Below are 55,162 nucleotides of genomic sequence, written 5' to 3' on the forward strand. Positions count from 1 at the left end.
TATAAGTGAGAGGCATCGATTACGGTGGGCTCGCTGAAAGCTTGACACAGCAGCGATGTTCCCCCATAATCGTCAGTTCTCTGCGGAGGGGTGCCCGAGTGGCTAAAGGGGGCAGACTGTAAATCTGTTGGCTTACGCCTACGCTGGTTCGAATCCAGCCTCCTCCACCAGAATAATGTAGCAAGCGTCGGGAATCGTTAGACCCAAGCGGGTGTAGCTCAATGGTAGAGCAGAAGCCTTCCAAGCTTATGACGAGGGTTCGATTCCCTTCACCCGCTCCAGCATCAAGGTCTGCCCATGTGGCTCAGTGGTAGAGCACTCCCTTGGTAAGGGAGAGGTCAGCAGTTCGATCCTGCTCATGGGCACCAGCAACACTAGTCCACACGTTTGCGCGCGGCGCAAGGTACGGAAAAATTCCTGTTAGGAGTCGAAAATGGCAAAAGGTAAATTCGAACGGACCAAGCCGCACGTCAACGTAGGCACGATTGGTCACGTCGACCATGGCAAGACCACGCTGACGGCAGCAATCGCGACGGTGTTGTCGAAGAAGTTTGGCGGCGAAGCGAAGGCGTATGACCAGATCGATGCAGCGCCGGAAGAAAAGGCACGTGGTATTACGATCAACACGGCACACGTCGAGTACGAAACGGCAGCGCGTCACTACGCGCACGTTGACTGCCCGGGACACGCCGACTATGTGAAGAACATGATTACGGGTGCAGCGCAGATGGACGGCGCAATCCTGGTGTGTTCGGCTGCAGACGGCCCGATGCCGCAAACGCGTGAGCACATTCTGTTGGCTCGCCAGGTTGGCGTGCCGTACATCATCGTGTTCCTGAACAAGTGCGACATGGTGGACGACGCCGAGTTGCTGGAACTCGTTGAAATGGAAGTGCGTGAGCTTCTGGTGAAGTATGACTTCCCGGGCGACGAGACGCCGATCATCAAGGGTTCGGCCAAACTGGCGCTGGAAGGCGACACGGGCGAGCTGGGCGAAGTGGCGATCATGAACCTGGCCGACGCACTGGACACGTACATCCCGACGCCGGAGCGCGCCATCGACGGTTCGTTCCTGATGCCGGTGGAAGACGTGTTCTCGATCTCGGGTCGCGGCACGGTGGTGACGGGTCGTATCGAGCGCGGCGTGGTTAAGGTCGGCGAAGAAATCGAAATCATCGGCATCAAGCCGACGGTGAAGACGACGTGCACGGGCGTGGAAATGTTCCGGAAGCTCCTGGACCAAGGTCAAGCGGGCGACAACGTGGGTATTCTGTTGCGCGGCACGAAGCGTGAAGACGTGGAACGTGGCCAGGTGTTGGCCAAGCCGGGTTCGATCACGCCGCACACGCACTTCACGGCTGAAGTGTATGTGTTGAGCAAGGACGAAGGCGGTCGTCACACACCGTTCTTCAACAACTATCGTCCGCAGTTCTACTTCCGTACCACGGACGTAACGGGTTCGATCGAGTTGCCGAAGGACAAGGAAATGGTCATGCCGGGCGACAACGTGTCGATCACGGTGAAGCTGATCGCTCCGATCGCGATGGAAGAAGGTCTGCGCTTCGCTATCCGTGAAGGCGGTCGTACCGTCGGCGCTGGTGTCGTCGCCAAGGTTCTCGCGTAAATCGAGCAAAGCCAGAAATTGCTCGATAGTCTGTAGTTTTCGGGGTTGGCGAAATCGCCGACCCCAAAATGGTTTAGGGGTATAGCTCAACTGGCAGAGCGTCGGTCTCCAAAACCGAAGGTTGGGGGTTCGATTCCCTCTGCCCCTGCCACAATCTTGCGTCTCCGGGCGCTGCTTAAGGTGTTATGGCGAATCCTTCCGTCGAAACTGTAAATACTTCCGGCGACAAGTTGATGTTGACCGCGGGCGTATTGTTGGTCTTGGCCGGGTTCGTAGGTTTCTTCTGGCTAAGTGGCCAGGAGTGGTACGTTCGCGGCGCCGCGCTGGCTGTCGGCTTGATCGCGGGTGTTGCGGTCGGTCTTCTCTCCGCACCGGGAAAGGGTTTTATCGCCTTTGCCAAAGATTCGTACAAAGAAGTCCGCAAGGTGGTGTGGCCGACACGTAAGGAAGCCACGCAAACCACGCTGGTGGTCTTCGCATTTGTGCTGATCATGGCGATCTTCTTGTGGCTTAGCGATAAGTCGATCGAGTGGGTGATATTCTCGGTAATTCTGGGTTGGAGATGATATGAGCGAAGCACCAGCATCACCGAGCGGAAAACGTTGGTATGTCGTGCACGCCTACTCCGGTATGGAGAAGAGCGTGCAACGTGCGCTTCAGGAGCGCATCGACCGTGCCGGCATGCAGGATCAGTTTGGTCAAATTCTCGTCCCGACCGAAGAAGTCGTGGAAGTGAAGGGCGGCCACAAGTCTGTAACAGAACGTCGTTTCTTTCCGGGCTATGTGCTCGTCGAAATGGAAATGACGGACGAAACGTGGCACCTGGTAAAAAATACTGCCAAGGTGACGGGTTTTGTTGGCGGGGCGCGTAATCGTCCGAGCCCGATCTCTCCGCGTGAAGTGGAAAAGATCATGTCGCAGATGCAAGAAGGCGTGGAAAAACCGCGTCCGAAGACGCTCTTCGAGGTGGGCGAAATGGTTCGGGTCAAGGACGGTCCGTTCACCGACTTCAACGGCAACGTTGAGGAAGTGAACTACGAGAAATCGCGCGTTCGTGTATCGGTCACCATTTTTGGACGCTCGACCCCGGTTGAACTGGAATTCGGCCAAGTCGAGAAGGTTTAAAAGCATTCGTTTTTTGCCGCGCTCGAAGTGTCAACTTCGTAGCGCGGTTCGCGCTTACAGTCCGCGTTATGGCTGTTGAGGAGCGCCAGTAGCCGTTTTTGGCGAGCGCGCGTTATCACTCACCGAACGCTAACGCGTTCTGCAGAGGTTTTCAACATGGCAAAGAAAATCATCGGCTTTATCAAACTGCAGATTCCTGCAGGTAAAGCCAATCCGTCACCGCCGGTTGGTCCGGCACTGGGCCAGCGCGGCCTGAACATCATGGAGTTCTGCAAGGCGTTTAACGCGCAGACTCAAGCGATGGAGCCGGGTCTGCCGGTGCCGGTGGTTATTACGGCATTCGCGGACAAGAGCTTCACGTTCATCATGAAGACGCCGCCGGCTACCGTTCTGATCAAGAAGGCAGCAGGTATTCAGAAGGGTTCGCCGAAGCCGAATGCTGACAAGGTCGGCAATATCACGCGCGCTCAAGCTGAAGAAATCGCCAAGACCAAGTTGCCTGACCTGACGGCAGCGAATCTGGACGCAGCAGTTCGTACGATCGCGGGCAGCGCCCGTTCGATGGGCATCACCGTGGAGGGCTTGTAAATGGCTAAGCTTTCTAAGCGCCTTAAAGCGTTCGCCTCCAAGGTCGATCGTATGAAGTTGTATCCCGTTGACGACGCTCTTTCGCTGGTCAAGGAATGCGCAAGCGCGAAGTTCGACGAATCGATCGACGTGGCTGTGCAGCTCGGCATCGACGCGAAGAAGTCGGACCAAGTGGTTCGTGGTTCGGTGGTGTTGCCCGCAGGTACCGGCAAGTCGGTTCGCGTTGCTGTGTTTGCGCAAGGCGAAAAGGCTGAGCAGGCTCGTGCAGCCGGCGCAGAAATCGTCGGTATGGAAGACCTGGCTGAACAAGTCAAGGCCGGTAACCTGAACTTCGACGTTGTGATCGCTTCGCCGGACACAATGCGCGTTGTCGGTACGCTTGGTCAGATCCTCGGCCCGCGCGGCCTGATGCCGAATCCGAAGGTCGGTACGGTTACCGCTGACGTTGCTCAAGCTGTTCGCAACGCAAAAGCTGGTCAGGTGCAGTTCCGCGTCGACAAGGGCGGGATCATCCACGCAACCATCGGCCGTGCTTCGTTTGAGCCGGCGTCGTTGCGTAAGAATCTGTCGGCACTGGTGGAAGCCCTTCAAAAGGCCAAGCCGGCGACCAGCAAGGGCGTGTATCTGCGCAAGATCGCATTGTCGAGCACCATGGGTGTCGGCGTGCGCGTAGATCACTCGACGCTCTCGCAGTAAAGAATCATGCGCAGGTTGACGCGATCTCGCGTGAACCTGCGTTAAGGGCTTTGGGCGGTTGCAAGCTGAAGTTGGCGAGCAACCGGTTGTCAAAGACCGTTGGCGGAAGCGCAGCAGTTGGGCGTGACCTTAATGCAAGCCAACGCAGATGGCGAACCCGTAACAGTTTTGGTGTGGTTGAAGTCGGTTGTCGCGTGTCGTGAGATGCGCACTAGCCGGTCGAAATACTCCTGACAGGTCGGACGCCGTTGTTGAACGCGGTGCGCTAAGTTGGCGCATCGAATCTGGAGGTTTAACCGTGCCACTGAACAAAGAAGACAAGCAGGCAGTTGTCGCTGAAGTCGCCGCGCAAGTTGCGAAGGCTCAGACGATGGTGCTCGCTGAGTATCGTGGAATTGCGGTTGGCGATCTGACCAAGCTGCGCGCAAAGGCTCGCGAGCAACAAGTGTATCTCCGCGTGTTGAAAAACACGTTGGCGCGCCGCGCCGTGGAAGGTACGCCGTTCGCTGCGCTGGCCGAGCAGATGACTGGTCCTTTGATCTACGGCATCTCGGAAGATGCAATTGCTGCTGCCAAGGTTGTTAACGACTTCGGCAAAACCAATGACAAGTTGATCATCAAGGCCGGTTCCTACGAAGGCAACGTGATGGACAAGGCGGCTGTGCAAGCACTCGCCAACATCCCGAGCCGCGAAGAACTGCTCTCCAAGTTGTTGTACGTCATGCAAGCTCCTGTTGCCGGCTTCGCGCGCGCTCTGGCCGCGCTCGCTGCGCAAAAGGGTGGCGGCGCTGAAGCTCCGGCTGAAGCTGAGCCGGAAGTTGCTGCGTAACGTACTGCGCTTGGTTGCCTGGTTAGGCTTACAAGATCGCTGGCTGTATCCGAATTCAATTTAGGAGTATTTCAAATGGCAATCGCAAAAGATGACATCCTCGAAGCAGTAAGCTCGATGTCGGTTCTGGAATTGAACGAGCTGGTCAAGGCGTTCGAAGAGAAGTTTGGCGTGTCGGCTGCAGCAGTTGCAGTTGCTGGCCCCGCTGGTGCCGCTGCTGTTGTTGAAGAGCAGACCGAGTTCACGGTGAACCTGGTCGAAATCGGCGCAAACAAGGTGTCGGTGATTAAGGCTGTTCGCGAACTGACGGGTCTCGGCCTGAAGGAAGCGAAGGACCTGGTTGACGGTGCACCGAAGCCTGTTAAGGAATCGGTACCGAAGGCTGCTGCTGAAGAAGCGAAGAAGAAGTTGGAAGAAGCAGGCGCGAAGGCTGAAATCAAGTAAGTTTCGCGGCGCTCTGCTAAGGCTGGCGGTCTATGACCGCCGGCCTTTTTCTGCTTTGTGGGAACAATGTTTTGAGTCGCCGGTTTCGGCAACAAGAACCTCATAGAAGCCAAAGAAAAACATCGGCTGGACAATTTTGCCGATTCTTTTCTTTGTCTTCTGAAGCGACTGCAGAAGGCAAGTTTGGTCGGGTAGCGGGAAACATAGGCATCCGCTGCCGTCAGCCAGCGGTTGGTAGCGGCCAACCACCAAGCTTCTAGGCTCGTTCGCCCCTCCCTGGGCGTATGACGAGTCTCAGTCGGTGAACACCGGGTCGTGTCATCGAGGTATCCCGCCTCGGCAACGCCCGCCGTGATTCGGAGATCGTATGCAATATTCCTTCACCGAGAAGAAGCGTATTCGCAAGAGTTTCGCGAAACGCCCCATCGTTCACCAGGTTCCCTTCTTGCTGGCAACCCAGCTTGAATCATTCAGCACATTTCTGCAAGCCGAGACCATCGGGACTCAGCGCAAGGCAGAAGGACTGCAAGCAGCTTTTTCATCGGTCTTCCCGATCGTTTCGCACAACGGCTTTGCGCGTCTCGAATTCGTGAGCTACATGCTCTCGCCGCCGGCGTTCAACATCAAGGAATGCCAGCAGCGTGGCCTGACGTACTGTTCCGCCTTGCGCGCCAAGGTGCGTCTGGTGTTGCTCGACAAGGAATCGCCGAGCAAGCCGGTCGTCAAGGAAGTGAAGGAGCAGGAAGTCTACATGGGCGAAATGCCGCTCATGACGCCGACCGGTTCGTTCGTCATCAACGGTACGGAACGTGTGATCGTGTCCCAGCTGCACCGTTCGCCTGGCGTGTTCTTCGAGCACGACAAGGGCAAGACGCACAGCTCGGGCAAGCTGCTTTTCTCGGCTCGTATCATCCCTTACCGTGGTTCATGGCTCGACTTCGAATTCGATCCGAAGGACGTGCTGTATTTCCGCGTCGACCGTCGCCGGAAAATGCCTGTGACTATCCTGCTGAAGGCCATTGGCCTGACGCCGGAACAGATCCTCGCGAACTTCTTCGTATTCGACAACTTCGCCTTGATGGGCGAAGGCGCGCAAATGGAATTCGTGCCGGAGCGTCTGCGCGGTGAAGTCGCGCGCTTTGACATCCAGGATCGCGAAGGCGCCGTCATCGTTCAGAAGGACAAGCGGATCAACGCGAAGCACATTCGTGACCTCGAAGCTGCGAAGACGAAGTTCATTTCGGTACCGGAAGACTATTTGCTCGGCCGCGTGCTGGCAAAGAATGTGGTCGACGGCGAAACGGGCGAAGTGATCGCGAACGCCAACGACGAGATCACCGAAATGGTGCTCGAGAAGCTGCGCGAGTCGAAGGTCAAGGACATCCAGACGCTCTACACGAATGATCTGGATCAAGGTCCGTACATTTCGTCGACGCTGCGTATCGATGAAACTGCTGACCGCATGGCTGCACGTATCGCGATTTATCGCATGATGCGCCCGGGCGAACCGCCGACGGAAGAAGCCGTCGAAGCGTTGTTCAACCGTCTGTTCTACAGCGAAGACGCATACGACCTGTCGAAGGTGGGTCGTATGAAGTTCAATCGCCGCGTGGGCCGCGACGAGATCGTCGGCAAGATGACGTTGGAAGACGACGACATCCTCGCGACCATCAAGATTTTGGTCGAGCTGCGTAACGGCAAGGGCGAAGTCGATGACATCGATCACCTGGGCAATCGCCGTGTGCGTTGCGTAGGTGAGTTGGCTGAGAACCAGTTCCGCGCGGGCCTCGTGCGCGTGGAACGGGCTGTGAAGGAACGTCTGGGTCAGGCTGAAAGCGAAAACCTGATGCCGCACGACCTGATCAACTCGAAGCCGATTTCATCCGCTATTCGTGAGTTCTTCGGTTCGTCGCAGTTGTCGCAGTTTATGGACCAGACGAATCCGTTGTCGGAAATCACCCACAAGCGCCGTGTATCGGCTCTTGGACCGGGCGGTTTGACGCGTGAACGCGCAGGCTTTGAAGTCCGCGACGTGCATCCGACTCACTACGGCCGTGTGTGCCCGATTGAAACGCCGGAAGGTCCGAACATCGGGCTGATCAACTCGCTGGCGCTGTACGCGCACTTGAACGAATACGGTTTCCTTGAGACGCCGTATCGGAAAGTGGTTGATAGCAAGGTGACGGATCAGATCGACTATCTGTCGGCGATTGAAGAAGGCCGCTACGTGATCGCTCAGGCGAACGCGTCGCTGGGCGAAGGCGGCACGCTGACCGACGAACTGGTTTCGTCGCGGGAAGCGGGCGAAACGCTGATGGTCACGCCAGATCGTATTCAGTACATGGACGTGGCGCCGTCGCAGATCGTGTCCGTGGCTGCTTCGCTGATTCCGTTCCTTGAACACGATGACGCGAACCGCGCATTGATGGGCTCGAACATGCAGCGTCAGGCAGTTCCTTGCCTGCGTCCTGAAAAGGCTGTGGTCGGTACGGGTATTGAACGTACGGTGGCGGTCGACTCGGGTACGACGGTTCAGGCGGAACGCGGCGGTATCGTGGATTACGTCGATGCTGGCCGTATCGTGATTCGCGTGAACGACGACGAAGCGGTTGCCGGCGAAGTCGGTGTCGATATCTACAACCTGATCAAGTACACGCGTTCGAATCAGAACACGAACATCAACCAGCGTCCGATCGTAAAGGTCGGCGACAAGGTCGGCCGTGGCGACGTGGTGGCCGACGGCGCATCGACCGATCTGGGCGAGCTCGCGCTCGGCCAGAACATGCTCGTCGCGTTCATGCCGTGGAACGGCTACAACTTCGAAGATTCAATCTTGATCTCGGAGAAGGTCGTTGCTGAAGATCGTTACACGTCGATCCACATCGAAGAACTGAATGTGGTTGCGCGCGACACGAAGCTCGGACCGGAAGAAATCACGCGCGACATCTCGAACCTGGCTGAAGTGCAACTCGGCCGTCTCGATGAGTCGGGCATTGTGTACATCGGCGCGGAAGTGGAAGCGGGCGACGTGCTGGTCGGCAAGGTCACGCCGAAGGGCGAAACCCAGCTGACGCCGGAAGAAAAGCTGCTGCGCGCAATTTTCGGTGAGAAGGCGTCGGACGTGAAGGATACGTCGCTGCGCGTGCCGTCGGGCATGAGCGGCACGGTGATCGACGTGCAAGTGTTCACGCGCGAAGGCATTACGCGTGACAAGCGTGCACAGCAGATTATTGATGACGAACTGAAGCGTTATCGCCTGGACTTGAACGACCAGCTGCGCATTGTGGAAGGCGACGCGTTCTCGCGTCTCGCCCGTATGCTCAATGGCAAGGTCGCGAACGGCGGTCCGAAAAAGCTGGCGAAGGGCACGAAGATCGACCTGCCGTACCTGGAAGATCTGGATCACTACCACTGGTTCGACATCCGCCTCGCGGACGAAGAAGCAGCGGCGCAGCTCGAAGCCATCAAGGATTCGATCGAACAAAAGCGTCATCAGTTCGATCTGGCGTTCGAAGAAAAGCGCAAGAAGTTGACGCAAGGCGACGAACTGCCGCCGGGCGTGCTGAAGATGGTCAAGGTGTACCTGGCTGTCAAGCGTCGTCTGCAACCGGGCGACAAGATGGCCGGCCGTCACGGTAACAAGGGTGTTGTGTCGAAGATCGTGCCGATCGAAGACATGCCGTACATGGCCGATGGCCGTCCGGCTGACGTCGTGTTGAACCCGCTCGGCGTGCCGTCGCGGATGAACGTGGGTCAGATTCTCGAAGTGCATCTGGGCTGGGCTGCGAAGGGTCTGGGATGGCGTATCGGCGAAATGCTGCAGCGTCAGACCAAGATTGAAGAGCTGCGTGCTTTCCTGACCAAGATCTACAACGAGTCGGGCCGTAAGGAAGAGCTGGAAAACTTCACCGACGACGAAATCGTCGAACTGGCGAAGAACCTGCGCGAAGGTGTTCCTTTTGCAACGCCGGTGTTCGACGGCGCGACGGAAGGCGAAATGGAACGTGCGCTGGATCTGGCATTCCCTGACGACATCGCGAAGCAGTTGGGCATGACGAAGTCGAAGAATCAGGTGCAGTTGAGCGACGGCCGCACGGGTGAACCGTTCGAACGGACGGTCACGGTGGGCTACATGCATTACCTGAAACTGCATCACTTGGTCGACGACAAGATGCACGCCCGTTCGACCGGACCGTACTCGCTCGTCACGCAGCAGCCGCTGGGTGGTAAGGCGCAGTTCGGTGGCCAGCGTTTCGGTGAGATGGAAGTGTGGGCGCTCGAAGCATATGGCGCTTCGTATGTGCTGCAAGAAATGCTGACTGTTAAGTCGGATGACGTGGCGGGTCGTACCAAGGTGTATGAAAACCTGGTCAAGGGTGACCACGTGATCGACGCCGGCATGCCTGAGTCGTTCAATGTGTTGGTGAAGGAAATCCGGTCGCTCGGTATCGACATCGACCTGGACCGGAACTAATCGGACTACTGGAGAGACGCAATGAAAGCTCTGCTCGATCTATTCAAGCAAGTCCAACAACCTGAAGTTTTTGACGCGATCAAGATCGGTCTGGCCTCGCCGGACAAGATCCGCTCGTGGTCCTTCGGTGAAGTGAAGAAGCCTGAAACCATCAACTACCGGACGTTCAAGCCGGAACGCGATGGCCTGTTCTGCGCCAAGATCTTTGGCCCGATCAAGGACTATGAGTGCCTGTGCGGCAAGTACAAGCGCCTGAAGCACCGCGGCGTGATCTGCGAAAAGTGCGGCGTTGAAGTCACGCTCGCCAAGGTGCGTCGCGAACGGATGGGCCACATTGAACTGGCCTCACCGGTTGCGCACATCTGGTTTTTGAAGTCGCTGCCGTCGCGTCTGGGCATGGTGCTCGACATGACGTTGCGCGACATCGAACGCGTGCTGTATTTCGAAGCGTACGTGGTGATCGAACCAGGCATGACGCCGCTGAAAGCGCGGCAGATCATGACGGAAGAGGATTACTACAATAAGGTCGAAGAATACGGCGACGAATTCCGTGCCGAGATGGGCGCTGAAGGCGTGCGTGAACTGCTGCGCGCGATCAACATCGACGAACAGGTCGAAGTGCTGCGCACCGAACTCAAGAACACGGGTTCGGAAGCGAAGATCAAGAAGTACGCGAAGCGCCTGAAAGTGCTCGAGGCATTCCAGCGTTCGGGCATCAAGCCGGACTGGATGGTGCTGGAAGTGCTGCCGGTGCTGCCGCCGGAACTGCGTCCGCTCGTGCCGCTGGATGGTGGCCGTTTCGCTACGTCCGACCTGAACGACTTGTATCGCCGCGTGATCAACCGTAACAACCGGTTGAAGCGTCTGCTCGAGTTGAAGGCGCCTGAAATCATCGTCCGTAACGAAAAGCGGATGCTGCAGGAAGCCGTCGATTCGCTGCTCGACAACGGTCGTCGCGGTAAGGCTATGACCGGCGCGAACAAGCGTCCGCTGAAGTCGCTCGCCGACATGATCAAGGGTAAGGGCGGTCGTTTCCGTCAGAACTTGCTCGGTAAGCGCGTTGACTATTCGGGTCGTTCGGTGATCGTGGTGGGTCCGACGCTCAAGCTGCATCAGTGCGGTCTGCCGAAGCTGATGGCGCTCGAACTGTTCAAGCCTTTCATCTTCAACAAGCTGGAAGTGATGGGTGTTGCTACCACCATCAAGGCCGCGAAGAAGGAAGTCGAGAACCAGACAGCCGTGGTGTGGGACATTCTGGAAGAAGTGATCCGCGAACATCCGGTGATGTTGAACCGCGCGCCTACGCTTCACCGTCTTGGCATTCAGGCTTTCGAGCCGGTGCTGATCGAAGGTAAGGCTATCCAGTTGCATCCGCTCGTTTGCGCGGCGTTCAACGCCGACTTCGACGGTGACCAGATGGCCGTTCACGTGCCGCTGTCGCTGGAAGCGCAGATGGAAGCGCGCACGCTGATGCTGGCGTCGAACAACGTCCTGTTCCCGGCCAACGGCGATCCGTCGATCGTGCCGTCGCAGGATATTGTGCTGGGTCTTTACTACGCATCGCGTGAAGCGGTGAACGGCAAGGGCGAAGGCATGACGTTCACGGGCGTGTCGGAAGCGATTCGCGCGTACGAAAACAAGGAAGTCGAACTGGCGTCGCGGGTGAATGTCCGGATTACGGAAAACATTCACAACCCGGATCAAAGCGAAGGCGCACCGAAGTTCGTGCCGAAGATCACGCTGTACGCAACCACGGTTGGCCGTTCTATTCTTTCGGAAATTCTGCCGCCAGGACTGCCGTTCTCGGTGCTGAACCGTCCGCTCAAGAAGAAGGAAATCTCGCGCCTGATCAACACGGCATTCCGCAAGTGCGGTCTGCGCGAAACGGTGATCTTCGCCGACCAGCTGATGCAGATGGGTTTCCGTCTGGCTACGCGCGCCGGTATTTCGATTTGCGTCGACGACATGCTCGTGCCGCCGCAGAAAGAACAGATCGTCGGCGATGCAGCCAAGAAGGTGAAGGAATACGACCGTCAGTACATGTCGGGTCTCGTCACCTCGCAAGAGCGCTACAACAACGTGGTCGACATCTGGTCGGCAACGTCGGAAGCGGTCGGCAAGGCGATGATGGAGCAGTTGGCTACGGAACCCGTGGTCGACCGCGACGGTAATCAGACGAAGCAGGAATCGTTCAACTCGATCTACATGATGGCCGACTCGGGCGCGCGTGGATCCGCTGTTCAGATTCGTCAGCTGGCCGGTATGCGTGGCCTGATGGCGAAGCCGGATGGCTCGATCATCGAGACGCCTATCACGGCGAACTTCCGTGAAGGCCTGAACGTGTTGCAGTACTTCATCTCGACGCACGGTGCACGTAAAGGCCTGGCCGATACGGCGTTGAAGACGGCGAACTCGGGTTACCTGACGCGTCGTCTCGTTGACGTGACGCAGGATCTGGTCGTGGTCGAAGACGATTGCGGCACGACGAACGGCGTGGCAATGAAGGCGTTGGTTGAAGGCGGTGAAGTTGTCGAAGCCTTGCGTGACCGGATTCTCGGCCGCGTGACGGTGGCGGACGTCGTCAATCCGGAATCGCAGGAAACGCTGTACGAATCGGGTACGTTGCTCGACGAAGACATGGTCGATGAAATCGAACGCCTGGGTATCGACGAAGTGCGCGTGCGTACGCCGTTGACCTGCGAAACGCGTTACGGCCTGTGCGCTTCGTGCTATGGCCGCGACCTGGGTCGTGGCTCGCGCGTGAATGTGGGCGAAGCGGTGGGTGTTATCGCTGCTCAGTCGATTGGTGAGCCGGGCACGCAGTTGACCATGCGTACGTTCCACATCGGTGGCGCGGCGTCGCGTGCGGCTATCGCTTCGTCGGTGGAAGCGAAGTCGAACGGCACGGTGCGTTTCACGGCAACGATGCGTTACGTCACGAATGCGAAGGGCGAGCAGATCGTCATCTCGCGTTCGGGCGAGGCGATCATTGCCGACGACCTCGGTCGTGAGCGCGAACGTCACAAAATCCCGTACGGCGCCACGTTGCTGCAACTGGACGGCGCGCAGATCAAGGCCGGTGCGCAACTGGCTCAATGGGATCCGTTGACGCGTCCGATCATCACCGAGTGGGGCGGTACGGTGAAGTTCGAAAACGTCGAAGAAGGCGTGACGGTTGCGAAGCAGATCGACGATGTGACGGGGCTTTCAACGCTCGTCGTGATCGACGTGAAGCGTCGCGGTTCGCAAGCGGCGAAGAGCGTTCGTCCGCAAGTGAAGCTGCTCGATCCGCAAGGCGAAGAAGTCAAGATCCCGAACACCGAGCATTCGGTGCAGATCGGCTTCCAGGTCGGCGCACTGATCACCGTGAAGGATGGTCAGCAAGTGCAGGTGGGTGAAGTGCTGGCACGTATCCCGGTTGAAGCGCAGAAAACGCGTGACATTACCGGTGGTCTGCCGCGTGTGGCCGAACTGTTCGAAGCGCGCTCGCCGAAGGACGCCGGTATCTTGGCGGAAGTCACGGGTACGACGTCTTTTGGTAAGGACACGAAGGGCAAGCAGCGTCTCGTTATTACCGACGTGGAAGGGGAACAGCATGAGTTCCTGATCACGAAGGAAAAGCAGGTGCTGGTGCATGATGGTCAGGTCGTCAACAAGGGCGAAATGATTGTCGATGGCCCGGCTGACCCGCACGACATCTTGCGTTTGCAAGGTATCGAAGCGCTGGCTCGCTACATCGTGGACGAAGTGCAGGACGTGTACCGTCTGCAAGGCGTGAAGATCAACGACAAGCACATCGAAGTGATCGTGCGTCAGATGTTGCGCCGCGTGCAGATCGTCGACAACGGCGATACGCGTTTCATCATGGGCGAACAGGTTGAGCGTTCGGACATGCTGGATGAGAACGACCGGATGGCCGCCGAAGACAAGATCCCGGCGACCTACGAGAACGTGCTGCTAGGTATTACGAAGGCATCGCTCTCGACCGATTCGTTCATCTCGGCAGCTTCGTTCCAGGAAACGACGCGCGTGTTGACCGAAGCGGCCATCATGGGCAAGCGCGACGATTTGCGCGGTCTGAAGGAAAACGTGATCGTCGGCCGGTTGATTCCGGCTGGTACAGGTCTCGCGTTCCACAAGGCACGCAAGAGCCGCGAGTTGTCGGATCGTCAACGTTTCGACCAGATTGCAGCGGAAGAATCGTTCGATTTCGGCACGCCCGAAGCCGCACCTGTCGCACCTGCAGAACAGCAGCATCCGGCGGAGTAAGTTCTGAAGTTCGGGCCTTTTTACAGGTTCGGGCTTTAGCAACTGATCTGCCTGTACAAGAAGCCGCCCGGTTTATGCCGGGCGGTTTTTTTTTGCTCTATCGATTGGCTAACGTTGAGTCATGCCGCCGCCTTGGGGCCGTGTCGTTGGTAAAATCGGGGCACTCACGCTCTGGCGCACTCCGTCTTCCCCATGTCCCGTTCGCTCGAAATTCTCAAGGAAGTATTTGGCTACCCCGTTTTCCGGGGGCAGCAGGGCGAAATCGTTGATCATGTGGCTGCCGGCGGAGACTCGCTTGTGCTGATGCCAACCGGCGGCGGGAAGTCGTTGTGTTATCAGATTCCTGCCTTATTGAGGCGTGAAGCGGGTTTCGGTGCGGGCATTGTCGTCTCGCCGCTGATTGCCTTGATGCAGGATCAGGTCGCTGCATTGAGCGAAGTCGGCGTGCGTGCTGCATGCCTGAATTCGACGCTCACGGGCGCCGAAGCGGCTGCAACCGAGCGCGCATTGCGTAACGGGGAAATCGACCTGCTGTATGTCGCGCCGGAACGCCTGATGACACCCCGTTTCCTCGAGTTGATCGAGAGCGTGCGCATTGGCTTGTTTGCCATTGACGAAGCGCATTGCGTGTCGCAATGGGGGCACGATTTCCGCCCTGAATACATCCAGTTGTCGGTGCTGCATGAGCGGTTTCCGTCGGTTCCCCGGATCGCGTTGACGGCTACCGCCGACGCCATTACGCGCGATGAAATCGTGCATCGCCTCGCGCTCGATAACGCGCGTATTTTCGTCTCCAGCTTTGACCGGCCGAACATCCGGTATCGGATCGTCGAAAAGGATAACGCGCGGGCCCAATTGCTCGATTTCATTCGCGCCGAGCATACGAACCCTGACAAAACCACCGACGCTGGCGTGATTTATTGTCTGTCGCGCCGCAAGGTGGAGGAAACCGCCGACTGGCTCAAGAGTCAAGGCGTGCGCGCGCTGCCGTATCACGCCGGCATGGAGTACGAAACGCGTCAGCGCCACCAGGAAATGTTCAAACGCGAAGAGGGCATCGTGATGTGCGCGACGATTGCTTTCGGCATGGGTATCGACAAGCCGGACGTGCGCTTTGTCGCGCATCTGGATTTACCCAAGAGCGTGGAAGGCTATTACCAGGAGACCGGGCGCGCGGGCCGTGACGGCATGCCGGCGAACGCGTGGATGGCGTACGGCCTCGGCGACGTGGTGCAGCAGCGCAAGATGATCGACGAATCGGACGCGGACGATACCCACAAGCGCGTGCAGGGAGGCAAGCTCGACGCGCTGCTTGGGCTTTGCGAAGCGGCTTCATGCAGGCGGGTGCGTTTACTTGGCTACTTTGGCGAGGCGAGTCAGCCCTGCGGCAATTGCGATACCTGCCTCGAGCCGCCTGAATCGTGGGACGCCACGCGTGAGGCGCAGATGGCGCTTTCGTGCGTGTACCGGGCGTATAAGGCCAGTGGTTTCCATTTCGGCGCTGGCCATCTGATCGATATCTTGCGCGGCAGCCGGTCTGAGAAGTTGCTTCAACGTGGTCATGAAAAACTATCCACGTTTGGACTCGGCGCGGCGCTGTCAGAGCAGGAATGGCGCGCGGTGTTTCGTCAATTGGTTGCGTTCGGCTATCTGGCCGTCGACCACGACGGTTTCGGCGCACTGATTCTCACCGAGGCAAGCAAGGCGGTGCTCAAAGGCGAGCAGAACGTAACGCTTCGAAAGTACGTCAAGCCGACGCGGAGCCGGCAGTCATCTAGCCGAACAGGCGAACGCGCCGATCCGACGGCAGGCATGTCGCCGCGTATCAAAGCACGCTGGGAAAGGCTGCGCGCGTGGCGCGCAAGTATGGCGAAAAGCGACGGCGTGCCAGCGTACGTCATTTTCCACGACGCCACGCTCGCGGAGATCGCGCGTAATGAGCCGGATTCTATTGAGGATCTCGGCCAGATTCCGGGCATTGGCGCGCGCAAACTCGAACGTTTCGGCAGCGAATTGCTCGAGGTGGTCGGCGCCAACTAATTTTTGCTGTTCATCTGCCTGGATAGGTACCCAAGCTGTTGACCGCATTAGGAATTTCAGATTATGATGCTAGGTTCTCGTTCTTGGATCTGCTAAGAGGGTTTTCCTCGCACGCACGAACAAGAATCGGAATGCTCGATGCGCAATCCGTTTTGCTTTGCCCGAAACGGGGGCGTCGATTTTGATCAATTTAGGAATAGACAATGCCAACCATCAATCAATTGGTTCGCAAAGGCCGCGCTTCGGAAGTAGTGAAGAGCAAGTCGCCGGCCTTGCAGGACTGCCCCCAGCGTCGTGGAGTGTGCACTCGCGTGTACACGACGACGCCGAAGAAGCCGAACTCGGCACTTCGTAAAGTTGCAAAGGTTCGTCTGACGAACGGTTTCGAAGTTATTTCGTACATCGGTGGTGAAGGCCACAACCTGCAGGAACACTCGGTCGTGCTGATTCGCGGCGGACGGGTGAAAGACTTGCCGGGTGTGCGTTATCACATGGTTCGCGGCTCGCTGGATACCCAGGGCGTCAAGGATCGTAAGCAAGCTCGCTCGAAGTACGGTGCGAAGCGCGCCAAGGCCAAGTAAATATTTGGTTGGTAGGTCGTACAGGTTGCCCTTAACGGGCGTTCAAGCGGTGGTACCGGAAGTGCCGGTGCTGTCGAGTAAGTGGTCACCCGGCCAAGCTGGTTAGTCAGGACAGTGCGCACTCAAAAGCGCGTTTAGATGGATCGGGTTTGTTGGTGACCGCGGGGCTCGTGCGAAAAAAAGCGCGGCTCCAACTGAAAATCAAAGGAAGAAACATGCCGCGTCGTCGCGAAGTCCCCAAACGGGACATTTTGCCGGATCCGAAATTCGGCAACGTAGATGTAGCCAAGTTCATGAACGTGATCATGCTGTCGGGCAAGAAGTCGGTTGCCGAGCGTATCGTTTATGGTGCTTTTGAACAGATCCAGACCAAGGGTGGCAAGGACCCGCTGGAGGTGTTCACGGGTGCGCTCAACAACGTGAAGCCGGTGGTGGAAGTGAAGAGCCGTCGCGTTGGTGGTGCGAACTATCAAGTTCCAGTGGAAGTGCGTCCGTCGCGTCGTATGGCATTGGCGATGCGTTGGTTGCGCGAAGCTGCGAAGAAGCGCAGCGAGAAGTCGATGGCCCTGCGTCTCGCAGGTGAGCTTTCGGAAGCCGCGGAAGGCCGCGGCGGCGCGATGAAGAAGCGCGACGAAGTTCACCGGATGGCAGAAGCCAATAAGGCGTTCTCGCACTTCCGCTTCTAAGGCTGCTTTTTAGGCCTCCCGACCTGGGACGAACGGAAAAACCTCCGGGCGGGTGCGCTTACAAAGCGCCTCGCCCGTTTGTGTTAAGGCGCGACCGGCATGTGCCGGTCGCGTCGACCCAATTAAGGATTCAAAGTGGCTCGCAAGACACCTATCGAGCGCTACCGAAATATCGGTATTAGCGCTCACATCGACGCCGGCAAAACGACGACGACCGAGCGCATCCTGTTTTACACGGGCGTGAACCACAAAATCGGTGAAGTTCATGACGGCGCAGCAACGATGGACTGGATGGAGCAGGAGCAGGAGCGCGGCATCACCATTACGTCGGCAGCAACGACGGCCTTCTGGAAAGGCATGGCTGGCGACCGCCCCGAGCACCGCATCAACATCATCGACACCCCGGGACACGTCGACTTCACCATTGAAGTTGAACGTTCCATGCGTGTGCTCGACGGTGCGTGCATGGTTTATTGCGCTGTGGGCGGCGTTCAGCCCCAGTCGGAAACCGTATGGCGTCAGGCCAACAAGTACAAGGTTCCCCGTCTCGCGTTCATTAACAAGATGGACCGTACCGGCGCGAACTTCTTCAAGGTCTATGATCAGCTCAAGCTGCGTCTGAAGGCGAACCCGGTACCCGTCGTGGTGCCAATCGGCGCAGAAGACACGTTCACGGGCGTGGTCGACCTGATCAAGATGAAGGCGATTATTTGGGATGAAGCGTCCCAGGGCATCAAGTTCGAGTACGAAGAAATCCCGGCTGCATTGCTGGATACGTGCAACGAGTGGCGTGAAAAGATGGTCGAAGCTGCTGCCGAAGCCAACGAAGAAATGATGAACAAGTACCTCGAAACGGGCGCGCTGTCCGAAGAGGAAATCGTGAAGGGTCTTCGCGACCGTACGATCGCTTGTGAAATCCAGCCAATGTTGTGCGGCACCGCGTTCAAGAACAAGGGCGTGCAACGGATGCTGGACGCCGTGCTCGACTTCTTGCCCTCGCCTATCGACATTCCGCCGGTTCTGGGCGAACTGGAAGACGGCGCGCGTGAAGAGCGTCGTGCAGCTGACGACGAGAAGTTCTCGGCACTCGCGTTCAAGATCATGACCGACCCGTTTGTCGGCCAGTTGATCTTCTTCCGCGTGTATTCGGGTACGACCAAGTCGGGCGACACGCTGCTGAACGCGACCAAGGACAAGAAGGAACGTCTTGGCCGTATTCTGCTGATGCACGCAAACCAGCGCGAAGAAATCAAGGAAGTGCACGCAGGTGACATCGCTGCCGCGGTTGGTTTGAAAGACGTGACCACCGGCGACACGCTGTGCGATCCGCTGCATCCCATCGTCCTGGAACGCATGATTTTCCCGGAGCCCGTGATTTCGCAGGCTGTGGAACCTAAGACGAAGCCTGACCAGGAAAAGATGGGCCTTGCGCTCAATCGTCTGGCTCAGGAAGATCCGTCGTTCCGCGTTCAAACCGACGAAGAGTCGGGCCAGACCATCATTTCGGGTATGGGCGAGCTGCACCTGGAAATTTTGGTTGACCGCATGCGGCGCGAATTCGGCGTTGAAGCAACCGTTGGCAAGCCGCAAGTTGCGTATCGCGAAACGATCCGCGGCAAGGCTGAAGACGTTGACGGCAAGTTCGTCAAGCAGTCGGGCGGACGCGGTCAGTACGGCCACGTTGTCATTACGCTTGAGCCGAATGAACAGGGCAAAGGCTACGAGTTCCTGGACGAGATCAAGGGCGGCGTGATTCCGCGCGAGTACATCCCGGCTGTGGACAAGGGCATTATTGAAACGCTGAAGGCTGGCGTGCTGGCAGGCTTCCCGGTGGTGGACGTCAAGGTTCACCTGACGTTCGGTTCGTACCACGACGTTGACTCGAACGAAAATGCGTTCCGCATGGCCGGTTCGATGGCGTTCAAGGACGCAATGCGCAAGGCAAGCCCGGTCATTCTCGAACCGATGATGGCTGTGGAAGTCGAAACGCCGGAAGACTACATGGGCAACGTGATGGGCGACTTGTCGAGCCGTCGCGGTATCGTCCAGGGTATGGAAGACATGGTTGGCGGCGGCAAGATCGTGCGCGCTGAAGTCCCGCTGTCGGAAATGTTCGGGTATTCAACGTCGCTGCGTTCGGCGACGCAAGGTCGCGCTACGTACACGATGGAATTCAAGCACTATTCTGAAGCTCCGCGAAACGTGGCAGAAGCGATCATCAACGCGAAATCCAAGTAATTCGGTAAGCCAGAAGTCTTTAACCGATCAACAAATTTGAAAGAAGGTAATCATGGCAAAAGGTAAATTCGAACGGACCAAGCCGCACGTCAACGTAGGCACGATTGGTCACGTCGACCATGGCAAGACCACGCTGACGGCAGCAATCGCGACGGTGTTGTCGAAGAAGTTTGGCGGCGAAGCGAAGGCGTATGACCAGATCGATGCAGCGCCGGAAGAAAAGGCACGTGGTATTACGATCAACACGGCACACGTCGAGTACGAAACGGCAGCGCGTCACTACGCGCACGTTGACTGCCCGGGACACGCCGACTATGTGAAGAACATGATTACGGGTGCAGCGCAGATGGACGGCGCAATCCTGGTGTGTTCGGCTGCAGACGGCCCGATGCCGCAAACGCGTGAGCACATTCTGTTGGCTCGCCAGGTTGGCGTGCCGTACATCATCGTGTTCCTGAACAAGTGCGACATGGTGGACGACGCCGAGTTGCTGGAACTCGTTGAAATGGAAGTGCGTGAGCTTCTGGTGAAGTATGACTTCCCGGGCGACGAGACGCCGATCATCAAGGGTTCGGCCAAACTGGCGCTGGAAGGCGACACGGGCGAGCTGGGCGAAGTGGCGATCATGAACCTGGCCGACGCACTGGACACGTACATCCCGACGCCGGAGCGCGCCATCGACGGTTCGTTCCTGATGCCGGTGGAAGACGTGTTCTCGATCTCGGGTCGCGGCACGGTGGTGACGGGCCGTATCGAGCGCGGTGTGGTTAAGGTCGGCGAAGAAATCGAAATCATCGGCATCAAGCCGACGGTGAAGACGACGTGCACGGGCGTGGAAATGTTCCGGAAGCTCCTGGACCAAGGTCAAGCGGGCGACAACGTGGGTATTCTGTTGCGCGGCACGAAGCGTGAAGACGTGGAACGTGGCCAGGTGTTGGCCAAGCCGGGTTCGATCACGCCGCACACGCACTTCACGGCTGAAGTGTATGTGTTGAGCAAGGACGAAGGCGGTCGTCACACACCGTTCTTCAACAACTATCGTCCGCAGTTCTACTTCCGTACCACGGACGTAACGGGTTCGATCGAGTTGCCGAAGGACAAGGAAATGGTCATGCCGGGCGACAACGTGTCGATCACGGTGAAGCTGATCGCTCCGATCGCGATGGAAGAAGGTCTGCGCTTCGCTATCCGTGAAGGCGGTCGTACCGTCGGCGCTGGTGTCGTTGCCAAGGTTCTCGCGTAAAATCCTGAGCTTGCTTCAAAAGCTGTAGTTTGTAGTCGTGCCCGGAGCCGGGCGCACGTGCCTTACGCGTGCTCGGCTCCTTGCTCTTTTACCAAATCGACGGTGCAACACCGTCTCGTTCTTTCAAGGAATTGTCATGGCAAACCAGAAAATCCGCATTCGCCTGAAGGCTTTCGACTATCGTCTGATCGATCAATCGGCGGCTGAAATTGTCGATACGGCTAAGCGGACTGGCGCAATCGTACGTGGTCCGGTGCCGCTGCCGACCCGTATCCAACGTTTTGACATTCTGCGTTCGCCGCACGTCAACAAGACGTCGCGCGATCAGCTCGAAATCCGCACCCACCAGCGCCTGATGGACATCGTCGATCCGACGGACAAGACCGTTGACGCGTTGATGAAGCTCGACTTGCCGGCTGGCGTCGATGTGGAAATCAAGTTGCAATAAGTTTCACCCGGCGCCGCTCTCGCGAGGAGTGGCGCTAAGTCTTTGATTGCTTGCGGAAAACGAAAAGCCTTGTTATACTCCAAGGCTTTTCGCGCATTTGCGCAAAAAAGTCGGTGCGATTCTCGTGAAGTTGTTCACCTGAGCGACCGGCATTTTGTAAATCAGCCCCGACCAATCGCAGTTGGGAATGGAGAAAACGATGAGCCTTGGACTCGTAGGTCGCAAGGTTGGCATGACCCGTATCTTTACGCCTGAAGGGGATTCGATTCCCGTCACCGTATTGGACGTGTCGGACAACCGAGTGACGCAGATCAAGTCTGTAGAAACGGATGGTTACATCGCCGTTCAAGTTGCATTCGGCACTCGCCGCGCATCGCGCGTGACGAAGCCGCTGGCAGGTCACCTTGCCAAAGCCGGCGTACAAGCTGGTGAAGTTCTCAAAGAATTCCAGATCGATTCCGCTAAGGCTGCCGAGTTGTCGAACGGTACCGTTATCGGTACGGACATCTTCGAAGTAGGCCAGAAAGTCGACGTGCAAGGCGTGTCGATCGGTAAGGGCTACGCCGGTACCATCAAGCGTCACAACTTCGCTTCGGGTCGCGCATCGCACGGTAACTCGCGTTCGCACAACGTCCCTGGTTCGATCGGTATGGCGCAAGATCCGGGTCGTGTTTTCCCGGGTAAGCGCATGACGGGTCACATGGGCGACGAAACGGTTACGGTGCAAAACCTCGTGATCGCTCGTATCGACACTGACCGTCATCTGTTGCTGGTCCGTGGCGCTGTTCCTGGCGCTAAGGGCGGCAAGGTCTTCGTGACGCCGGCTGTCAAGGCACGCGCTGTGAAAGGAGCGAAATAATGGAACTTAAGCTCCTGAGCGCCAATGGTCAGGAAGGCACGGGTGTGAACGCATCGGACGTCGTGTTCGGTCGCGATTACAACGAAGCCCTGATCCATCAGGTCGTCACGGCCTATCAAGCCAACGCACGTAGCGGTAATCGCGCGCAGAAGGATCGTGAGCAAGTCAAGCACACGACCAAGAAGCCGTGGCGTCAAAAGGGCACGGGCCGCGCTCGTGCCGGTATGTCGTCGAGCCCGTTGTGGCGCGGCGGTGGCCGTATCTTCCCGAATTCGCCGGAAGAAAACTTTTCGCACAAGGTCAACAAGAAGATGCATCGCGCAGGTCTCTGCTCGATCTATTCGCAGCTGGCCCGTGAAGGTCGCATCGTGGTTGTCGATGAGATGACCCTTGAAGCGCCGAAAACCAAGCTGTTGGCCGAAAAATTCAAGGCAATGGGTCTCGAGTCCGTCCTGGTCATTACTGACACGGTCGACGAAAACCTGTACCTCGCGTCGCGCAATCTGGCCCACGTGGCCGTTGTCGAGCCGCGTTACGCCGACCCGCTCTCGTTGATCTACTTCAAGAAGATCGTGATTACGAAGGCTGCGGTCGCCCAGATCGAGGAGTTGCTGTCATGAGCGAGATTCGCAAGAACGATCATCGTTTGATGCAGGTCCTGCTCGCGCCGGTGATCTCCGAAAAGGCGACGCTGGTGGCCGACAAGAACGAACAAGTTGTGTTCGAAGTCGCGCCCGATGCCACGAAGCAGGAAGTCAAGGCTGCTGTCGAGCTGCTGTTCAAGGTAGAAGTCAATTCCGTCAACGTGCTGGTCACGAAGGGTAAAGCCAAGCGCTTTGGCCGCTTCATGGGCAAGCGCAAGGACGTGAAGAAGGCGTATGTCTGCCTGAAGCCCGGCCAGGAAATCAACTTTGAAGCGGAGGCCAAGTAATCATGGCAATCGTAAAAGTTAAGCCGACTTCGCCGGGTCGCCGCGCGATGGTCAAGGTGGTCAACAAGGATCTGTACAAGGGCAAGCCGCACGCAGCGCTGCTCGACTCACAGTCCGTGACTGCCGGCCGGAATAACTCCGGTCGTATCACCGTCCGTCACAAGGGTGGTGGTCATAAGCAACAGTATCGTATCGTCGATTTCCGTCGCATCAAGGACGGCATTCCGGCAAAGATCGAACGTCTTGAGTACGATCCGAACCGTAGCGCGAACATCGCGCTGGTTCTGTACGCAGACGGCGAGCGCACGTACATCATTGCTCCGAAGGGTGCGACGGTGGGTCAATCGTTGATGTCTGGTTCGGAAGCGCCGATCCGCTCGGGTAACACCTTGCCGATCCGCAACATTCCGGTCGGTACGACGATTCACTGCGTCGAGATGTTGCCGGGCAAGGGCGCGCAAATGGCGCGTTCGGCTGGTACATCCGCGATGCTGCTGGCTCGTGAAGGCACGTACGCTCAGGTTCGCCTGCGTTCGGGTGAAATTCGCCGTGTGCACGTTGAGTGCCGCGCGACGATTGGTGAAGTTGGCAACGAAGAGCATAGCCTCCGTCAAATCGGTAAGGCTGGTGCTAACCGCTGGCGCGGTATCCGCCCGACGGTGCGTGGCGTTGCAATGAACCCGGTCGATCACCCGCACGGTGGTGGTGAAGGTAAGACGGCAGCAGGTCGCGATCCGGTCAGCCCGTGGGGAACCCCGGCTAAGGGTTATCGTACACGCAGCAACAAGCGCACGACGACGATGATCGTTCAGCGCCGTCACAAGCGCTAAGGAGTAAGCAATGGCACGTTCTGTTAAAAAAGGTCCGTTCTGCGACGCTCATTTGCTGAAGAAAGTTGAGGCTGCCGCAGCTGCGCGTGACAAGAAGCCGATCAAGACCTGGTCGCGTCGTTCGACGATCCTGCCGGACTTCATCGGTCTGACGATCGCCGTACATAACGGCCGTCAACACGTCCCGGTTTATGTTTCGGAAAACATGGTCGGCCACAAACTTGGCGAGTTCGCATTGACCCGTACGTTCAAGGGTCATGCAGCCGACAAGAAGGCCAAGAAATAAGGGGCTATCAAGATGGAAGTAAAAGCTATTCATCGCGGTGCCCGCATCTCGGCGCAGAAAACGCGCCTTGTGGCTGACCAGATCCGTGGTTTGCCGGTCGACAAGGCGTTGAACGTTCTTACGTTCTCGCCGAAGAAGGCGGCGGGTATTGTCAAGAAGGTCGTGCTGTCAGCGATCGCGAATGCGGAACACAACGAAGGCGCCGACATCGACGAGCTCAAAGTAACGAGCATCATGGTCGACAAGGCAGCTTCCCTGAAGCGATTCACCGCGCGCGCAAAAGGCCGTGGTAACCGTATCGAGAAGCAATCCTGTCACATCACTGTGACAGTCGGGAATTAAGGAGCCATACGATGGGACAAAAAATTCATCCGACAGGCTTCCGTCTGGCTGTCAGCCGAAATTGGGCGTCGCGTTGGTACGCGAACAACACCAATTTCGCATCGATGCTGCAGGAAGACATCGGCGTTCGTGAATACCTGAAGAAGAAGCTGAAAAACGCTTCGGTAGGTCGGGTTGTCATCGAGCGTCCGGCGAAGAATGCACGCATCACGATTTACAGCTCGCGTCCGGGTGTAGTGATCGGCAAGAAGGGCGAGGATATCGAACTGTTGAAGACGGAACTGCAACGCCGCATGGGCGTTCCGGTCCACGTCAACATCGAAGAAATCCGTAAGCCGGAAACCGATGCGCAACTGATCGCCGACTCGATCACGCAGCAACTCGAGCGCCGGATCATGTTCCGCCGCGCGATGAAGCGTGCGATGCAAAACGCCATGCGTCTGGGTGCCCAAGGCATCAAGATCATGAGCGCGGGCCGGTTGAACGGTATTGAAATCGCTCGTACGGAGTGGTATCGCGAAGGTCGCGTTCCGCTTCACACGCTGCGTGCTGATATCGACTACGCAACGTCGGAAGCGAAGACGACCTACGGCATCATCGGCGTCAAAGTGTGGGTCTACAAGGGCGACACGCTGGGCCGCAATGATGCACCGGTAGTCGAAGAAGTAGCCGAAGACAAGCGTCCGCGCCGCAACGCACGTCCGGGTGGCGATCGCCGTCCGCGTCGTGATGGTGAAGGTGGTGGTCCGGCAAACGCAGGTGCGCGCCGTGGTGCAGGCGCTCCCCGTCGTGCTGGCGGTGCCGGCGGCGACGGGAAGACTGGAGAATAACGATGCTGCAACCGAAACGCAGAAAGTATCGCAAAGAGCAAAAGGGTCGTAACACTGGCAAGGCGACGCGCGGCAACGCAGTGTCGTTCGGTGAATATGGTCTGAAAGCTATCGGTCGCGGCCGTTTGACCGCGCGCCAAATCGAAGCGGCGCGTCGTGCAATGACGCGTCACATTAAACGTGGCGGCCGTATCTGGATCCGCATTTTCCCGGACAAGCCGATCTCGCAAAAGCCGGCTGAAGTACGGATGGGTAACGGTAAAGGTAACCCTGAGTACTACGTCGCAGAGATTCAACCGGGCAAGATGTTGTATGAAATGGACGGTGTTACTGAAGAGTTGGCACGTGAAGCGTTCCGTCTGGCTGCAGCTAAGCTGCCGCTGAAGACGTACTTCGTTTCACGCCAGCTCGGCGCCTAAGGAGCAATGATGAAGGCTTCCGAACTTCACCAGAAAGACCAGGCTGGGCTCAATCAAGAGCTGACGGACCTGCTGAAGGCGCAATTCGGCCTGCGCATGCAACTCGCGACCCAGCAATTGACCAACAACAGTCAATTGAAGAAGGTTCGTCGCGACATCGCTCGTGTGCGGACCGTCCTGACTGAGAAGGCGAACCAGAAATGAACGATAGCGTAAAAACCTCGCTCAAGCGGACGCTGGTCGGCAAGGTCGTCAGCAACAAGATGGAAAAGACGGTCACCGTGCTGGTTGAGCATCGCGTAAAGCATCCGATCTACGGCAAGTACGTCGTACGGTCGAAGAAGTACCACGCTCACGACGACGCGAACACGTACAACGAAGGCGATCTCGTCGAGATCCAGGAAACCCGTCCGATTTCGAAGACGAAAGCCTGGGTTGTGTCGAAGTTGCTTGAGACGGCTCGCGTAATCTAAGCGTTAAAAAGCGGTAAAAGAAGTATCGCAGTAACTTTCGCTTGCCAGACCGAAATTATGAGTTATAATTTCGGTCTTCCCTCTTTGTGGGAGCCCCATCGCGGGCGAAGTTGGTGGGGGAAGCCAGTGCAGGCGCCAAGCTTGTGCTGACAGATTCACCGGATTGCGATGGCGGGTTTCGTCTGCCCTCGCTGCCTGTTCTAACCCAAGCAGCCACCAGGCTGACGGGACCAAGACTGACCGGTTAAGCCATGGTGGCGTAACTGGATTAAGTTGGGAAAGATAAACCATGATTCAGACCGAAACTCGGCTTGAAGTTGCCGACAACACAGGTGCACGTGAAGTGATGTGCATCAAGGTGCTCGGCGGCTCGAAGCGTCGTTACGCTAGCATTGGCGACATCATCAAGGTGACCGTCAAGGAAGCAACGCCGCGCGGACGCGTGAAGAAGGGCGAAATCTACAACGCTGTGGTCGTTCGTACGGCCAAGGGCGTGCGCCGCCAGGACGGCTCGCTGATCAAGTTCGACGGTAATGCCGCCGTACTTTTGAATGCCAAGCTCGAGCCTATCGGTACGCGTATTTTCGGACCGGTTACGCGTGAATTGCGTAGTGAACGATTTATGAAGATCGTTTCGCTCGCGCCGGAAGTGCTGTAAGGAGTCGCGATGAATAAGATTCGCAAAGGTGACGAAGTTATCGTTACCGCTGGCAAAGATAAAGGCAAGCGCGGTGTCGTGCTGTCCGTTGGCGAAGAGCGTGTGACGGTCGAGGGTATCAACCTCGTCAAGAAGCATGTCAAGCCGAACCCGATGAAGGGTACGACGGGCGGCGTGGAAGCCAAGACGATGCCGCTGCATATTTCGAACGTCGCATTGGTCGACGCGAATGGCAAGGCGTCACGTGTGGGCATCAAGGTCGAGAACGACAAGAAGGTACGCTTCTTGAAGTCGACCGGTGCCACGCTTAGCGTCTGACGCGGAGTAAAAAATGGCACGTCTGCATGAGTTTTATAAAGAAAAAGTTGTACCCGGCCTCGTTGAGAAGTTCGGCTACAAGTCCGTAATGGAAGTGCCGCGCATTACCAAGATCACCCTGAATATGGGTCTTGGTGAAGCCGTCGCCGACAAGAAGATCATCGAAAACGCCGTTGGCGACCTGACGAAGATTGCTGGCCAAAAGCCGGTTATCACGAAGGCACGCAAGGCTATCGCTGGCTTCAAGATTCGTCAGGGCTACCCGATCGGCGCGATGGTTACGCTGCGCGGCCAGGCCATGTACGAATTTCTCGATCGTTTCGTGACGGTTGCGCTCCCCCGGGTTCGTGACTTCCGCGGTGTATCGGGTCGTGCGTTCGACGGTCGCGGCAACTACAACATCGGTGTGAAAGAGCAGATCATTTTCCCCGAGATCGATTACGACAAGATCGACGCGCTTCGTGGGCTGAATATCAGCATCACGACGACCGCGAAGACTGACGATGAAGCAAAGGCACTGCTCGCCAGCTTCAAGTTCCCGTTCAGAAACTGAGGTTACCGTGGCTAAACTGGCACTGATCGAACGTGAAAAGAAGCGTGCTCGCCTGGCTGCAAAGTACGCTCCCAAGCGTACGGCGCTGAAGGCGGTCATTGATGACGCGAGCAAGTCGGACGAAGAGCGTTATGCCGCTCGTCTCGAACTGCAACAACTGCCCCGCAACTCGAACCCCACTCGCAAGCGTAACCGCTGCGCGATCACGGGTCGTCCGCGTGGCACGTTCCGCAAATTCGGATTGGCACGCAGCAAGATTCGCGAAATCGCTTTCCGCGGCGAAATCCCTGGCCTGACCAAGGCGAGCTGGTAATAGGAGATATCTAAATGAGTATGAGTGATCCTATCGCCGATATGCTGACTCGCATCCGCAATGCGCAGATGGTTGAGAAAGTATCGGTGACAATGCCCTCGTCGAAAGTCAAGGTTGCGATTGCGCAGGTTTTGAAGGACGAAGGTTATATCGACGATTTCGCAGTGAAGTCTGAAGGTGCGAAGTCGGAATTGAATATCGCGTTGAAGTACTACGCTGGCCGTCCGGTTATTGAGCGCATTGAACGCGTTTCGAAGCCTGGTCTGCGTGTGTATCGCGGTCGTAACGACATTCCGGTTGTCATGAACGGTCTTGGCGTTGCAATCGTGTCGACGCCCCAGGGTGTGATGACCGACCGCAAGGCGCGCCAGACCGGCGTCGGCGGCGAAGTCCTCTGCTACGTCGCTTAAGCCGAAAAGGAGAAGAAACATGTCTCGAGTAGGTAAAAGCCCGATTACGCTGCCGCAAGGAGCGGAAGTGGCCTTTAGCGGCGAAGTAATCACCGTCAAGGGCCCGCTGGGTACGATTACGCAAGCGGCCAACCCGCTTGTTACGGTAGCAAACGACAACGGCACGCTCAACTTCGCACCGGCTGATGAAAGCCGTGAAGCGAATGCGATGTCGGGCACGATGCGCGCCCTCGTGGCGAACATGGTGAATGGCGTTACGAAGGGTTTCGAGCGCAAGCTGACGCTGGTTGGCGTTGGTTATCGCGCGCAGGCGCAGGGCGACAAGCTGAATCTGTCGCTGGGTTTCTCGCACCCCGTGGTGCACTCGATGCCGGAAGGCGTCAAAGTTGAAACCCCGACGCAAACCGAAATCGTGATCAAGGGGATCGACAAGCAGAAAGTTGGCCAGGTCGCTGCGGAAGTTCGCGGTTACCGTCCGCCGGAGCCCTACAAGGGCAAGGGCGTGCGCTACTTCGGCGAAGTCGTACTCCTCAAAGAAACGAAGAAGAAGTAAGGGTGCGCAATCATGGATAAGACTCAATCTCGCCTGCGCCGCGCTAAACAGACGCGCGTCAAGATCGCTGAGCTGCAGGTCGCACGTCTGGCTGTGCATCGCACGAACACGCATATCTATGCGCAAGTGTTCTCGCCGTGCGGCACCAAGGTGCTGGCTAGCGCGTCGACGCTCGAAGCTGAAGTGCGTGCCGAACTGGCCGACAAGTCGGGTAAGGGCGGCAACGTCAATGCTGCGATCGCTGTCGGTAAGCGTATTGCTGAAAAAGCCAAGGCAGCCGGCGTCGAATCCGTCGCCTTCGACCGTTCAGGTTTCCGTTACCACGGCCGCGTGAAAGCGCTGGCTGATGCGGCACGCGAAGCCGGACTCAAGTTCTAAGGGAAGAATTCGTCATGGCAAAGATGCAAGCGAATGTGAAGGCTGAAGAACGCGACGACGGCCTCCGTGAAAAGATGATCGCGGTCAATCGCGTGACCAAGGTGGTGAAGGGCGGCCGGATTCTCGGTTTTGCCGCACTGACCGTGGTTGGCGATGGCGATGGCCGCATCGGCATGGGCAAGGGCAAAGCGAAGGAAGTTCCGGTTGCTGTTCAAAAGGCAATGGAACAAGCACGCCGCAACATGTTCAAGGTACCGTTGAAGAACGGTACGCTGCAACACGAAGTGCATGGTAAGCATGGCGCATCCGCAGTTCTTCTGGCTCCGGCCAAAGATGGTACGGGTGTTATCGCCGGCGGCCCGATGCGCGCAGTGTTCGACGTGATGGGCGTTCAAAACGTTGTGGCGAAGAGCCACGGTTCGACGAATCCGTACAACCTCGTTCGTGCAACGCTCGACGGTCTGCGCAAGCAGTCCACGCCGGGTGATATCGCGGCGAAGCGCGGCAAGTCCGTCGAAGATATTTTGGGCTAAGCCAGGTGGTCACCATGTCTGATAAAACTGTCAAGGTTCAGCTCGTGAAGAGCCTGATTGGGACCCGTGAAACGCACCGTGCAACGGTGCGTGGTCTGGGCCTGCGCCGACTCAACTCGGTTAGCGAACTGCAGGACACGCCGGCAGTGCGCGGGATGATCAACAAGGTCTCGTACCTTGTCAAAGTCCTCAGCTAAGCGGCTGACCAGGGATCAAGGAGTTGAATATGGATTTGAATAACCTTAAGCCGGCAGAAGGCGCGAAGCACGCAAAGCGTCGCGTTGGCCGCGGTATCGGTTCCGGCCTGGGCAAGACTGCAGGTCGCGGTCACAAAGGTCAGAAATCGCGTTCGGGCGGCTTTCATAAAGTCGGCTTCGAAGGCGGTCAGATGCCTTTGCAACGTCGTCTGCCGAAGCGCGGTTTCAGCTCGCTGACGCATGAGTTCGTGGGCGAAGTGCGTTTGTCGGATCTCGAGAAGCTGCCGGTCGACGAAGTCGATTTGCTGGCTTTGAAGCAAGCCGGTCTGGTCGGTGTGCTCATTACGAGCGCACGGATCATCAAGACGGGCGAACTGACGCGCAAGATCACGGTCAAGGGCCTCATCGCTACGAAGGGTGCCCGTGCTGCGATTGAAGCCGCCGGCGGCTCGTTCGCTGAGTAACGAGCGCATGTTGTCGTTGTTAGCGAAAGCATCGGAGAAGGTTCTTGGCTAATAGCCCGAGTCTCGCAAAATCCGGTCGAAGCGCTGCGAAGTTCGGCGATCTGCGTCGGCGTGCAATGTTCTTGCTGCTGGCGCTGATCGTCTACCGTATCGGTGCGCATATTCCGGTGCCGGGTATCGACCCGGATCAGCTGGCGAAGCTTTTCCAGAGCCAGTCAGGCGGCATCTTAGGCATGTTCAACATGTTCTCGGGTGGCGCACTGTCCAGGTTCACGATCTTCGCGCTTGGGATCATGCCGTACATCTCGGCGTCGATCATCATGCAGCTGCTGTCGATCGTTTCGCCGCAAATGGAAGCGCTGAAGAAAGAAGGGCAGGCGGGGCAGCGGAAGATTACGCAGTACACGCGTTACTTCACGGTTGTTCTGGCTACGTTTCAAGCATTCGGCATTGCGGTGGCGCTGGAAAATCAGGCTGGGCTCGTTATTGATCCAGGCATGGTGTTCCGGTTGACGACAGTCGTGACGCTGGTGACCGGCACGATGTTCCTGATGTGGCTGGGTGAGCAGATCACGGAACGCGGACTGGGTAACGGCATCTCGATCATCATTTTCGGCGGTATCGCGGCGGGTTTCCCGAACGCGATCGGTGGTCTCTTCGAACTGGTTCGCACCGGCTCCATGAGTATCATTTCGGCGATTATTGTCGTCGTGCTGATTGCGGCGGTCACGTTCGTGGTGGTGTTCATCGAACGCGGTCAGCGCAAGATCCTCGTGAATTACGCCAAGCGTCAGGTCGGAAACAAGATTTATGGCGGTCAGTCGTCGCATCTGCCGCTGAAGTTGAATATGTCGGGCGTGATTCCGCCGATCTTCGCGTCGTCGATCATCCTGTTCCCGGCAACTATCCTGAACTGGTTTAGTTCGGGTACGCGGACCGGCTGGTTTGCGAACACGCTGCATAGCGTTGCTGAGGCTCTGAAGCCTGGTCAACCGGTGTATGTGTTGCTGTACGCAATGGCGATCGTTTTCTTCTGCTTCTTCTACACCGCGTTGGTGTTCAACAGCAGAGAGACGGCCGACAACCTGAAGAAAAGCGGTGCCTTCGTTCCCGGGATTCGTCCTGGTGACCAGACGGCTCGGTATATTGATCGGATCCTCACGCGTTTGACGCTGGCCGGTGCGATCTACATCGTGTTCGTTTGCTTGCTGCCGGAATTTCTGGTGCTGCGTTGGAACGTACCGTTTTATTTCGGTGGAACGTCGCTGCTGATCATTGTCGTGGTCACGATGGATTTCATGGCGCAGGTGCAGTCCTACGTTATGTCGCAACAGTATGAATCGCTGCTCAAGAAGGCCAACTTCAAAGGCAGTAACGTCCCTATGCGCTAATAAGGACTATGGCCAAAGACGATGTAATCCAGATGCAGGGTGAGGTGGTTGAAAACCTTCCCAATGCTACTTTCCGGGTTAGGTTGGAAAATGGCCATGTGGTTCTTGGGCACATATCCGGGAAGATGCGGATGCATTACATCCGCATTCTTCCAGGCGACAAGGTAACGGTTGAATTGACGCCTTACGATCTGTCTCGTGCACGGATCGTGTTCCGGGCGAAGTGATTTGAAAAAAGGGTAATATCATGAAAGTGATGGCATCGGTTAAGCGCATTTGCCGCAATTGCAAGATCATCAAGCGCAAGGGCGTTGTGCGCGTGATTTGCAGCTCTGATCCGCGCCACAAACAGCGTCAAGGCTGAACGCCGCGCTTTTGCTTGCGCTTTTTGTTTGAGGAAAAACAATGGCTCGTATCGCAGGGGTTAACATCCCGAATCACCAGCATACTGAAATCGGCCTCACGGCAATTTTCGGTATCGGTCGCACGCGCGCTCGCAACATTTGCGTAGCGTCTGGTGTGGAATTTTCGAAGAAGGTCAAAGACCTCGACGACGCAGACCTCGAAAAGCTGCGAGAAGAAGTAGGTAAGTTCATCGTCGAAGGCGACCTGCGTCGCGAAGTGACGATGAACATCAAGCGCCTGATGGACCTGGGCTGCTATCGTGGCGTGCGCCATCGCAAGGGCTTGCCCATGCGTGGTCAACGCACACGTACGAATGCCCGTACCCGTAAGGGTCCGCGTCGTGCAGCGCAATCGCTGAAGAAGTAAGCGGAATTGATAGTTACAGGAAAACGTAATGGCTAAGGCTTCGAACAACTCCGCGGCGCAACGCGTTCGCAAGAAGGTAAAGAAGAACGTCGCCGAGGGCGTAGTTCACGTTCACGCGTCGTTCAACAACACCATCATCACGATCACCGATCGCCAAGGCAATGCACTCGCCTGGGCAACGTCGGGTGGCCAGGGCTTCAAGGGTTCGCGTAAATCGACTCCCTTTGCTGCTCAAGTTGCAGCTGAATCGGCTGGTCGCGTGGCGATGGAATACGGCGTGAAGAACCTCGAAGTGCGGATCAAGGGCCCCGGTCCTGGCCGTGAATCGGCGGTGCGTGCGCTGCATGGTCTTGGCATCAAGATCACCGCAATCTCCGACGTGACACCGGTTCCGCATAACGGTTGCCGTCCGCCGAAGCGTCGTCGGATCTAAGACGTCGCGTAGCGCCTTGACCTGTTGACGCTCGCGCGTCGACAGGTTGCTTGCGTTATGGAATCAGCGTTAAGAATACTGACTAAGCCCACCGTTCGATCCGTCGAGTTCGAACTAGCGCGAACGACCTTCGCGTGATCAATTATTAAGGATGCAAAGTGGCACGTTATACCGGTCCTAAAGCAAAGCTGTCCCGCCGTGAAGGTACTGATCTTTTCCTGAAGAGCGCACGCCGCTCCCTCGCCGACAAGTGCAAGCTCGATAGCAAGCCGGGTCAGCATGGCCGCACGTCTGGCGCTCGTACGTCCGACTACGGTACGCAGTTGCGTGAAAAGCAAAAAGTGAAGCGTATTTACGGCGTGCTCGAACGTCAGTTCCGCCGTTACTTCGCTGAAGCCGATCGCCGCAAGGGCCCGACGGGCGAAAACCTGCTGCAATTGCTTGAGTCGCGTCTCGACAACGTCGTGTATCGCATGGGCTTCGGCTCGACGCGTGCTGAAGCGCGTCAACTGGTCGGTCACAAGTCGATCACGGTGAACGGCGTGGTGAACAACATCCCGTCGATGCAAGTTAAGGCTGGTGACGTGGTTGCTGTTCGCGAACAGTCGAAGAAGCAAGTGCGGATTCTGGAAGCTCTGAATCTGGCCGAGCAAGGCGGAATGCCGAGCTGGGTTGCGGTCGATGCCAAGAAGTTCGAAGGCACGTTCAAGTCGATGCCGGAACGCAGCGATATCGCTGGCGACATCAACGAAAGCCTGATCGTCGAATTGTATTCGCGGTAAATCGGATTAACGGCCGGGGAGCCCTGATTGCCGAAGGCAAGGGGCTACCTCGGCTGTCTATTTTCGGGTTGTCACCGGTCAGCCTTATCGGCGTAACGAGCCGAGGGTATTGAAAAGGAAAACCTATGCAAACCAGTTTGTTGAAGCCCAAGATTATTGCAGTTGAATCGCTTGGCGACAGTCACGCGAAAGTGGTCATGGAGCCGTTCGAACGCGGTTATGGTCACACCTTGGGTAACGCGCTTCGGCGTGTGCTGTTGTCGTCGATGATTGGTTATGCGCCGACCGAAGTGACGATTGCTGGCGTCGTGCATGAATATTCTACGCTCGACGGCGTGCAAGAAGATGTGGTCAACCTGCTGTTGAATTTGAAGGGCGTCGTTTTCAAGCTGCATAACCGCGATGAAGTCACGGTTACGCTGCGCAAGGAAGGCGAAGGCGTTGTCACGGCCGGCGATATCGAACTCGCGCACGATTGCGAAGTTATCAATCCGGATCACGTGATTGCGCATCTGTCGAAGGGCGGCAAGCTCGACGTTCAGATCAAGATCGAAAAAGGCCGCGGTTATGTGCCGGGCAATGTGCGCCGTTATGGCGAAGATTCGGCGAAGATCATTGGCCGTATCGTGCTTGACGCGTCGTTCTCGCCGGTGCTCCGCGTGAGCTACGCCGTTGAAAGCGCTCGCGTTGAGCAGCGTACCGACCTCGACAAGCTCGTGATGAACATTGAAACCAACGGCGTGATTTCGCCCGAGGAAGCAATTCGTCAATCGGCTCGTATCCTGGTCGACCAGTTGTCGGTATTTGCCGCACTGGAAGGCACGGAAGCAGCGGCAGAAGCACCGTCGCGCGCGCCGCAGATCGATCCGATCCTGTTGCGTCCGGTGGACGATCTCGAACTGACGGTTCGTTCCGCGAACTGCCTGAAGGCCGAGAACATCTATTACATCGGCGATTTGATTCAGCGCACGGAAAACGAATTGCTCAAGACGCCTAATCTCGGTCGGAAGTCGCTGAACGAGATCAAGGAAGTCCTGGCTTCGCGTGGTCTGACGTTAGGTATGAAACTCGAAAACTGGCCGCCGGCCGGTCTCGACAAGTAAGGTTCAAGCAGTACGCTTGACTGGCAAAGATGCGGATTTTCCTTTAAAATCCGCATCTTGCTTTTTCTACGACCGGCCCGTGCGCTCAAAAGAGACGCAATAGAAGAGCTGGATCTAAACTTGTTTAATTAGGAAATTCAAAATGCGCCATAAACATGGTTTGCGGAAACTGAACCGCACGAGCAGCCACCGTCTGGCTATGCTCCGTAATATGTCGAACTCGCTGATCGCGCACGAAGTCATCAAGACGACGCTGCCGAAAGCTAAAGAACTCCGTAAAGTTGTCGAGCCGCTAATCACGCTCGGCAAGAAGCCGTCGCTGGCAAATCGTCGCCTGGCGTTCAACCGCCTGCGCGATCGTGACTCCGTCGCGAAGCTGTTTGAAGTGCTCGGCCCGCGCTTTGAAAAGCGTCCGGGTGGATATCTGAGCATCCTGAAGTTCGGCTTCCGTAATGGTGACAACGCGCCGATGGCGCTAGTCATGCTGATGGATCGTCCGGAACTCGCCGACGGCGACGACGTGCAAGAAGCTGAATAAGCTAGCACGCTGTTGATCGAAAAAGGCCAAGCTTTTGCTTGGCCTTTTTGTATTGCGCACGGGGTTTGAATTGCTGGTAGTCAACGCTTGCGCCGCGGGTCATAGGCCGATTGGCTGAATGCAGGTTGTCGACGGGCAGTGCTAGGATTGCGTGAATGTCCATCGTATCGGAGCTTTCCGTGAACACGCCCGTTGTCCTCGTTCTTACGACATTGCCCGACAGCGAGGCGGCGTCAGCGCTCGCGCAACAAGTGATAGACACACGGCTTGCCGCCTGTGTGACGGAGTTCGGCATGGTCAAGTCGCGGTATCGGTGGAACGGTAAGGTTGAGGCCGCCGAGGAGCTTCAGCTTCTGTTCAAGACGAGCCTCGCACGCAGCGACGAACTGACGCGTTTTATCGAAGCGAATCATCCTTATGAAACACCTGAAATTGTCTCGTGGCAGGCGGATGCATCGGCTGCTTATGGGCAATGGATCACCGCGGAAACTCAACGTCCTCTTAATGTTTAAGCCCTTTGCCTTCTCCGCGCGCCGGCCGCTCGACGCAGTGCTCATGCTGGTGTCGTGCTTCGTGCTGTTGCTCTGCTCGATCTCGCCGGGCCACGCCGCCGACGACTTTCTCGACCCGGCGGTCGCGTTCAAATTCAGCGCCACGGAGAAACCGGGCGAGATCGACGTGCGATATAAGGTCGCAGATGGGTATTACATGTACCGCGAGCGTTTTGCGTTTGCGGTGAAGAATGGGACGGCGACGCTTGGCGAGCCGCAATTACCCGCAGGCAAGGTTCACTTCGATCAGACGTTCAACAAGGACGTGGAAACGTATCGCGGCGAACTTGTGATCCGGATTCCGGTGAAGCAGGCCTCCGGCCCCTTTGATGTTGCCGTCACGTCGCAGGGTTGTGCCGACCAGGGCATTTGTTATCCGCCGATGGAGCGCGTTTACCACGTAAGCGGAGCCGCGCTGCAAGCCGCCAATGTCAGTGGTCAGGCGCTATCGGCCAGCACCAGTGAAGTGCCTTGGTACGAACGCGCGACCAACGCTGACTACGCGCAATCCTTGCTCGAAAGCGGAGGCTTTTTCGCGATCATCGGCTTGTACTTCGTGGCGGGTGTCGTGTTGAGCTTGCTGCCTTGCTCTTACCCGATGATTCCCATTCTTTCGGCGATCATCATTGGGGAAGGCGCTCGCGTGACGCGATCGCGAGGGTTCGGGTTATCGGCGGCGTATGTGCTTGGCATGGCGCTCGTCTACACGGCGCTAGGCGTGCTCGCCGCGATGATCGGGCAGAGTCTTGGCGCGTGGCTCCAGAACCCCTGGGTGCTCGGCGCGTTCGGCGTGCTGCTGGCGGTATTCGCGTTCACGCTGATTGCCGGTGTCGATATTGCATTGCCCGCGCGCTGGCAAAACAGCGTCAACCAGGCGTCGCAGAAGCGATCGGGAGGGAAGGTTGTCGCTGTTGTCGTAATGGGCGCGTTGTCGGCGCTTGTGGTCGGCGCGTGCATGACCGCGCCGCTCTTCGCCGTGCTCGCATTCATCGCGCATACGGGCAGTGCGCTGCTCGGCGGTGCTGCGTTGTTCTCCATGGGCGTTGGGCTCGGCGTGCCGCTGCTGATCATCGGGCTTGGCGCAGGCACGCTGCTGCCGCGCGCAGGGAACTGGATGGACGGCGTGAAGGTGTTCTTTGGCGTCGTGTTGCTGGCGGCGGCATTGTGGATCGTGTGGCCGGTGCTGAGTGCGGTCGCGCAGATGGCTTTGGCAGCGTTGTGGCTGCTTATAGCGGCGGCCGCGCTGGGGCTATTTACGTCGGGTGCTGCAGCGGTGTCGATATGGCGCAAGCTAGGTCGTGGATTCGGCGCCGCGCTCGCTATCTGGGGCGCTACGTTGCTCGTTGGACTCGCGGCGGGATCTACGGATCCGCTTCGGCCACTTGCTGTATTTACGGCGCGGACAGGTTCCGGCACCGAGGCCAACGCACAGCAATCAGCGCCAGGAGAGACTTTCGCGCCGGTCAGGTCGTCGGCGGAACTGGATCTGGCGCTCAAGGCCGCTGGCCGCCCGGCCATGCTCGATTTCTACGCTGACTGGTGCGTATCGTGCAAGGAGATGGAACATCTCACGTTCAGCGACCCGCGAGTACGCGCGCGCCTGGCGCAACTTAACCTGCTGCGCGCAGACGTCACGGCGAATAATCTCGACGATCAGGCATTGCTCAAGCGCTTCAAACTGTTCGGGCCGCCGGGCATCATCTTCTTCGACGCGCAAGGCAACGAAGTGGTGCGGGTCGTTGGATACGAGTCGGCGGATACGTTCTTGAAGAGCCTGGACAAGCTCTCCGTTCCTACGACGTGATTTTCGACGCGAGTAAATTGACGTGCGTTCGGAATCCGGACGTGCGTTGTGTTTCTCCAGGATCAGCAATTCGAACCATCGCGCGGTCCTGACAACGAACGCCACGACGCCAAGCAATCGGGCGACGACGTTCTCAAGTCACGAGCCACCGCGCCGCCGCGTCAACACCCCACAACTCGCCGATCCCGTTACTTCGAAGACGCTCGCAAAAGCCGTGCGGCATCCAGCGCGAAATACGTGAGCACGCCATCGGCCCCCGCGCGCTTGAATGCGAGCAGCGACTCCATGACCGCCTTGTCGTGATCGAGCCAGCCGTTTTGTGCGGCGGCCTTGATCATCGCGTACTCGCCGCTTACCTGGTACACGTAAGTCGGAAAGCGAAACTCCTCCTTCACGCGATACACGATATCCAGATACGGCATACCCGGCTTGACCATCACCATGTCCGCGCCTTCCTCGATATCCATCCGCACTTCGCGCAGGGCTTCATCGGAATTCGACGGGTCCATTTGATACGTCATTTTGTTGCTCTTGCCGAGGTTCGCAGCCGAGCCGACCGCATCGCGGAACGGGCCGTAGAACGCCGACGCGTACTTCGCAGCGTACGCCATGATCTTCGTGTGGATGTGTCCGTCGCTCTCGAGCATTTCGCGAATTGCGCCAATCCGTCCGTCCATCATGTCCGATGGCGCAACGATATCCACGCCCGCTTCGGCCTGCGCACGCGCCTGTTCGACGAGAATTTCGCTGGTTTCGTCGTTGATGACGTAGCCATGTTCGTCGAGAACACCGTCTTGTCCGTGGCTGGTGTACGGGTCGAGCGCGACGTCGGTGAGTACGCCCAGTTCCGGAAAGTGCTTTTTCAACTCGCGCACAGCACGCGGAATCAGACCTTCGGGGTTTGTCGCTTCGCGGCCATCGGGCGTTTTCAGCGAGGGTTCAATCGCCGGGAACAGCGAGATGACCGGCACGCCCAGTTCGACGCACTGCTCGGCCACTTTCATCAGCAAATCAACTGATGTGCGCTCGACGCCAGGCATGGGCGTAACGGCCTGACGCACGTTCGATCCCTCGACAATGAAAACGGGATAGATCAGATCGTTTGTGGTCAGCAGGTTTTCGCGCATCAGGCGGCGCGAAAAGTCGTCACGGCGCATGCGGCGCGGACGATGATGCGGATAGAAGCTCATGACTTGACTTGAGGGATGATGGATAACGCGATCAGGGGAACGGCCGCCGGCTCAACTGCCGCAACCGCCACAGGCATGGGGCAGTACCGCCTCCAGAACCATTTCGAGACAATGGTATATCATACCGATCGAGGTAGGCGCCTGGCGCCGAGCTCCCCGCTTCTCCTCCCTGAGCGGGTGCCTGTGATGATCGTAAAGGATTCGATCAGGCTGTTTGACCCGCCGTCATGCGGCGGGTTTTTTTATGCCGGCCGACTACGAATCATCTCCACATTCGCCTCAACGCCTCTCCCCAGGCGGCACTTGACCTTATTTCACTGCGCTTCGTCTTCCGGCGCGATTTCCTCGGTTGCTTTCGGAATCAGCCAGCTTTCGATTTTCTCGTGGGCTTCATCGAGCCCAACGCGCTTGAGCGCCGAGAAAAGCTGCAGCGTCAATTCGCCGCGATATCCGGCCGCCGTGTACTCCTCGAATGCTTTCTTGGTTGCGCGCAAAGTATTGATGCTTTCCTGCCGCGTCAATTTGTCGCATTTGGTCAGTAAAGCGTGAATTGGCTTTCCCGTGGGCGCAAACCACTCGAGCATGATCTTGTCGAGTTCGGTCAGCGGACGACGCGAATCCATCATCAGGATCATGCCAACCAGCTGCGCGCGGCTCTGCAAATACGTGGACAGCAACTGCTGCCAATGCAGCTTGGCGTTACCTGAAACTTCCGCGTACCCATATCCCGGCAAGTCGACCACATGTGCCCTGGGCTGGTCCGCCGGGCCGATTGCAAAGTAGTTGATGTGCTGTGTGCGCCCGGGCGTCTTGCTGGCGAACGCCAGCCGCTTCTGGTTGCACAGCAGGTTGATGGCCGTCGACTTGCCCGCATTTGAGCGGCCCGCGAAAGCGATCTCCGGCTGGGGCGTCGGCGGCAGGTCCTTCAGGTGGTTGACCGTTGTAAAGAAACGGGCTTGATGGAGCAGGAATGACGACATGGGAAGACCGAAAGTGAAATTCTGTGGAAACTCGAGCTGTAAGGAGCCACTGAATACTGGGCTTGCCCCGACTGGCGTCTTTGCGTTTAGCGAGTTATTGTACAATACGACGGTTGTACGAAGACCAGCCAGGGCACGCAAGACCCAAGCGGGATAAGGAGTGAGACAGGTTTGAAGACAGATTTCAGGGCGCGCGCCGGGTGACTTTTTATCCCGTATCGAGTCCTCTGTCGGGTGTCTTGCAGTGCATCGGTAACCGTCGTTTTTTGCAGAACCTCACATTCTCACAAGACGAAAAACAGGGTACTCGAATGAACCGACTGTACAAGACTCTGATGGTCCTGGAATTAGCAGCAGCATTAGGAGCGGGGTTGGTAGGCTGGACAGTCACAGCGCAAGCGGCAGACGCGGGCACACCCGCCAAGCCTGACGTGACAAGGGGCCAGGCAATTGCCACCCAGGTTTGCGCAGCGTGTCACGGAGCAGACGGCAACAGCGCCGGCGGCGCATTTCCGAAGCTCGCAGGCCAGCATGCCGAGTACATCGTCAAGCAGTTGAAGGATTACAAGACGCAGCCGGGCGCGAAAGAGCCGGCGCGCAAGAACCCCATCATGGCGGGCATTGCGGGCGCATTGAACGATCAGGACATGGTCAACGTGGCGGCTTATTTTGAGACGCAGAAGGCCAAACCGGGTTACGCGCGTGACAAGAACACCGTGCCAGTTGGGCAGAAGATTTACCGTGGGGGCATTGCTGACCGAGGCGTCCCGGCGTGTGCCGCGTGTCATGGTGCAACCGGCATGGGCGTGCCGGTGCAGTATCCGCGGTTGTCGGGACAATGGTCCGACTACACGGCCGCGCAACTCACAGCGTTTGCGCAGGGTACGCGCAACAACAGTGAGCCAATGCACACCATCGCATTGCGCTTGAATGAGGCGGAAGTGAAGGCGGTGGCAGACTACATTGCAGGCCTTCATTGACTGTCATTAACCGTCACTGACGGTCCGTAATGGTCCGAATGATCCGCCTGCAGCAAGCGCGGGTCTGCATTAAGATGCGCGCAGCGTCGCCCGGACGTCACATGCGCGAGTCATAGTCGAGAAGTCATAGTCGAATGTGTTACGAAGCCGGTCCGACGAGGCCGGCGCGCAAAATAAGAAAAAGGGTGGGACGCCGGTCAAAGACCGCTTGCGTCTCCACCCTTTTTTGCTGGTCAGCCGGAGTTTGAATGAGCGTCACCACGTCGGGATTGCAGTCGAAGTCGAGCCGTAGCAGCGTGCGTCAGGCCATCGAAGTCATTAGTTCGATGCGCTTCGCTATCTCGCTGCTCGTCATCCTCGCGATAGCAAGCATTATTGGTACGGTTCTTACGCAAGAAGACCCGTACCCGAATTACGTCAATCAGTTCGGTCCGTTCTGGGCCGATATCTTCCGCGGCCTGAGCCTCTACAACGTGTATAGCGCGTGGTGGTTCTTGCTGATCCTGGCGTTCCTGGTGATCTCGGTGTCGCTGTGCGTGATCCGCAATGGCCCGAAGATGATCGCGGACATGAAGAGCTGGAAGGATCGGGTGCGCGAAGGCAGCCTGCGCGCGTTCCATCACAAGGGCGAATTCCCGCTGGTGCCCGAGTCGCGTGCCGAGACCGCCGCCAAGCTGCAACGCCTCGCGGGCAAGATGGGCTACAAGTTTGTCACGCGCGAGACGGAGAGCGGCGCGACGCTGATCGCGGCCAAGCGCGGCGCGCTGACGAAGCTCGGCTACATCTCGGCGCATCTGGCGTTCGTGATCATCTGCATTGGCGGCTTGCTGGACAGCAATTTGCCAATCAAGCTGCAGATGTTGCTCTTCAACAAGACGCCGATTGCATCGAACGAAGTCATCAACGACATTGCGCCGAATCATCGCCTGCCGACGTCGAATCCCACGTTCCGCGGTTACGCCTGGGTGCCGGAAGGGCAGCATGTCGCAACCGCTATCCTGAATCAGCAGGACGGCTCGCTGATCCAGGATCTGCCGTTCTCCATCCAGCTCAACAAATTCATCGTTGATTATTACTCGACTGGCATGCCGAAGCTGTTTGCGAGCGATATCGTCGTGATCGATCATGCGACCGGCAAGCGCATCCCGGCACGGGTGGAAGTGAATGAACCGTTCACCTACGACGGTATTTCGATCTATCAATCGAGCTTCCAGGACGGCGGTTCGAAACTCGCCATGACCGCGTGGCCCATGTCCGGCGGCAGCGCGAAAACCACGCCGTTCGACGGCGCCATTGGCGGCACGGCGCCAATGAACCCGCAGATCATCGGCGGGCAGGGTGAAACCGTGGAATTCACCGATTTCCGCGCGATCAACGTGGAAAACGTCACCGACGGCAGCGGTTCGATCGATACCCGCGGTGTCGGCCAGACGCAGACGTTGAAGCAGGCTTTCGATGAACGGCTGGGTTCCGGCGCGAAGACGTCGAAGCCGACGGATCTGCGTAACGTCGGGCCATCGGTGCAATACAAGGTGCGGGGCACGGACGGCCAGGCGCGCGAGTTCAACAACTACATGCTGCCCGTCGACGTGCAAGGCCAGCCGATGTTCCTCGCCGGCATGCGCCTCAGCCCGAACGATCCGTTCCGCTATTTGCGCATTCCCGCCGACGAGCAAAGCTCGATCAAGCAGTGGATGAACCTGCGTGCCGCGCTGGAAACGCCCGCCATGCGCGACGAAGCGGCGCGTCGTTTCGCGAAGCGCTCGGTGCCGGAAGCAAACGCGGATTTGCAGAAACATCTGGAAGAAAGCGCGTCGCGGGTGCTGAACCTGTTCGCCGGGGCGGACGAAACCGGCGTCGCGGCAGTTCCCGGGCAGCCGGGAGCCACATTGGGCGGTTTCCAGGCAATAGCGGGTTTTATCGATAAATCCGTGCCCAAGGGTGAACAGGAAAAGGCGGCAGGCTTATTGCTGCGCATGCTGGAAGGCGCGACCTGGGATCTGTGGCAGATTTCGCGCGCTCAGAACGGCCTGCCTGAGGCTCCGCCGGACGCGAAAAACACGCAATTCGTGCAATCGTCGATCAATGCTCTTTCGGACAGCTTTCTGTACGGATCGCCGGTTTTTCTGCAACTCGATTCGTTCAGGCAGATCCAGGCTTCCGTGTTCCAGTTGACGCGCGCACCGGGTAAAAAAGTGGTGTATCTTGGCAGCCTTCTGCTCGTGTTCGGCATTTTCTCGATGTTTTACGTGCGTGAACGTCGTCTCTGGTTTTGGCTCAAAGACACATCAACGGGCGGTACGAGCGTGTTGATGGCAATGTCCACCGCGCGCCGTACGATCGATTTCGAAAAGGAATTCGCGCGAACGCGCGACGCGATCGGCGCCATGCTGGGCGTCAAGTCACAGCCGGTAGCGCAATCACCGGAAACGCTCGAGGACACCAAGTCCTCCGGCTCGCAGGATTCAACTCGGTAAGAACATGGACCTCACACAAGCCTCCTCGACTTCGACTCTGGCGCAGCAGCGCGCGGGCAAGGTGCCCGTCGATCCAGACCTCTTCGACGAACGTCCGTTTCTCAAGCGTCTCGGTGTGACCGACTGGCTGTTCGCCCTGGCGATGGTCGCCGGCGCGGGTTTCGCGCTGTATCGGTATCACCCGTTCATGAATTACTACGACAAGCTGGTGCTGTGTTGCGCCGTGCCCGTGTTCGTGGTGCTCGGATGGCGCTGGAAGCCGGTACGCCTGCTGATTGCGTGTATCGCGGTGATGTCGCTGTTTTCTTTGCAGCTTTATCACGCGGACCTCGCCCGCGCCGACACCAATTTCTTCCTCAAATACTTCTTGTCCAGCCAGTCGGCCATTTTGTGGATGAGTGCGCTGCTTGTGCTGGCCACGGTGTTCTACTGGATCGGCCTGATTTCGCGTTCGCCGACCGGCGGCGCGATCGGCTCGAAGATGACCTGGGCGGCAGTGCTGATGGGCTTCACCGGCCTGATGGTGCGCTGGTATGAGTCTTACCTGATCGGTTCGGACGTGGGCCATATCCCTATTTCGAACCTGTATGAAGTATTCGTGCTGTTCTGCCTGATTACGTCGCTGTTTTATTTGTACTACGAGCAGCATTACAACACGCGTGCAATGGGCGCTTTCGTGCTGCTGGTGATCAGCGCGGCTGTTGGCTTCCTGATGTGGTATTCCATCGCTCGTGACGCTCAACAAATCCAGCCGCTCGTGCCTGCGCTGCAAAGCTGGTGGATGAAAATCCACGTGCCGGCGAATTTCATCGGTTATGGCAGTTTTGCGCTGGCGGCCATGGTCGGGGTAGCCTATCTGGTCAAGGAACGCGGCATTCTGGCGGACCGCCTGCCGTCGCTCGAAGTGCTCGACGACGTCATGTACAAGTCGATCGCGGTCGGTTTCGCGTTCTTCACCATCGCGACCATTCTCGGTGCGCTGTGGGCCGCCGAAGCGTGGGGTGGCTACTGGAGCTGGGATCCGAAGGAAACGTGGGCGTTGATCGTGTGGCTGAATTACGCAGCGTGGCTGCATATGCGTCTGATGAAAGGGCTGCGTGGCTCGGTGGCCGCGTGGTGGGCGTTGACCGGTTTGCTGGTCACCACGTTCGCGTTCCTCGGCGTCAATATGTTCCTGTCCGGCCTGCATAGTTACGGCAAGCTGTAACATCTGCCGCTAAACACCGTCGTCTAAAAACCGCCACGCAAGATTTGCTGGCGGTTTTTTTATTGCCTGGGCGGAATAGCTGCAACCGATTCGGTGTTTGCCACGAATATAGGTATAGCAGCGGCGACACCGACACGGGCTGCAACCAGGATTTCAGGAGCATCGAATGGTTATGAAACACACACGCCAGCTTTTCGGCAACGACATCGCCCGAAGCGAGATCACGCCACGCGCATTCTTCGAGAATCGTCGCCGCGTGTTACGGGCCGCGGGTGCGCTGGCCGCGACGGGGCTCATTGGCGTGAACGGCGAAGCGCTTGCCACGATGACATCGCCCGATGCAAAGGGGCAAAAACTCGCCGCGACCACGAACACGAAGTTCGTCGCGCTGGACAAGGTGACGCCGTTCAAGGACATCACGAGCTACAACAACTTCTACGAGTTCGGCACGGACAAGGCCGATCCGGCGCAAAACGCGCATACGCTGCGGCCGCGGCCGTGGAAGATATCGGTGGAAGGCGAGATCAAGAATGCGAAGGTGTATGACATCGATGAAATCGTGAAACTCGCGCCGCTCGAGGAGCGTATTTACAGGATGCGGTGCGTGGAAGGATGGTCGATGGTGATTCCGTGGATCGGTATTCCGCTGTCCGAGATCATCAAGCGCGCGCAGCCGACGGGCAACGCGAAGTACGTGCAATTCATCACGCTCGCTGATCCCTCGCAGATGTCCGGGTTGTCCGACCCCATTCTCGACTGGCCGTATTCCGAAGGTTTGCGCATGGACGAGGCGATGAATCCGCTGGCGCTGCTAACCGTTGGTTTGTACGGTGAAGTGCTGCCGAATCAGAACGGCGCGCCGGTGCGTTTGGTGGTGCCGTGGAAATATGGTTTCAAGAGCGCGAAATCGATCGTGAAGATCCGGTTTATCGAGAAGCAGCCGAAGACGAGCTGGAGCGAATATGCGCCAGCCGAGTACGGGTTTTATTCGAACGTGAACCCGAACGTCGATCATCCGCGCTGGAGCCAGGCAACGGAACGGCGCATTGGCGAGGACGGTTTTTTCACGCCGAAGCGTAAGACGCTGATGTTCAATGGATACGGCGATCAAGTTGCGTCGTTGTATCGCGGCATGGATCTCAAGGCCAATTTTTAAGGTTTAGGGGGCAAGGATGGCTGTGGCTTCCGATGTCAAAACAAAGCCGGCAATAAAGCCAGTAGCGCGCGTTGCCGCAGGCGGCACGAACTGGATCGTGCCGGCGAAAGTAGCTGTGTTTCTTGGCGGTTTGTATCCGCTCGCGCGTATTGTGCTGCTGGGCTTCACGGGCGGATTGGGCGCGAATCCGATCGAATTCATTACCCGCTCGACCGGTTTGTGGACGCTCGTGTTCCTGTGCATCACGCTTGCCGTCACGCCGGTTCGCCGGTTGACCGGCCTGAACGCGCTGCTGCGTTTCCGGCGGATGCTCGGGCTATTTGCATTCTTCTATGTCGTGCTGCACTTCACCACGTACGTCTGGTTCGACAAATGGTTCGATGTCTTCGCCATTCTCAAGGACATCGTCAAGCGGCCATTCATCCTGGTTGGTTTTTCGGCGTTCGTGCTGCTGATCCCGCTCGCCGTGACGTCGCCGAAAGCGATGCTCAGAAAACTCGGTCGGCGCTGGCAAACGCTGCACAGGTTGATCTATCCGATCGCCGTGCTCGCGATCCTGCACTTCTGGTGGATGAAAGCGGGCAAGCACGATCTCATCTTGCCGAAGATCTACGGCGCGATCGTGGTGGTGTTGTTGGCGTGGCGCGTGCTTATCTGGCTGCGGTCGCGAATGATGAAGACGCGTGCGGGTTAACCGCTTTTGATCAGGACGCGCGTGAAAAAAGGGCGACGCTTGAATAGCGTCGCCCTTTTTTACTCTGATCCGACCAACGGAAGTCAGTCCGGGAAAATCGATTCGCCCGCGAACAACTGCTTCACTTCTTCGCGTTCACGCACTCGCCGGGCACGTTCGCGATCGACCATGACTTCGGCGGCGCGCGGGCGCGTATTGTAGTTCGAGCTCATCACGAAACCGTAAGCGCCCGCCGAGAAGATCGCGATCAGATCGCCTTGTTCGATGGCGAGTTCCCGATCCTTGCCAAGCCAGTCGCCGCTTTCGCAAACAGGACCGACCACGTCGTAGAGTTGCGCTTTCGTCGCGCGCTTTTCCACGGCTTCCATGCGATGAAACGCCTGGTACATCGCAGGACGCGCGAGGTCGTTCATGCCGGCGTCGACGATGGCGAAATTTTTCTCCGCGCCCGGCTTCAGGTATTCCACGCGCGTGAGCAACACGCCCGCATTGCCGACCAGCGAACGGCCCGGCTCGAAATACACTTCGCGATGACCGTGCCCGCGGTCATCGATACGCGCGAGCACCGCACGCACGAAATCCCCGATAGCCGGCGGCGTTTCATGGTCGTACGTAATGCCGAGTCCACCGCCGACATCGACGTGATGAATGGTCGTGCCGTCCGCTTCGATCTGCTCGACGAGGTCCAGCAATTTGTCGAGGGCGTCGAGATACGGGCTGACTTCCGTGATCTGCGAACCAATATGACAATCGATCCCGATTACGTCGAGATTCGACATGGCCTCGGCTTGTGCATAGGTCGCGCGGGCCTCGTCGAAAGCCACGCCGAACTTGTTCGACTTCAGACCCGTGGAAATATACGGATGCGTCTTGGCATCGACGTCGGGATTCACACGCAGCGACACCGGCGCTCGTTTGCCCGCGGCCTTGGCCACTTCGTTCAGCGCGTGCAGTTCGGGGATGGACTCGACGTTGAAGCACTTCACGCCGGCATCGAGTGCTTCGCGCATTTCCGCCGCCGTCTTGCCGACGCCGGAGAACACGGTGTTTTCGGCCTTGCCGCCCGCGGCCAGCACGCGCGCCAGTTCGCCCGACGAGACGATGTCGAAGCCCGCGCCGAGCCGCGCGAATACGTTCAGCACCGCGAGGTTGCTGTTGGCTTTCACGGCCACGTGGATAGTGGCGCGGCGGCCGCTGCAGGCATCGGCGTAAGCTTTATACGCGTCGGTCAACGCACTGCGCGAATACACGTAGAGCGGGGTGCCGAACTGATCGGCCAGCGACGCGGCCGAAACGCCTTCGACCTGCAGCACGCCGTCGGCGCGAGAGAATGCGGATTGAGTCATGGGTTTTCTGGTTCTGCTGACGCACCGGGCCGGTTGGCCCCAAGCGCGGTATGGCCACGATTATTCGCCGGAGGAAGCGGCTTTGGGTGCCGACGCCGACGGGGACGATTTCAGGTTGTCGTCGGGGGAGAGCGAAAGCGCCGTACCGGAAGTGTCCGGAACGTCCTCGGTACTCACAGCAGACGAGGCGGACGATGCTTCTGCCGGCACGCTCGCCGGCAACGGCGGAAGGCTTGAGGGACGAACCGGCATTGGCGGGGCGACGGGCATATAGAGCGGTCCACGCTGGCCACAGGCGGCGAGCAGCGTGCCGGCGGAAATGGCCAAAGCCGCTACAATCGCGCTCATCCGGAAGACGACTTGCATTACTGTCCCTGACTAATTAATCGATGGAGTTTAGCATGACCGACAACGAATACCTGACCCTCGCCGAGGCCGCGCTGGCGGCCATCGAGCGGGACGTGGACGGCCTCGAAGCCGATGTCGAATTCGAGCGCAGCGGTAATGTTTTAACGCTCGAATTCGAGAACCGCACGAAACTGATCGTGAATTTGCAGCCGCCGATGCACGAGCTCTGGCTCGCGGCCAAGGCTGGCGGTTTTCACTATAAGTATGTGGACGGCGCATGGCGCAACACGCGCGACGGCAGTGAGTTTTTTGAAGCGCTCAGCCAGTACGCCAGCGAACAAGCCGGCGAGCCGATCCGCTTTTCAGCTTGATCCGCAGCTTGATCTACCGCTTGATTTGCCGCTCAGGCCCCGGACTAGCCGGGGCTTGAGTTCGATCACGCTGCTTACTGTGCTTTGAACAGATTCATGATGTCCTGCTTTTCCTGCTCGCCGACCTGCGGCGCAGGCGCAGAGGGGGCCCCGCCACTGACGTCTTCCGGCACGGCCTGACTCACACCGATAGTCGCCACGAATCCGTGACCCGGCGTCATGTCGTCGAAATAGAGTTCGCCGCCTAGCGAGACCACATCGGGCGGCATGGTCGATTTGTATTCGGGCACGTCGCGCAACGCCCGACTCATGTAGTCCATCCATACCGGCAGTGCGAGTCCGCCGCCCGTTTCCTTGTCGCCGAGACTGCGCGGCGAGTCGTACCCAATCCACGCAATGGCCACCAGCGAATGTTGATAACCGGCGAACCACGCGTCGTGGGAGTCGTTCGTCGTGCCGGTCTTGCCGGCAAGGTCAGTGCGCTTCAACTGATTCGTTCTCGCGCCCGTACCGCGTTGCGCCACGCTTTGAAGCAGGCTGTTCATCACGTAGGCGTTGCGCGGCGTAATGGCGAGCGGCGCGGTGTCGGCGGCGACCAGCGGCTGCGGATGCGAGACCACGGCGCCGCGCGGATCGGTGATATCGGCGATCAGATACGGATTCACGCGGTATCCGCCGTTCGCGAACACCGAATACCCCGTCGCCATTTGCAGCGGCGTGACCTGGCCTGCGCCGAGCGCCATCGGCAGATAGGCGGGCTGACGCGAGGCGTCGAAACCGAACTTCGTCACATAGCCTTGCGCATACTTCGGACCGATATTGTTCAGGATCCGGATGGACACCAGGTTCTTCGATTTCATCAACGCCGTGCGCATGGGCATCGGGCCGTCGAAACCGCCGCCGTAGTTCTTTGGCTCCCACGCCTGGCCGCCCGTTTCAGCAGCGCTGAAGTAGAGCGGCGCGTCGTTGATGATGGTCGCCGGCGACAAGCCCTTTTCCAGTGACGCCGAATAGATGAACGGCTTGAAACTCGAACCCGGCTGGCGCCACGCCTGAGTGACGTGGTTGAACTTGTTCTTGTTGAAGTCGAAACCGCCCACCAGCGCGCGGATCGCGCCGTCCTGCGGCACGATGGAAACGAACGCGCCTTCCACTTGCGGCAGTTGGGTGATGACCCAGGTGTCGTCGTCGTTTTTCATCAGGCGCACGATCGCGCCCGGCCGGATGCGCTGGTTCGGCTGCGCCCGCGTGCTGAGCGCGCTCGCGACAAAACGCAGATCGTTGCCTTCAACGACCGCTACGTTGCCATCGATAAAACTCGCTTTCACTTGCTTGGGGCTCGCCTCGGTGACGACCGCTGCGACGATCTCGCCGTTGTCGGGATGGTCGACCAGAGCGTCGTCGATAGCCTGCTCGCGATCGTCGGGGTCCGTGGGCAGATCGATATACGCTTCCGGCCCGCGATATCCGTGCCGGTGTTCATAGTCCATCAGACCTTTGCGCACGGCGCGATATGCTGCGTCCTGATCGGCGGAATCGATGGTCGTCACCACGTTCAGGCCCAGCGTATAAGCCTCTTCGCGATACTGCGTGTACATCATCTGGCGCACCATTTCCGCCACATACTCGGCGTGCACGCTGAACTCGCGCCCGGCGCCCTTCACCACAAGCGGTTGTTTCGCCGCGTCTTCATATTGTTGCTGCGTGATGTAGTGCAGTTCGAGCATCCGTTCCAGGATGTATTGCTGGCGCACTTTCGCGCGTTTCGGATTGACGACCGGGTTGTACGCGGAGGGCGCTTTTGGCAAGCCGGCGAGCATGGCGGCTTCGGCAAGCGTGATGTCCTTCAGGTCCTTGCCGAAATAGACCCGCGCGGCACTCGCGAATCCATAGGCGCGCTGTCCCAGATAAATCTGGTTCATATAGACCTCGAGAATCTGGTCTTTCGTCAACGCGCGCTCAATCTTGTACGCAAGCAACATCTCGTAGATCTTGCGGGTGTAGGTCTTTTCGCTCGACAAGAAGAAATTTCGCGCGACTTGCATCGTGATCGTGCTTGCGCCCTGGGAAGCGTGGCCGTTCGTCAACGCTACCGTGCCGGCGCGAAGGATACCGGTCAGGTCGACACCGCCGTGATCGTAGAAACGCGCGTCTTCAATGGCGAGCACCGCTTTCTTGAGGTAATCCGGCACGTCCTGGATCCGCACGACGCTGCGCCGTTCTTCGCCGAATTCGCCAATCAGCACGTGATCTGCCGTGTAGACCCGCAGCGGTACTTTCGGGCGGTAGTCGGTGAGCGCTTCGAGCGACGGCAGGTTGGGCTGGGCCACCACCAGCGCGTAACCGAGCACCAGCCCCGCACTGATGATCAACCCGACAATACAAATTAACAATCCGAGCAGAAGCCTGATCCAGAGCGGGCGAACACGCTTCGGGGAATCGGGATGACGGGACGGAGGGGACGACGGAGACTGAGATTGCATGGCACCACCAAAAAACGGTCCCGCGATTATAGCTGTCCAACTTTACGGCTTTCGTCTGGCTTACTTGGGGTGTTGCGCGCAGGGCGCGGCGACCCCTCTTTCGTCACGATAAGCGTTGACGGACTGAGACTGCTAACGTTTGCATCGCTTCTTTTGAGACTTTTTCACGCTTGTTTCGTGCCCACCGGCATCGGGGCTTTTTAAGCTCTTCATCCCTTTACGTTAGCCACTTGGACGAATGGTGGCAACCACTCCCGCTGCCCACAATTGTTTCATTGCCGGCGCCCGAACGGTTCGGTGCGCGGCCTGAAAAAAGAGAGGGTGAGCATGGGTACGGAAACACTATTGCGCGGATCGGTCCTGACCGTTACGCGCCGGTTCGCGGCGGGTATCGACATTACCGAAGGGGTTTTAAGACTCGCTGTAGTCAGCAAGCGCTTGCATGCGAATCGGCCAGTTTGCGTCGAGCGGCTGGAGGAAGTTCTGCTTGAACCGGGCGTGGTGATAGGCGGGGATTTCATTGACCGGACAGCTATCACGGCGGCGTTGCGAGAAGCATTTTCGCGGCTGCCCGCGCGAGGCGCACTACGTTCGCTGCGGTGTGCAATGGCGTTGCCGGCGTCGGCAACACTGACTACGCGCATATCGCTGGCGAGGCTGACACAGACGAGCCAGGTTTCAATTTCAGCGTCGGCGGGGCGCGATCCACGCGGCTTGCTTGAACCGGCTGTGCTGGCAGAAGCCGAGCGCGTGGCGGGGATCGAGCGCGGCGCTCTCGCGGTCGACTGGTCCATCCAAATGCTCGAGAACGGCGACGCTGAGGTGTCAATTGCTGCCACCGGGCGGCAATACGTGGAGTCGCGCGTGGAGACGGCGGCGGCCGCGAACATCGTGCTGAGTGCAATCGATGGTGAGCCGGGCGCGGCGCTGCGCGCGTTGCGTTATTCGGCTGCTATGGAGATTGATCCGTTGGAACGTTATGTCGCGTGCTGGGTGGAAAGTGCGGGGCTGCATGCATGGCTTGTCGGCGAGGAGGGCGTGGAGAACGAGGTGCGTTACCCGTCGCCGGAATATTCGAGCGCGACTGAAGCGCTGACCGATCTGGTTGGCGACGACCTGCCGGTGCACTGGATTTATATCGGCGGGGATATCGACCTGCTGAATCGCGCAGGCGTTTCCACGCCAATGCTGGCCGCATTGTTCGGCTGCCCGGTCATGCCGTTTGAATGCGCGCCGTTTTGCAATGGCGCGCAAAGGGTGGATGAACGTCTCGCGCATTCGCCGCTGTTTGCCGTGGCAATGGGGCTTGCGCTGCGCGAGGTAATGCCATGAGCACCGTCAGTTTGCATGCCTTCAATCTGCTGCCGTACAGGTCGGGTGCGCGGCGTCGAGCCCGCAACCGGGCGCTGGCGCTGCTCGCGGGCGCGGGTCTGGCGGGGTGTGCCGCGGTCGGCGCAGTGGCGGGCTGGGATGCGTTGGAGCGAGTGCATATAGAAGAGAAACGAGACTCGCTCGAGGTAGCGCTGCGGCAATTGAGTGCGCCGATCGCTGAGCATGCGCGGCTGGTCGAGTTGCAAGCGCTGGAGCGGAGGGCGCAGAGCGCCGCCGTGCCGTTAGCTGAGCCGCGCGCCCGGTTTCTCGGCTTGCTCGATGCGCTCGCGCGGGGGACATCGCAGGGGAATATCGGCTTGCAGCGGGTGACGCAGCGCGTGAGCGAGGTGGAGCTTGCCGCCAGCGCGCCGGATTCACACACGGCCGCCGCGTGGCTGAAAGCGCTTGAAAAAGTGACGGGCGTGAGGGCCGTGGAGATCGTGGAAATGCACCGGCGGGTGGTTGCTCTGCGGCCTCAAGCAGTAGCCGTCGCGCAACCCAGTGCGGTGAATTCGCAGGGCAAGACGAGCCCCTACGATTTCATCGCGGTCGTGCGATGGACGCAGAGCGCCAGCGGGGACGCAGCGCCGAAGGTGCTGAAGGCCGCTAGACGAGAGGCGTCGTCGAAGCCGAAAGCAGCAAGCCGGAGCACGCGATGAACCGCCTCGCTAAATCTTCCCATGGGTTTCAATTGCTACAGCCTCTGGATGCCTGGAGCGGTTATCGGATCGCGCTCACGGGCGTCGTGATCGGCTTGCTGGTATTTGCTGCTGGCGTGTCGTTGTGGCGGTCCTCCGATCTCAGCGGCACGGAAGCCAGCCGTTTGGCGTCGCACGAAGCGCAGCAACGCCTGGACCGGGCACAAGCAATAACTGCGCAGTTGCCCGTGATGCGCGCGCGTTCAGGCGATGGTGCACCGCTCGTCCGTTGGACTGTTGCCGACGCACTTCACGAGCTGACCGCGCTCGCCGCTCAGAGCGGCTTGCGGATCGGCATGATCGAACCGTCGGCGCAGAAGGGCGACGGGATCGAGATCGAGCGGCCGCTGAAGCTTCGCGCCGAAGGTTCGTTCGGCGAGATCCGGCGGTTTCTCGACGCGCTGGAAGGGCTGCCAAGACTCGTCGTACCGGCAGACGTGCAAATGAAACGAGTGCCGAACGCGCTTTCCCTGGAAGCTACGCTCAGAGTATTCGAGGATCTTCCGGCGATCACGCGGCCGGAGCTGTCACGCCGGGACGGGTTTGCTGTCGATCCGTTTGGTGTGAAGAACGGTGCAGGCGCGGGCGATGGAGGCGCGATGCTTCTTGTTGGCACTTTGCGTGCTCGGCGTCGCGGGATGGCATTGGTAGAGACGGCTGCGGGAGTCGATGGATTTCTGCCGGGCCAGATGATTGGCGACGAGCGGCTTGGCAATGTCCGTTCGCGTTCGATCGAGCTCAGTCGTCCTGACGGGGTCGTGCGCACGATTGGTTTCGCGGATGACCGGCCATGAAGACGCTGCGGTTTTTGCGGCTGTTAAGCCGTTCGGTGAGCGTGACGCTTCGGGTTGCTCGCGGGGCGGCGGTCGGAGGCGCGTTCTCGTTGCGGTGGCGAATTTGCGCGCGTGGTATCGCGACCGTCTTGCTGCTGGGGACTGTCACTGCCCACGCTGCACTGCCCCCTTTGCCACCCCTGCCCGAGCCGTTTCCCGAGACCTTGCCCACGGACCAGTTCGCGGTTGAGGTTCCTGCGGCCGTCGTTGCGGCGGCGCCCGATGACGACACAGCCTGGCTGACGCCATCCACAACGCCCGCTCCAGTGGCCGCACCTGATGTCACGCCCGCGCTAGAAGGGCCGCCGACCCCATTGCCACCCGTTGAGCGTATGAGCCGTGGGCCGGTGGACCCTGCCGTCACGTCGCTTGATGACGGCAAACCGATCTCGCTGAACCTGAAAAATGCCGACTTGAGCGCCGTGCTGCAAACCTTCGCGAAGTTTTCAGGCGTCAACATTGTCGCGAGCGAGAAGATCCGCGGGCTGGTCTCGCTGAATCTCGTCGACGTGCCGTGGCGGCGCGCGTTTGACACGCTGCTCGATGTCCACGGCCTCGCGATGGAGCGCCACGGCGAGGTCATCTGGGTTGCGCCGCTTAGCGAACTGGCGGCGCGCGAGCGTCTTCGCTACGAAGCGCACGCCCGCGCAGCCGATCTCGAGCCGCTCGCCAGCCGCACCTTCGTTCTGCGCTATCCGCGTGCCGACGACGTGCGCAAGCTCCTGACGGGTTCGGGCAGCCAGCGGGTGTTATCGAAGCGCGGTTCTGTCATGGCTGATGCCCGCACCAACCTGCTTTTCGTCACTGACCTTGAGGCCCGCGTCACGCAGATCGCCGAGCTGATTGCGCGGATCGACCAGCCGACGCCCCAGGTGATGATCGAGGCCCGCATTGTGGAGGGCGACACCGGGTTTTCGCGCAATCTCGGGGTGAAACTGTCAATGACGCCCACCGGCGACTCCACCGCACACGGTCTTGTGGCGGGTGCGGACGGCGCGGTGTTCGATTTATCGGCGCGGCCGA

General features: G+C 58.4%; 60 protein-coding genes, 4 tRNA genes and 1 pseudogene (1 of these 65 cut by a window edge). 60 read left to right on the forward strand and 5 right to left on the reverse strand.

The annotated features are described in order from the left end of the window. The first annotated feature begins 84 nt into the window (after positions 1 to 84). The 49 genes from HB376_RS28685 to dsbD all read left to right on the forward strand — a co-directional run bounded on the left by HB376_RS28685 (position 85) and on the right by dsbD (position 38,005). A tRNA-Tyr gene (locus HB376_RS28685) sits at positions 85 to 170 on the forward strand. 37 nt (positions 171 to 207) lie between these two features. Continuing rightward, positions 208 to 281: transfer RNA gene (locus HB376_RS28690), tRNA-Gly, on the forward strand. Between the two features lie 12 nt (positions 282 to 293). Further along, a tRNA-Thr gene (locus HB376_RS28695) sits at positions 294 to 368 on the forward strand. Positions 369 to 433: 65 nt separating this feature from the next. Continuing rightward, positions 434 to 1,624, forward strand: a complete 1,191-nt coding sequence (tuf, locus tag HB376_RS28700; RefSeq protein WP_031361585.1) for an elongation factor Tu — start codon at positions 434 to 436, stop codon at positions 1,622 to 1,624. Positions 1,625 to 1,699: 75 nt separating this feature from the next. Next, positions 1,700 to 1,775 (forward strand) — tRNA-Trp (locus tag HB376_RS28705). 34 nt (positions 1,776 to 1,809) lie between these two features. Continuing rightward, positions 1,810 to 2,190: a preprotein translocase subunit SecE gene (gene secE / locus HB376_RS28710; RefSeq protein WP_047845327.1), complete on the forward strand. Its 381-nt coding sequence runs from the start codon at positions 1,810 to 1,812 to the stop codon at positions 2,188 to 2,190. Position 2,191: 1 nt separating this feature from the next. Beyond that, positions 2,192 to 2,749, forward strand: coding sequence for a transcription termination/antitermination protein NusG (nusG, locus tag HB376_RS28715; RefSeq protein ID WP_031361596.1), 558 nt, complete (start codon positions 2,192 to 2,194; stop codon positions 2,747 to 2,749). A 156-nt stretch (positions 2,750 to 2,905) separates the two neighbouring features. Next, positions 2,906 to 3,337, forward strand: a complete 432-nt coding sequence (gene rplK, locus HB376_RS28720) for a 50S ribosomal protein L11 (protein ID WP_213767099.1) — start codon at positions 2,906 to 2,908, stop codon at positions 3,335 to 3,337. Next, positions 3,338 to 4,033 carry a 50S ribosomal protein L1 gene (rplA, locus tag HB376_RS28725; protein WP_031361594.1) on the forward strand — a complete coding sequence of 232 codons (696 nt, stop codon included), beginning with the start codon at positions 3,338 to 3,340 and terminating at the stop codon, positions 4,031 to 4,033. 298 nt (positions 4,034 to 4,331) lie between these two features. After that, positions 4,332 to 4,862 (forward strand): 50S ribosomal protein L10, encoded by a 531-nt coding sequence (gene rplJ, locus HB376_RS28730; RefSeq protein ID WP_213767100.1) that lies wholly within the window; start codon positions 4,332 to 4,334, stop codon positions 4,860 to 4,862. 75 nt (positions 4,863 to 4,937) lie between these two features. Next, positions 4,938 to 5,306: a 50S ribosomal protein L7/L12 gene (gene rplL, locus HB376_RS28735; RefSeq protein WP_062092985.1), complete on the forward strand. Its 369-nt coding sequence runs from the start codon at positions 4,938 to 4,940 to the stop codon at positions 5,304 to 5,306. A 367-nt stretch (positions 5,307 to 5,673) separates the two neighbouring features. After that, the gene (gene rpoB, locus HB376_RS28740) at positions 5,674 to 9,780 is read left to right on the forward strand and encodes a DNA-directed RNA polymerase subunit beta (RefSeq protein WP_165092722.1); all 4,107 of its coding nucleotides are present in this window, start codon (positions 5,674 to 5,676) and stop codon (positions 9,778 to 9,780) included. A gap of 21 nt (positions 9,781 to 9,801) precedes the next feature. Further along, positions 9,802 to 14,049, forward strand: a complete 4,248-nt coding sequence (gene rpoC, locus HB376_RS28745; protein WP_213767101.1) for a DNA-directed RNA polymerase subunit beta' — start codon at positions 9,802 to 9,804, stop codon at positions 14,047 to 14,049. Between the two features lie 192 nt (positions 14,050 to 14,241). Next, positions 14,242 to 16,089, forward strand: coding sequence for a DNA helicase RecQ (gene recQ / locus HB376_RS28750; protein ID WP_213767102.1), 1,848 nt, complete (start codon positions 14,242 to 14,244; stop codon positions 16,087 to 16,089). Between the two features lie 203 nt (positions 16,090 to 16,292). Continuing rightward, the gene (gene rpsL / locus HB376_RS28755) at positions 16,293 to 16,670 is read left to right on the forward strand and encodes a 30S ribosomal protein S12 (protein WP_158934176.1); all 378 of its coding nucleotides are present in this window, start codon (positions 16,293 to 16,295) and stop codon (positions 16,668 to 16,670) included. Between the two features lie 215 nt (positions 16,671 to 16,885). Then, positions 16,886 to 17,356, forward strand: a complete 471-nt coding sequence (rpsG, locus tag HB376_RS28760; protein ID WP_031361587.1) for a 30S ribosomal protein S7 — start codon at positions 16,886 to 16,888, stop codon at positions 17,354 to 17,356. A gap of 135 nt (positions 17,357 to 17,491) precedes the next feature. After that, complete coding sequence (fusA, locus tag HB376_RS28765; RefSeq protein ID WP_213767103.1) at positions 17,492 to 19,594, forward strand: elongation factor G; 2,103 nt, start codon at positions 17,492 to 17,494, stop codon at positions 19,592 to 19,594. Between the two features lie 52 nt (positions 19,595 to 19,646). Then, positions 19,647 to 20,837 carry an elongation factor Tu gene (gene tuf, locus HB376_RS28770; protein WP_031361585.1) on the forward strand — a complete coding sequence of 397 codons (1,191 nt, stop codon included), beginning with the start codon at positions 19,647 to 19,649 and terminating at the stop codon, positions 20,835 to 20,837. Between the two features lie 136 nt (positions 20,838 to 20,973). Then, positions 20,974 to 21,285: a 30S ribosomal protein S10 gene (gene rpsJ, locus HB376_RS28775; RefSeq protein ID WP_031361584.1), complete on the forward strand. Its 312-nt coding sequence runs from the start codon at positions 20,974 to 20,976 to the stop codon at positions 21,283 to 21,285. A 199-nt stretch (positions 21,286 to 21,484) separates the two neighbouring features. Further along, on the forward strand, positions 21,485 to 22,144 hold the full coding sequence (gene rplC, locus HB376_RS28780; RefSeq protein ID WP_062091252.1) for a 50S ribosomal protein L3: 660 nt from the start codon (positions 21,485 to 21,487) through the stop codon (positions 22,142 to 22,144). Beyond that, a complete protein-coding gene (gene rplD, locus HB376_RS28785; protein ID WP_031361582.1) occupies positions 22,144 to 22,764 on the forward strand; it encodes a 50S ribosomal protein L4 in 621 nt (206 codons plus the stop codon). Before rplC ends, rplD begins: the two co-directional genes overlap by 1 nt. Beyond that, on the forward strand, positions 22,761 to 23,075 hold the full coding sequence (gene rplW / locus HB376_RS28790) for a 50S ribosomal protein L23 (protein WP_031361581.1): 315 nt from the start codon (positions 22,761 to 22,763) through the stop codon (positions 23,073 to 23,075). The genes rplD and rplW overlap by 4 nt, the downstream gene beginning before the upstream one ends. 2 nt (positions 23,076 to 23,077) lie before the next feature. Further along, complete coding sequence (gene rplB, locus HB376_RS28795; protein WP_213767104.1) at positions 23,078 to 23,905, forward strand: 50S ribosomal protein L2; 828 nt, start codon at positions 23,078 to 23,080, stop codon at positions 23,903 to 23,905. A 10-nt stretch (positions 23,906 to 23,915) separates the two neighbouring features. Beyond that, the gene (rpsS, locus tag HB376_RS28800; protein WP_031361579.1) at positions 23,916 to 24,191 is read left to right on the forward strand and encodes a 30S ribosomal protein S19; all 276 of its coding nucleotides are present in this window, start codon (positions 23,916 to 23,918) and stop codon (positions 24,189 to 24,191) included. Positions 24,192 to 24,203: 12 nt separating this feature from the next. Continuing rightward, positions 24,204 to 24,533, forward strand: a complete 330-nt coding sequence (gene rplV, locus HB376_RS28805) for a 50S ribosomal protein L22 (RefSeq protein WP_031361578.1) — start codon at positions 24,204 to 24,206, stop codon at positions 24,531 to 24,533. Between the two features lie 11 nt (positions 24,534 to 24,544). Next, a complete protein-coding gene (gene rpsC, locus HB376_RS28810) occupies positions 24,545 to 25,363 on the forward strand; it encodes a 30S ribosomal protein S3 (RefSeq protein ID WP_031361577.1) in 819 nt (272 codons plus the stop codon). Between the two features lie 2 nt (positions 25,364 to 25,365). Then, positions 25,366 to 25,782, forward strand: a complete 417-nt coding sequence (rplP, locus tag HB376_RS28815) for a 50S ribosomal protein L16 (RefSeq protein WP_031361576.1) — start codon at positions 25,366 to 25,368, stop codon at positions 25,780 to 25,782. Positions 25,783 to 25,791: 9 nt separating this feature from the next. Then, positions 25,792 to 25,986, forward strand: coding sequence for a 50S ribosomal protein L29 (gene rpmC, locus HB376_RS28820; RefSeq protein ID WP_031361575.1), 195 nt, complete (start codon positions 25,792 to 25,794; stop codon positions 25,984 to 25,986). Next, positions 25,983 to 26,255 (forward strand): 30S ribosomal protein S17, encoded by a 273-nt coding sequence (rpsQ, locus tag HB376_RS28825; protein ID WP_213767105.1) that lies wholly within the window; start codon positions 25,983 to 25,985, stop codon positions 26,253 to 26,255. The genes rpmC and rpsQ overlap by 4 nt, the downstream gene beginning before the upstream one ends. Positions 26,256 to 26,544: 289 nt before the next feature. Continuing rightward, a complete protein-coding gene (gene rplN, locus HB376_RS28830; protein ID WP_006052212.1) occupies positions 26,545 to 26,913 on the forward strand; it encodes a 50S ribosomal protein L14 in 369 nt (122 codons plus the stop codon). Positions 26,914 to 26,922: 9 nt separating this feature from the next. Next, entirely contained in the window at positions 26,923 to 27,231 is a 309-nt protein-coding gene (gene rplX, locus HB376_RS28835; protein ID WP_213767106.1) for a 50S ribosomal protein L24, read from the forward strand. A 13-nt stretch (positions 27,232 to 27,244) separates the two neighbouring features. After that, entirely contained in the window at positions 27,245 to 27,784 is a 540-nt protein-coding gene (gene rplE, locus HB376_RS28840; RefSeq protein WP_031361571.1) for a 50S ribosomal protein L5, read from the forward strand. Between the two features lie 7 nt (positions 27,785 to 27,791). Next, positions 27,792 to 28,097 (forward strand): 30S ribosomal protein S14, encoded by a 306-nt coding sequence (rpsN, locus tag HB376_RS28845; protein WP_031361570.1) that lies wholly within the window; start codon positions 27,792 to 27,794, stop codon positions 28,095 to 28,097. A 14-nt stretch (positions 28,098 to 28,111) separates the two neighbouring features. After that, a complete protein-coding gene (rpsH, locus tag HB376_RS28850) occupies positions 28,112 to 28,507 on the forward strand; it encodes a 30S ribosomal protein S8 (RefSeq protein WP_031361569.1) in 396 nt (131 codons plus the stop codon). 19 nt (positions 28,508 to 28,526) lie between these two features. Then, complete coding sequence (rplF, locus tag HB376_RS28855) at positions 28,527 to 29,060, forward strand: 50S ribosomal protein L6 (RefSeq protein ID WP_213767107.1); 534 nt, start codon at positions 28,527 to 28,529, stop codon at positions 29,058 to 29,060. Positions 29,061 to 29,072: 12 nt separating this feature from the next. Then, positions 29,073 to 29,438 (forward strand): 50S ribosomal protein L18, encoded by a 366-nt coding sequence (rplR, locus tag HB376_RS28860; protein WP_089162634.1) that lies wholly within the window; start codon positions 29,073 to 29,075, stop codon positions 29,436 to 29,438. A 14-nt stretch (positions 29,439 to 29,452) separates the two neighbouring features. Beyond that, positions 29,453 to 29,971 (forward strand): 30S ribosomal protein S5, encoded by a 519-nt coding sequence (rpsE, locus tag HB376_RS28865; protein WP_031361566.1) that lies wholly within the window; start codon positions 29,453 to 29,455, stop codon positions 29,969 to 29,971. Positions 29,972 to 29,985: 14 nt separating this feature from the next. Next, on the forward strand, positions 29,986 to 30,168 hold the full coding sequence (gene rpmD, locus HB376_RS28870) for a 50S ribosomal protein L30 (RefSeq protein ID WP_047845343.1): 183 nt from the start codon (positions 29,986 to 29,988) through the stop codon (positions 30,166 to 30,168). Between the two features lie 29 nt (positions 30,169 to 30,197). Further along, positions 30,198 to 30,632 (forward strand): 50S ribosomal protein L15, encoded by a 435-nt coding sequence (gene rplO / locus HB376_RS28875; protein ID WP_213767108.1) that lies wholly within the window; start codon positions 30,198 to 30,200, stop codon positions 30,630 to 30,632. 44 nt (positions 30,633 to 30,676) lie between these two features. Then, complete coding sequence (gene secY, locus HB376_RS28880) at positions 30,677 to 32,023, forward strand: preprotein translocase subunit SecY (RefSeq protein ID WP_213767109.1); 1,347 nt, start codon at positions 30,677 to 30,679, stop codon at positions 32,021 to 32,023. An 8-nt stretch (positions 32,024 to 32,031) separates the two neighbouring features. Further along, positions 32,032 to 32,250 (forward strand): translation initiation factor IF-1, encoded by a 219-nt coding sequence (gene infA / locus HB376_RS28885; RefSeq protein WP_047845346.1) that lies wholly within the window; start codon positions 32,032 to 32,034, stop codon positions 32,248 to 32,250. Between the two features lie 20 nt (positions 32,251 to 32,270). After that, complete coding sequence (rpmJ, locus tag HB376_RS28890) at positions 32,271 to 32,387, forward strand: 50S ribosomal protein L36 (RefSeq protein ID WP_004199844.1); 117 nt, start codon at positions 32,271 to 32,273, stop codon at positions 32,385 to 32,387. Between the two features lie 41 nt (positions 32,388 to 32,428). Continuing rightward, positions 32,429 to 32,794 (forward strand): 30S ribosomal protein S13, encoded by a 366-nt coding sequence (gene rpsM / locus HB376_RS28895; RefSeq protein WP_213767110.1) that lies wholly within the window; start codon positions 32,429 to 32,431, stop codon positions 32,792 to 32,794. Positions 32,795 to 32,822: 28 nt separating this feature from the next. After that, positions 32,823 to 33,227 (forward strand): 30S ribosomal protein S11, encoded by a 405-nt coding sequence (gene rpsK / locus HB376_RS28900; RefSeq protein WP_006052224.1) that lies wholly within the window; start codon positions 32,823 to 32,825, stop codon positions 33,225 to 33,227. Between the two features lie 158 nt (positions 33,228 to 33,385). Beyond that, positions 33,386 to 34,009: a 30S ribosomal protein S4 gene (gene rpsD / locus HB376_RS28905; RefSeq protein ID WP_031361561.1), complete on the forward strand. Its 624-nt coding sequence runs from the start codon at positions 33,386 to 33,388 to the stop codon at positions 34,007 to 34,009. A 125-nt stretch (positions 34,010 to 34,134) separates the two neighbouring features. After that, complete coding sequence (gene rpoA, locus HB376_RS28910) at positions 34,135 to 35,112, forward strand: DNA-directed RNA polymerase subunit alpha (protein ID WP_031361560.1); 978 nt, start codon at positions 34,135 to 34,137, stop codon at positions 35,110 to 35,112. Positions 35,113 to 35,254: 142 nt separating this feature from the next. Then, positions 35,255 to 35,650 carry a 50S ribosomal protein L17 gene (gene rplQ / locus HB376_RS28915; protein ID WP_213767111.1) on the forward strand — a complete coding sequence of 132 codons (396 nt, stop codon included), beginning with the start codon at positions 35,255 to 35,257 and terminating at the stop codon, positions 35,648 to 35,650. 155 nt (positions 35,651 to 35,805) lie between these two features. Next, positions 35,806 to 36,162 (forward strand): divalent-cation tolerance protein CutA, encoded by a 357-nt coding sequence (gene cutA / locus HB376_RS28920; protein WP_213767112.1) that lies wholly within the window; start codon positions 35,806 to 35,808, stop codon positions 36,160 to 36,162. Positions 36,163 to 36,205: 43 nt separating this feature from the next. Then, positions 36,206 to 38,005, forward strand: a complete 1,800-nt coding sequence (dsbD, locus tag HB376_RS28925) for a protein-disulfide reductase DsbD (protein WP_255631627.1) — start codon at positions 36,206 to 36,208, stop codon at positions 38,003 to 38,005. Between the two features lie 188 nt (positions 38,006 to 38,193). Here the strand turns inward: dsbD and hemB are convergent, their stop codons facing one another. Further along, on the reverse strand, positions 38,194 to 39,195 hold the full coding sequence (gene hemB / locus HB376_RS28930) for a porphobilinogen synthase (protein WP_213767114.1): 1,002 nt from the start codon (positions 39,193 to 39,195) through the stop codon (positions 38,194 to 38,196). A 314-nt stretch (positions 39,196 to 39,509) separates the two neighbouring features. Then, on the reverse strand, positions 39,510 to 40,175 hold the full coding sequence (gene yihA / locus HB376_RS28935) for a ribosome biogenesis GTP-binding protein YihA/YsxC (protein WP_213767115.1): 666 nt from the start codon (positions 40,173 to 40,175) through the stop codon (positions 39,510 to 39,512). 311 nt (positions 40,176 to 40,486) lie between these two features. Here yihA and HB376_RS28940 point away from each other — a divergent pair, with 311 nt between their 5' ends. From HB376_RS28940 to msrQ, 5 genes are all read left to right on the forward strand, one after another. Continuing rightward, positions 40,487 to 41,155, forward strand: coding sequence for a c-type cytochrome (locus tag HB376_RS28940; RefSeq protein WP_213767116.1), 669 nt, complete (start codon positions 40,487 to 40,489; stop codon positions 41,153 to 41,155). Between the two features lie 248 nt (positions 41,156 to 41,403). Continuing rightward, positions 41,404 to 43,632: a cytochrome c biogenesis protein ResB gene (locus HB376_RS28945; RefSeq protein WP_213767117.1), complete on the forward strand. Its 2,229-nt coding sequence runs from the start codon at positions 41,404 to 41,406 to the stop codon at positions 43,630 to 43,632. Positions 43,633 to 43,636: 4 nt separating this feature from the next. Next, on the forward strand, positions 43,637 to 44,839 hold the full coding sequence (ccsB, locus tag HB376_RS28950) for a c-type cytochrome biogenesis protein CcsB (protein ID WP_213767118.1): 1,203 nt from the start codon (positions 43,637 to 43,639) through the stop codon (positions 44,837 to 44,839). A 166-nt stretch (positions 44,840 to 45,005) separates the two neighbouring features. Continuing rightward, positions 45,006 to 45,995: a protein-methionine-sulfoxide reductase catalytic subunit MsrP gene (gene msrP, locus HB376_RS28955; RefSeq protein ID WP_213767119.1), complete on the forward strand. Its 990-nt coding sequence runs from the start codon at positions 45,006 to 45,008 to the stop codon at positions 45,993 to 45,995. Positions 45,996 to 46,011: 16 nt separating this feature from the next. Further along, on the forward strand, positions 46,012 to 46,689 hold the full coding sequence (msrQ, locus tag HB376_RS28960; RefSeq protein ID WP_213767120.1) for a protein-methionine-sulfoxide reductase heme-binding subunit MsrQ: 678 nt from the start codon (positions 46,012 to 46,014) through the stop codon (positions 46,687 to 46,689). Between the two features lie 83 nt (positions 46,690 to 46,772). On the opposite strand, the gene lysA is transcribed toward msrQ, so the two are convergent. After that, positions 46,773 to 48,035 carry a diaminopimelate decarboxylase gene (lysA, locus tag HB376_RS28965; RefSeq protein WP_213767121.1) on the reverse strand — a complete coding sequence of 421 codons (1,263 nt, stop codon included), beginning with the start codon at positions 48,033 to 48,035 and terminating at the stop codon, positions 46,773 to 46,775. Between lysA and HB376_RS41800 the strand changes: the two genes are divergently transcribed. Beyond that, positions 48,034 to 48,309 carry a hypothetical protein gene (locus HB376_RS41800; RefSeq protein ID WP_346730605.1) on the forward strand — a complete coding sequence of 92 codons (276 nt, stop codon included), beginning with the start codon at positions 48,034 to 48,036 and terminating at the stop codon, positions 48,307 to 48,309. The genes lysA and HB376_RS41800 overlap by 2 nt on opposite strands. Positions 48,310 to 48,329: 20 nt before the next feature. Here the strand turns inward: HB376_RS41800 and HB376_RS41805 are convergent. Further along, positions 48,330 to 48,401, reverse strand: a pseudogene (locus tag HB376_RS41805) (hypothetical protein); the annotation flags it as partial. A 35-nt stretch (positions 48,402 to 48,436) separates the two neighbouring features. Between HB376_RS41805 and cyaY the strand changes: the two are divergent. After that, positions 48,437 to 48,754 carry an iron donor protein CyaY gene (gene cyaY / locus HB376_RS28975; RefSeq protein ID WP_213767123.1) on the forward strand — a complete coding sequence of 106 codons (318 nt, stop codon included), beginning with the start codon at positions 48,437 to 48,439 and terminating at the stop codon, positions 48,752 to 48,754. Between the two features lie 74 nt (positions 48,755 to 48,828). Here cyaY and HB376_RS28980 read toward each other — a convergent pair whose 3' ends face one another. Then, positions 48,829 to 51,237: a penicillin-binding protein 1A gene (locus tag HB376_RS28980; RefSeq protein WP_213767124.1), complete on the reverse strand. Its 2,409-nt coding sequence runs from the start codon at positions 51,235 to 51,237 to the stop codon at positions 48,829 to 48,831. 327 nt (positions 51,238 to 51,564) lie between these two features. Here HB376_RS28980 and pilM point away from each other — a divergent pair, with 327 nt between their 5' ends. The 4 genes in view from pilM to pilQ are tightly spaced (each overlapping or abutting the next) and all read left to right on the forward strand, a layout consistent with a single transcriptional unit that may run on beyond the window. Beyond that, on the forward strand, positions 51,565 to 52,569 hold the full coding sequence (pilM, locus tag HB376_RS28985) for a pilus assembly protein PilM (RefSeq protein ID WP_213767125.1): 1,005 nt from the start codon (positions 51,565 to 51,567) through the stop codon (positions 52,567 to 52,569). After that, the gene (locus HB376_RS28990) at positions 52,566 to 53,267 is read left to right on the forward strand and encodes a fimbrial assembly family protein (protein WP_213767126.1); all 702 of its coding nucleotides are present in this window, start codon (positions 52,566 to 52,568) and stop codon (positions 53,265 to 53,267) included. Before pilM ends, HB376_RS28990 begins: the two co-directional genes overlap by 4 nt. Continuing rightward, on the forward strand, positions 53,264 to 54,100 hold the full coding sequence (gene pilO / locus HB376_RS28995) for a type 4a pilus biogenesis protein PilO (protein ID WP_213767127.1): 837 nt from the start codon (positions 53,264 to 53,266) through the stop codon (positions 54,098 to 54,100). Before HB376_RS28990 ends, pilO begins: the two co-directional genes overlap by 4 nt. Beyond that, positions 54,097 to 55,162, forward strand: the 5' portion of a protein-coding gene (pilQ, locus tag HB376_RS29000; RefSeq protein ID WP_213767128.1) for a type IV pilus secretin PilQ. Its footprint extends 560 nt past the window's final position; the window shows 1,066 of its 1,626 coding nt (coding positions 1-1,066); the start codon lies at positions 54,097 to 54,099; its stop codon lies beyond the right edge, outside the window. The genes pilO and pilQ overlap by 4 nt, the downstream gene beginning before the upstream one ends.

The organism is Caballeronia sp. dw_19 (assembly GCF_018449515.1).
In the GTDB taxonomy this organism is placed as follows: Bacteria; Pseudomonadota; Gammaproteobacteria; order Burkholderiales; family Burkholderiaceae; genus Caballeronia.

Bases quoted from the DNA above. Each gene is read 5' to 3' on its own strand.
- rpsK (WP_006052224.1), top strand. From the start codon at position 32,823: ATGGCTAAGGCTTCGAACAACTCCGCGGCGCAACGCGTTCGCAAGAAG.
- HB376_RS28945 (WP_213767117.1), top strand. From the start codon at position 41,404: ATGAGCGTCACCACGTCGGGATTGCAGTCGAAGTCGAGCCGTAGCAGC.
- HB376_RS28940 (WP_213767116.1), top strand. From the start codon at position 40,487: ATGAACCGACTGTACAAGACTCTGATGGTCCTGGAATTAGCAGCAGCA.
- rplK (WP_213767099.1), top strand. From the start codon at position 2,906: ATGGCAAAGAAAATCATCGGCTTTATCAAACTGCAGATTCCTGCAGGT.
- rplV (WP_031361578.1), top strand. From the start codon at position 24,204: ATGGAAGTAAAAGCTATTCATCGCGGTGCCCGCATCTCGGCGCAGAAA.
- msrP (WP_213767119.1), top strand. From the start codon at position 45,006: ATGGTTATGAAACACACACGCCAGCTTTTCGGCAACGACATCGCCCGA.
- rplC (WP_062091252.1), top strand. From the start codon at position 21,485: ATGAGCCTTGGACTCGTAGGTCGCAAGGTTGGCATGACCCGTATCTTT.
- secE (WP_047845327.1), top strand. From the start codon at position 1,810: ATGGCGAATCCTTCCGTCGAAACTGTAAATACTTCCGGCGACAAGTTG.
- rplX (WP_213767106.1), top strand. From the start codon at position 26,923: ATGAATAAGATTCGCAAAGGTGACGAAGTTATCGTTACCGCTGGCAAA.
- rpmJ (WP_004199844.1), top strand. From the start codon at position 32,271: ATGAAAGTGATGGCATCGGTTAAGCGCATTTGCCGCAATTGCAAGATC.
- rpoB (WP_165092722.1), top strand. From the start codon at position 5,674: ATGCAATATTCCTTCACCGAGAAGAAGCGTATTCGCAAGAGTTTCGCG.
- rpsH (WP_031361569.1), top strand. From the start codon at position 28,112: ATGAGTATGAGTGATCCTATCGCCGATATGCTGACTCGCATCCGCAAT.
- rplQ (WP_213767111.1), top strand. From the start codon at position 35,255: ATGCGCCATAAACATGGTTTGCGGAAACTGAACCGCACGAGCAGCCAC.
- ccsB (WP_213767118.1), top strand. From the start codon at position 43,637: ATGGACCTCACACAAGCCTCCTCGACTTCGACTCTGGCGCAGCAGCGC.
- tuf (WP_031361585.1), top strand. From the start codon at position 19,647: ATGGCAAAAGGTAAATTCGAACGGACCAAGCCGCACGTCAACGTAGGC.
- msrQ (WP_213767120.1), top strand. From the start codon at position 46,012: ATGGCTGTGGCTTCCGATGTCAAAACAAAGCCGGCAATAAAGCCAGTA.
- rpsM (WP_213767110.1), top strand. From the start codon at position 32,429: ATGGCTCGTATCGCAGGGGTTAACATCCCGAATCACCAGCATACTGAA.
- rplN (WP_006052212.1), top strand. From the start codon at position 26,545: ATGATTCAGACCGAAACTCGGCTTGAAGTTGCCGACAACACAGGTGCA.
- rplO (WP_213767108.1), top strand. From the start codon at position 30,198: ATGGATTTGAATAACCTTAAGCCGGCAGAAGGCGCGAAGCACGCAAAG.
- nusG (WP_031361596.1), top strand. From the start codon at position 2,192: ATGAGCGAAGCACCAGCATCACCGAGCGGAAAACGTTGGTATGTCGTG.
- rplE (WP_031361571.1), top strand. From the start codon at position 27,245: ATGGCACGTCTGCATGAGTTTTATAAAGAAAAAGTTGTACCCGGCCTC.
- recQ (WP_213767102.1), top strand. From the start codon at position 14,242: ATGTCCCGTTCGCTCGAAATTCTCAAGGAAGTATTTGGCTACCCCGTT.
- rpmC (WP_031361575.1), top strand. From the start codon at position 25,792: ATGAAGGCTTCCGAACTTCACCAGAAAGACCAGGCTGGGCTCAATCAA.
- yihA (WP_213767115.1), bottom strand. From the start codon at position 40,175: ATGTCGTCATTCCTGCTCCATCAAGCCCGTTTCTTTACAACGGTCAAC.
- rpsC (WP_031361577.1), top strand. From the start codon at position 24,545: ATGGGACAAAAAATTCATCCGACAGGCTTCCGTCTGGCTGTCAGCCGA.
- infA (WP_047845346.1), top strand. From the start codon at position 32,032: ATGGCCAAAGACGATGTAATCCAGATGCAGGGTGAGGTGGTTGAAAAC.
- cyaY (WP_213767123.1), top strand. From the start codon at position 48,437: ATGACCGACAACGAATACCTGACCCTCGCCGAGGCCGCGCTGGCGGCC.
- rplW (WP_031361581.1), top strand. From the start codon at position 22,761: ATGAGCGAGATTCGCAAGAACGATCATCGTTTGATGCAGGTCCTGCTC.
- pilM (WP_213767125.1), top strand. From the start codon at position 51,565: ATGGGTACGGAAACACTATTGCGCGGATCGGTCCTGACCGTTACGCGC.
- rplA (WP_031361594.1), top strand. From the start codon at position 3,338: ATGGCTAAGCTTTCTAAGCGCCTTAAAGCGTTCGCCTCCAAGGTCGAT.
- tuf (WP_031361585.1), top strand. From the start codon at position 434: ATGGCAAAAGGTAAATTCGAACGGACCAAGCCGCACGTCAACGTAGGC.
- rpsS (WP_031361579.1), top strand. From the start codon at position 23,916: ATGGCACGTTCTGTTAAAAAAGGTCCGTTCTGCGACGCTCATTTGCTG.
- rplP (WP_031361576.1), top strand. From the start codon at position 25,366: ATGCTGCAACCGAAACGCAGAAAGTATCGCAAAGAGCAAAAGGGTCGT.
- rplD (WP_031361582.1), top strand. From the start codon at position 22,144: ATGGAACTTAAGCTCCTGAGCGCCAATGGTCAGGAAGGCACGGGTGTG.
- rpoC (WP_213767101.1), top strand. From the start codon at position 9,802: ATGAAAGCTCTGCTCGATCTATTCAAGCAAGTCCAACAACCTGAAGTT.
- rplB (WP_213767104.1), top strand. From the start codon at position 23,078: ATGGCAATCGTAAAAGTTAAGCCGACTTCGCCGGGTCGCCGCGCGATG.
- rpsE (WP_031361566.1), top strand. From the start codon at position 29,453: ATGGCAAAGATGCAAGCGAATGTGAAGGCTGAAGAACGCGACGACGGC.
- pilO (WP_213767127.1), top strand. From the start codon at position 53,264: ATGAACCGCCTCGCTAAATCTTCCCATGGGTTTCAATTGCTACAGCCT.
- HB376_RS41800 (WP_346730605.1), top strand. From the start codon at position 48,034: ATGGGTTTTCTGGTTCTGCTGACGCACCGGGCCGGTTGGCCCCAAGCG.
- rpmD (WP_047845343.1), top strand. From the start codon at position 29,986: ATGTCTGATAAAACTGTCAAGGTTCAGCTCGTGAAGAGCCTGATTGGG.
- dsbD (WP_255631627.1), top strand. From the start codon at position 36,206: ATGCTGGTGTCGTGCTTCGTGCTGTTGCTCTGCTCGATCTCGCCGGGC.
- rplL (WP_062092985.1), top strand. From the start codon at position 4,938: ATGGCAATCGCAAAAGATGACATCCTCGAAGCAGTAAGCTCGATGTCG.
- rplR (WP_089162634.1), top strand. From the start codon at position 29,073: ATGGATAAGACTCAATCTCGCCTGCGCCGCGCTAAACAGACGCGCGTC.
- rplF (WP_213767107.1), top strand. From the start codon at position 28,527: ATGTCTCGAGTAGGTAAAAGCCCGATTACGCTGCCGCAAGGAGCGGAA.
- hemB (WP_213767114.1), bottom strand. From the start codon at position 39,195: ATGAGCTTCTATCCGCATCATCGTCCGCGCCGCATGCGCCGTGACGAC.
- rpsL (WP_158934176.1), top strand. From the start codon at position 16,293: ATGCCAACCATCAATCAATTGGTTCGCAAAGGCCGCGCTTCGGAAGTA.
- rpoA (WP_031361560.1), top strand. From the start codon at position 34,135: ATGCAAACCAGTTTGTTGAAGCCCAAGATTATTGCAGTTGAATCGCTT.
- HB376_RS28980 (WP_213767124.1), bottom strand. From the start codon at position 51,237: ATGCAATCTCAGTCTCCGTCGTCCCCTCCGTCCCGTCATCCCGATTCC.
- lysA (WP_213767121.1), bottom strand. From the start codon at position 48,035: ATGACTCAATCCGCATTCTCTCGCGCCGACGGCGTGCTGCAGGTCGAA.
- cutA (WP_213767112.1), top strand. From the start codon at position 35,806: ATGTCCATCGTATCGGAGCTTTCCGTGAACACGCCCGTTGTCCTCGTT.
- rpsQ (WP_213767105.1), top strand. From the start codon at position 25,983: ATGAACGATAGCGTAAAAACCTCGCTCAAGCGGACGCTGGTCGGCAAG.
- rpsG (WP_031361587.1), top strand. From the start codon at position 16,886: ATGCCGCGTCGTCGCGAAGTCCCCAAACGGGACATTTTGCCGGATCCG.
- rpsJ (WP_031361584.1), top strand. From the start codon at position 20,974: ATGGCAAACCAGAAAATCCGCATTCGCCTGAAGGCTTTCGACTATCGT.
- HB376_RS28990 (WP_213767126.1), top strand. From the start codon at position 52,566: ATGAGCACCGTCAGTTTGCATGCCTTCAATCTGCTGCCGTACAGGTCG.